At 53.2% G+C, this 57,090-nt stretch carries 60 protein-coding genes and 2 riboswitches (1 of these 62 cut by a window edge); of the genes, 53 read left to right on the top strand and 7 right to left on the bottom strand.

The window, feature by feature from the left end; translation table 11 throughout:
* From FHT67_RS22530 to FHT67_RS22515, 4 genes are all read left to right on the top strand, one after another.
* Positions 1-1,255, top strand: the 3' portion of a protein-coding gene (locus tag FHT67_RS22530) for a catalase (protein ID WP_167201389.1). The gene continues 203 nt to the left of window position 1, outside the view; the window shows 1,255 of its 1,458 coding nt (coding positions 204-1,458); its start codon lies off the left edge, out of view; its stop codon occupies positions 1,253-1,255.
* 103 nt (positions 1,256-1,358) lie between these two features.
* On the top strand, positions 1,359-2,339 hold the full coding sequence (locus tag FHT67_RS22525) for an aldo/keto reductase (protein WP_132308698.1): 981 nt from the start codon (positions 1,359-1,361) through the stop codon (positions 2,337-2,339).
* 109 nt (positions 2,340-2,448) lie between these two features.
* Positions 2,449-2,934, top strand: coding sequence for a CcdC family protein (locus tag FHT67_RS22520; protein ID WP_132308700.1), 486 nt, complete (start codon positions 2,449-2,451; stop codon positions 2,932-2,934).
* Between the two features lie 191 nt (positions 2,935-3,125).
* Complete coding sequence (locus FHT67_RS22515) at positions 3,126-3,671, top strand: glutathione peroxidase (protein WP_132308702.1); 546 nt, start codon at positions 3,126-3,128, stop codon at positions 3,669-3,671.
* Between the two features lie 388 nt (positions 3,672-4,059).
* On the opposite strand, the gene FHT67_RS22510 is transcribed toward FHT67_RS22515, so the two are convergent.
* Positions 4,060-4,812, bottom strand: a complete 753-nt coding sequence (locus tag FHT67_RS22510; RefSeq protein ID WP_167201388.1) for a glycosyltransferase — start codon at positions 4,810-4,812, stop codon at positions 4,060-4,062.
* A gap of 7 nt (positions 4,813-4,819) precedes the next feature.
* On the bottom strand, positions 4,820-5,080 hold the full coding sequence (locus tag FHT67_RS22505; RefSeq protein WP_132308706.1) for a hypothetical protein: 261 nt from the start codon (positions 5,078-5,080) through the stop codon (positions 4,820-4,822).
* A gap of 152 nt (positions 5,081-5,232) precedes the next feature.
* On the opposite strand from FHT67_RS22505, the gene FHT67_RS22500 reads away from it, so the two are divergent.
* The 7 genes from FHT67_RS22500 to FHT67_RS22470 all read left to right on the top strand — a co-directional run bounded on the left by FHT67_RS22500 (position 5,233) and on the right by FHT67_RS22470 (position 13,188).
* Entirely contained in the window at positions 5,233-6,594 is a 1,362-nt protein-coding gene (locus FHT67_RS22500) for a sodium-dependent transporter (RefSeq protein ID WP_132308708.1), read from the top strand.
* A 102-nt stretch (positions 6,595-6,696) separates the two neighbouring features.
* Complete coding sequence (locus FHT67_RS22495) at positions 6,697-8,358, top strand: glutamine--tRNA ligase/YqeY domain fusion protein (RefSeq protein ID WP_132308967.1); 1,662 nt, start codon at positions 6,697-6,699, stop codon at positions 8,356-8,358.
* A 229-nt stretch (positions 8,359-8,587) separates the two neighbouring features.
* Positions 8,588-8,995, top strand: coding sequence for an RDD family protein (locus tag FHT67_RS22490; RefSeq protein ID WP_132308710.1), 408 nt, complete (start codon positions 8,588-8,590; stop codon positions 8,993-8,995).
* A 222-nt stretch (positions 8,996-9,217) separates the two neighbouring features.
* Positions 9,218-9,718: a GNAT family N-acetyltransferase gene (locus tag FHT67_RS22485; RefSeq protein WP_167201387.1), complete on the top strand. Its 501-nt coding sequence runs from the start codon at positions 9,218-9,220 to the stop codon at positions 9,716-9,718.
* Positions 9,719-9,798: 80 nt separating this feature from the next.
* Positions 9,799-10,863, top strand: coding sequence for a histidinol-phosphate transaminase (gene hisC / locus FHT67_RS22480; RefSeq protein ID WP_132308714.1), 1,065 nt, complete (start codon positions 9,799-9,801; stop codon positions 10,861-10,863).
* Positions 10,863-11,294: a hypothetical protein gene (locus FHT67_RS22475; RefSeq protein WP_132308716.1), complete on the top strand. Its 432-nt coding sequence runs from the start codon at positions 10,863-10,865 to the stop codon at positions 11,292-11,294. Before hisC ends, FHT67_RS22475 begins: the two co-directional genes overlap by 1 nt.
* 214 nt (positions 11,295-11,508) lie before the next feature.
* Complete coding sequence (locus FHT67_RS22470; RefSeq protein ID WP_132308718.1) at positions 11,509-13,188, top strand: ribonuclease J; 1,680 nt, start codon at positions 11,509-11,511, stop codon at positions 13,186-13,188.
* 116 nt (positions 13,189-13,304) lie between these two features.
* Here FHT67_RS22470 and FHT67_RS22465 read toward each other — a convergent pair whose 3' ends face one another.
* The 3 genes from FHT67_RS22465 to FHT67_RS22455 all read right to left on the bottom strand — a co-directional run bounded on the left by FHT67_RS22465 (position 13,305) and on the right by FHT67_RS22455 (position 14,526).
* On the bottom strand, positions 13,305-13,619 hold the full coding sequence (locus FHT67_RS22465; RefSeq protein WP_132308720.1) for a DMT family transporter: 315 nt from the start codon (positions 13,617-13,619) through the stop codon (positions 13,305-13,307).
* Entirely contained in the window at positions 13,616-13,972 is a 357-nt protein-coding gene (locus tag FHT67_RS22460; RefSeq protein WP_132308722.1) for a DMT family transporter, read from the bottom strand. Before FHT67_RS22460 ends, FHT67_RS22465 begins: the two co-directional genes overlap by 4 nt.
* Positions 13,973-14,051: 79 nt before the next feature.
* A riboswitch (guanidine-I (ykkC/yxkD leader) is annotated at positions 14,052-14,154 on the bottom strand.
* 162 nt (positions 14,155-14,316) lie between these two features.
* Complete coding sequence (locus FHT67_RS22455; RefSeq protein ID WP_132308724.1) at positions 14,317-14,526, bottom strand: hypothetical protein; 210 nt, start codon at positions 14,524-14,526, stop codon at positions 14,317-14,319.
* A gap of 246 nt (positions 14,527-14,772) precedes the next feature.
* Between FHT67_RS22455 and FHT67_RS22450 the strand changes: the two genes are divergently transcribed.
* The 3 genes from FHT67_RS22450 (at position 14,773) to trxA (ending at position 16,487) form a co-directional block, all read left to right on the top strand.
* Positions 14,773-15,552: an aldo/keto reductase gene (locus FHT67_RS22450; protein WP_132308969.1), complete on the top strand. Its 780-nt coding sequence runs from the start codon at positions 14,773-14,775 to the stop codon at positions 15,550-15,552.
* 133 nt (positions 15,553-15,685) lie between these two features.
* A complete protein-coding gene (locus FHT67_RS22445) occupies positions 15,686-16,111 on the top strand; it encodes an RrF2 family transcriptional regulator (protein ID WP_015847399.1) in 426 nt (141 codons plus the stop codon).
* 64 nt (positions 16,112-16,175) lie between these two features.
* Complete coding sequence (gene trxA / locus FHT67_RS22440) at positions 16,176-16,487, top strand: thioredoxin (RefSeq protein ID WP_015847398.1); 312 nt, start codon at positions 16,176-16,178, stop codon at positions 16,485-16,487.
* 91 nt (positions 16,488-16,578) lie between these two features.
* On the opposite strand, the gene FHT67_RS22435 is transcribed toward trxA, so the two are convergent.
* On the bottom strand, positions 16,579-16,941 hold the full coding sequence (locus FHT67_RS22435; RefSeq protein WP_208403451.1) for a hypothetical protein: 363 nt from the start codon (positions 16,939-16,941) through the stop codon (positions 16,579-16,581).
* A gap of 150 nt (positions 16,942-17,091) precedes the next feature.
* On the opposite strand from FHT67_RS22435, the gene FHT67_RS22430 reads away from it, so the two are divergent.
* Positions 17,092-19,452 (top strand): S-layer homology domain-containing protein, encoded by a 2,361-nt coding sequence (locus tag FHT67_RS22430; protein WP_167201386.1) that lies wholly within the window; start codon positions 17,092-17,094, stop codon positions 19,450-19,452.
* A 72-nt stretch (positions 19,453-19,524) separates the two neighbouring features.
* Here FHT67_RS22430 and FHT67_RS22425 read toward each other — a convergent pair whose 3' ends face one another.
* Positions 19,525-19,668, bottom strand: coding sequence for a hypothetical protein (locus tag FHT67_RS22425; RefSeq protein ID WP_015847389.1), 144 nt, complete (start codon positions 19,666-19,668; stop codon positions 19,525-19,527).
* A 92-nt stretch (positions 19,669-19,760) separates the two neighbouring features.
* On the opposite strand from FHT67_RS22425, the gene FHT67_RS22420 reads away from it, so the two are divergent.
* The 38 genes from FHT67_RS22420 to FHT67_RS29750 form a co-directional block, all read left to right on the top strand.
* A complete protein-coding gene (locus FHT67_RS22420; RefSeq protein WP_132308728.1) occupies positions 19,761-20,171 on the top strand; it encodes a hypothetical protein in 411 nt (136 codons plus the stop codon).
* Positions 20,172-20,263: 92 nt separating this feature from the next.
* Entirely contained in the window at positions 20,264-20,422 is a 159-nt protein-coding gene (locus FHT67_RS22415; RefSeq protein ID WP_165930706.1) for a hypothetical protein, read from the top strand.
* 73 nt (positions 20,423-20,495) lie between these two features.
* The gene (gene ychF, locus FHT67_RS22410) at positions 20,496-21,596 is read left to right on the top strand and encodes a redox-regulated ATPase YchF (protein ID WP_132308730.1); all 1,101 of its coding nucleotides are present in this window, start codon (positions 20,496-20,498) and stop codon (positions 21,594-21,596) included.
* Positions 21,597-21,761: 165 nt separating this feature from the next.
* Complete coding sequence (locus tag FHT67_RS22405; protein ID WP_167201385.1) at positions 21,762-23,378, top strand: copper resistance CopC/CopD family protein; 1,617 nt, start codon at positions 21,762-21,764, stop codon at positions 23,376-23,378.
* Between the two features lie 131 nt (positions 23,379-23,509).
* Positions 23,510-24,145 carry a YcnI family copper-binding membrane protein gene (locus tag FHT67_RS22400; RefSeq protein ID WP_167201384.1) on the top strand — a complete coding sequence of 212 codons (636 nt, stop codon included), beginning with the start codon at positions 23,510-23,512 and terminating at the stop codon, positions 24,143-24,145.
* 142 nt (positions 24,146-24,287) lie between these two features.
* Complete coding sequence (gene prfA, locus FHT67_RS22395; RefSeq protein ID WP_132308736.1) at positions 24,288-25,358, top strand: peptide chain release factor 1; 1,071 nt, start codon at positions 24,288-24,290, stop codon at positions 25,356-25,358.
* A 43-nt stretch (positions 25,359-25,401) separates the two neighbouring features.
* Positions 25,402-26,349, top strand: a complete 948-nt coding sequence (gene prmC, locus FHT67_RS22390) for a peptide chain release factor N(5)-glutamine methyltransferase (protein WP_167201586.1) — start codon at positions 25,402-25,404, stop codon at positions 26,347-26,349.
* Between the two features lie 295 nt (positions 26,350-26,644).
* Positions 26,645-27,397, top strand: coding sequence for a stage II sporulation protein R (spoIIR, locus tag FHT67_RS22385; protein WP_208403498.1), 753 nt, complete (start codon positions 26,645-26,647; stop codon positions 27,395-27,397).
* Between the two features lie 143 nt (positions 27,398-27,540).
* Entirely contained in the window at positions 27,541-28,611 is a 1,071-nt protein-coding gene (locus FHT67_RS22380; protein ID WP_167201383.1) for an L-threonylcarbamoyladenylate synthase, read from the top strand.
* Between the two features lie 115 nt (positions 28,612-28,726).
* Positions 28,727-29,239: a manganese efflux pump gene (locus FHT67_RS22375; protein ID WP_208403496.1), complete on the top strand. Its 513-nt coding sequence runs from the start codon at positions 28,727-28,729 to the stop codon at positions 29,237-29,239.
* A 43-nt stretch (positions 29,240-29,282) separates the two neighbouring features.
* Positions 29,283-29,861, top strand: a complete 579-nt coding sequence (locus FHT67_RS22370) for a low molecular weight protein arginine phosphatase (RefSeq protein ID WP_167201382.1) — start codon at positions 29,283-29,285, stop codon at positions 29,859-29,861.
* A gap of 86 nt (positions 29,862-29,947) precedes the next feature.
* Positions 29,948-30,028: riboswitch (ZMP/ZTP riboswitch) on the top strand.
* A gap of 100 nt (positions 30,029-30,128) precedes the next feature.
* Positions 30,129-30,587: a ribose 5-phosphate isomerase B gene (rpiB, locus tag FHT67_RS22365; protein ID WP_167201381.1), complete on the top strand. Its 459-nt coding sequence runs from the start codon at positions 30,129-30,131 to the stop codon at positions 30,585-30,587.
* Between the two features lie 114 nt (positions 30,588-30,701).
* Positions 30,702-31,304: a TIGR01440 family protein gene (locus FHT67_RS22360; protein WP_132308744.1), complete on the top strand. Its 603-nt coding sequence runs from the start codon at positions 30,702-30,704 to the stop codon at positions 31,302-31,304.
* A 23-nt stretch (positions 31,305-31,327) separates the two neighbouring features.
* Positions 31,328-32,575: a serine hydroxymethyltransferase gene (locus FHT67_RS22355; RefSeq protein WP_132308746.1), complete on the top strand. Its 1,248-nt coding sequence runs from the start codon at positions 31,328-31,330 to the stop codon at positions 32,573-32,575.
* A 542-nt stretch (positions 32,576-33,117) separates the two neighbouring features.
* Positions 33,118-34,764: a peptide ABC transporter substrate-binding protein gene (locus FHT67_RS22350; RefSeq protein WP_132308748.1), complete on the top strand. Its 1,647-nt coding sequence runs from the start codon at positions 33,118-33,120 to the stop codon at positions 34,762-34,764.
* Between the two features lie 262 nt (positions 34,765-35,026).
* Complete coding sequence (locus tag FHT67_RS22345; protein ID WP_132308750.1) at positions 35,027-35,959, top strand: ABC transporter permease; 933 nt, start codon at positions 35,027-35,029, stop codon at positions 35,957-35,959.
* A gap of 3 nt (positions 35,960-35,962) precedes the next feature.
* A complete protein-coding gene (locus tag FHT67_RS22340) occupies positions 35,963-36,901 on the top strand; it encodes an ABC transporter permease (protein WP_167201380.1) in 939 nt (312 codons plus the stop codon).
* Between the two features lie 11 nt (positions 36,902-36,912).
* The gene (locus FHT67_RS22335) at positions 36,913-37,920 is read left to right on the top strand and encodes an ABC transporter ATP-binding protein (RefSeq protein WP_132308754.1); all 1,008 of its coding nucleotides are present in this window, start codon (positions 36,913-36,915) and stop codon (positions 37,918-37,920) included.
* Complete coding sequence (locus FHT67_RS22330) at positions 37,917-38,879, top strand: ABC transporter ATP-binding protein (RefSeq protein ID WP_167201379.1); 963 nt, start codon at positions 37,917-37,919, stop codon at positions 38,877-38,879. The genes FHT67_RS22335 and FHT67_RS22330 overlap by 4 nt, the downstream gene beginning before the upstream one ends.
* A gap of 170 nt (positions 38,880-39,049) precedes the next feature.
* Positions 39,050-39,679, top strand: a complete 630-nt coding sequence (gene upp / locus FHT67_RS22325; RefSeq protein WP_127497908.1) for a uracil phosphoribosyltransferase — start codon at positions 39,050-39,052, stop codon at positions 39,677-39,679.
* A 220-nt stretch (positions 39,680-39,899) separates the two neighbouring features.
* Entirely contained in the window at positions 39,900-41,048 is a 1,149-nt protein-coding gene (gene wecB / locus FHT67_RS22320) for a non-hydrolyzing UDP-N-acetylglucosamine 2-epimerase (protein WP_167201378.1), read from the top strand.
* Positions 41,049-41,235: 187 nt separating this feature from the next.
* Complete coding sequence (locus FHT67_RS22315; RefSeq protein ID WP_132308760.1) at positions 41,236-41,511, top strand: AtpZ/AtpI family protein; 276 nt, start codon at positions 41,236-41,238, stop codon at positions 41,509-41,511.
* Positions 41,511-41,921, top strand: coding sequence for an ATP synthase subunit I (locus FHT67_RS22310; protein ID WP_132308762.1), 411 nt, complete (start codon positions 41,511-41,513; stop codon positions 41,919-41,921). Before FHT67_RS22315 ends, FHT67_RS22310 begins: the two co-directional genes overlap by 1 nt.
* Positions 41,921-42,685, top strand: coding sequence for a F0F1 ATP synthase subunit A (gene atpB / locus FHT67_RS22305; protein ID WP_132308764.1), 765 nt, complete (start codon positions 41,921-41,923; stop codon positions 42,683-42,685). The genes FHT67_RS22310 and atpB overlap by 1 nt, the downstream gene beginning before the upstream one ends.
* Positions 42,686-42,760: 75 nt before the next feature.
* Complete coding sequence (atpE, locus tag FHT67_RS22300) at positions 42,761-42,985, top strand: F0F1 ATP synthase subunit C (RefSeq protein WP_015847364.1); 225 nt, start codon at positions 42,761-42,763, stop codon at positions 42,983-42,985.
* A 136-nt stretch (positions 42,986-43,121) separates the two neighbouring features.
* A complete protein-coding gene (gene atpF / locus FHT67_RS22295; protein ID WP_132308766.1) occupies positions 43,122-43,604 on the top strand; it encodes a F0F1 ATP synthase subunit B in 483 nt (160 codons plus the stop codon).
* Positions 43,601-44,140 carry a F0F1 ATP synthase subunit delta gene (locus FHT67_RS22290; RefSeq protein ID WP_132308768.1) on the top strand — a complete coding sequence of 180 codons (540 nt, stop codon included), beginning with the start codon at positions 43,601-43,603 and terminating at the stop codon, positions 44,138-44,140. The genes atpF and FHT67_RS22290 overlap by 4 nt, the downstream gene beginning before the upstream one ends.
* 24 nt (positions 44,141-44,164) lie before the next feature.
* Positions 44,165-45,679 (top strand): F0F1 ATP synthase subunit alpha, encoded by a 1,515-nt coding sequence (atpA, locus tag FHT67_RS22285; RefSeq protein WP_132308770.1) that lies wholly within the window; start codon positions 44,165-44,167, stop codon positions 45,677-45,679.
* A gap of 300 nt (positions 45,680-45,979) precedes the next feature.
* Positions 45,980-46,840, top strand: a complete 861-nt coding sequence (atpG, locus tag FHT67_RS22280) for an ATP synthase F1 subunit gamma (protein WP_132308975.1) — start codon at positions 45,980-45,982, stop codon at positions 46,838-46,840.
* A gap of 42 nt (positions 46,841-46,882) precedes the next feature.
* Complete coding sequence (atpD, locus tag FHT67_RS22275) at positions 46,883-48,286, top strand: F0F1 ATP synthase subunit beta (RefSeq protein WP_132308772.1); 1,404 nt, start codon at positions 46,883-46,885, stop codon at positions 48,284-48,286.
* A 24-nt stretch (positions 48,287-48,310) separates the two neighbouring features.
* Positions 48,311-48,709 (top strand): F0F1 ATP synthase subunit epsilon, encoded by a 399-nt coding sequence (locus FHT67_RS22270; protein ID WP_132308774.1) that lies wholly within the window; start codon positions 48,311-48,313, stop codon positions 48,707-48,709.
* Between the two features lie 170 nt (positions 48,710-48,879).
* A complete protein-coding gene (locus FHT67_RS22265; RefSeq protein ID WP_167201377.1) occupies positions 48,880-49,668 on the top strand; it encodes a tyrosine-protein phosphatase in 789 nt (262 codons plus the stop codon).
* A 174-nt stretch (positions 49,669-49,842) separates the two neighbouring features.
* Complete coding sequence (locus tag FHT67_RS22260; protein ID WP_167201376.1) at positions 49,843-50,877, top strand: ABC transporter substrate-binding protein; 1,035 nt, start codon at positions 49,843-49,845, stop codon at positions 50,875-50,877.
* Positions 50,877-52,928, top strand: coding sequence for a Fe(3+)-hydroxamate ABC transporter permease FhuB (gene fhuB, locus FHT67_RS22255; protein WP_167201375.1), 2,052 nt, complete (start codon positions 50,877-50,879; stop codon positions 52,926-52,928). Before FHT67_RS22260 ends, fhuB begins: the two co-directional genes overlap by 1 nt.
* Positions 52,929-53,135: 207 nt before the next feature.
* Positions 53,136-55,358 carry a methyl-accepting chemotaxis protein gene (locus FHT67_RS22250; RefSeq protein ID WP_167201374.1) on the top strand — a complete coding sequence of 741 codons (2,223 nt, stop codon included), beginning with the start codon at positions 53,136-53,138 and terminating at the stop codon, positions 55,356-55,358.
* 345 nt (positions 55,359-55,703) lie between these two features.
* Complete coding sequence (locus FHT67_RS22245) at positions 55,704-56,114, top strand: NADH-quinone oxidoreductase subunit A (RefSeq protein ID WP_132308784.1); 411 nt, start codon at positions 55,704-55,706, stop codon at positions 56,112-56,114.
* On the top strand, positions 56,099-56,617 hold the full coding sequence (locus FHT67_RS22240; RefSeq protein WP_127497877.1) for a NuoB/complex I 20 kDa subunit family protein: 519 nt from the start codon (positions 56,099-56,101) through the stop codon (positions 56,615-56,617). Before FHT67_RS22245 ends, FHT67_RS22240 begins: the two co-directional genes overlap by 16 nt.
* Positions 56,614-57,090: hypothetical protein (locus FHT67_RS29750; protein WP_208403447.1), on the top strand; the 477-nt coding region annotated here is incomplete at its 3' end. The genes FHT67_RS22240 and FHT67_RS29750, both read left to right, overlap by 4 nt.

Here is a 57,090-nt window from a genome sequence, read left to right as displayed (position 1 = left end):
CATGAGTGCCCATACAAAGGCTGCGTTCCTGCGGGAAGCGGGCAAAGAAACGAATGTGTTTGTCCGGTTCTCCACCGTTATTCACGGAACAGGTTCGCCGGAGACGGCGCGCGACCCGCGCGGTTTTGCGGTGAAGTTCTACACGGAGGAAGGCAACCTGGATATCGTCGGCAACCATTTGCCGGTCTTCTTCATCCGCGATGCGATCAAATTTCCGGATATGGTGCACTCGCTTAAGCCTTCTCCCCGCACGAATATTCAAGAGCCGGAGCGTTATTGGGATTTCATGGCGTTGTCGCCGGAATCGACCCATATGCTCACCTGGCTCTTTTCGGATGATGGAACGCCCGCTTCCTACCGGGAAATGGACGGCTTTGGCGTTCATGCATTCAAATGGATCAACGAACAAGGGAACGTCACCTATGTGAAATACCATTGGAAGTCGAAGCAGGGAGTACGCAACTTCACGGCCGCCGAAGCCGGCGAGACGCAAGGCAAAGACTTTAGTCACGCCACCCGGGATTTGCACGATTCCATCGAGCTGGGCCGTTATCCGGAATGGGACCTGCATGTGCAGCTGATGCCGCCGGAGCATCTGGACCGTTATTCCTTCGATCCGCTGGATCCAACGAAGATCTGGCCGGAGGATACGTATCCGCTGCAGCTTGTTGGCACGATGCAGCTGAACCGCAATCCGGACAATTATTTTGCCGAAGTCGAGCAGTCTGCCTTTTCTCCGGGCGCCCTTGTGCCCGGCATCGAGCCTTCGGAAGATAAGCTGCTTCAAGGCCGCCTGTTCTCGTACCCGGATGCGCAGCGCTACCGTCTCGGCGCGAATTACCTGCACATTCCGGTCAATTGTCCATACGCGCCGGTTCGTAACCATCAACGCGATGGCGCGATGACGATGAAGGCCGATCCGCAGGCGGTCAACTATGAGTCAAACAGCTCGCCCACCAGCCCGCGGGAAGCGCCTGAGTACAAGGACAGCTATGCGCTTTTGCATGGCTCCGCAGGGCGTCAGAAGATCGACAAGACCGATGATTTCACGCAGGCCGGGGAGCGGTATCTGTCGCTGCCCTTGGAGCGGCGAGAGAATCTGGTAAGCAATTTGGTGAACGACCTGAAGCAAACAAGCGAAAATATCCAGCTGCGTGCCGTATGCAACTTCTTCCGCGCTAACGCGGAGCTTGGCATCCGCCTTTCGAAGGGGCTTGGCGTAGATATCAGCGCATACATGCAGCACCAGCGTTAATCATAGAAAAGTTAAGCGGCCGAAGCCGATCGAATGACGATTGGGCTCCGGCCGTTTTTTTGTTACACTATTCTCGTAACCGATTACATAACGAGGTGAGAAGATGCAATATCGCGGGTTAGGTTCATCGGAATTGAAAGTAAGCGAGATCAGCTTCGGAACATGGGCGATTGGCGGTGCCTGGGGCAACGTCAACGATAAAGAGTCCCTCTTGGCGCTTGAAGCAGCCATCGATAAAGGCGTCAACTTCTTTGATACGGCCGATGTGTACGGCGACGGTCATAGCGAGAGGCTGCTAGCTCAGGCAACCAAAGGCCGCGAGGACGAGATCCATATCGCTACGAAGTTTTGCCGCGCGGGAGATATTCACGATCCGGCGACTTATTCGGAAGCTTCGGTCCGCGCTTATTGCGAAGCAAGCCTGAAGCGTCTGGAGCGCGAGCGGATCGATCTGTACCAGATCCATTGCCCGCCGATGCCGATCCTGAAGAATGGAAGCGTGTTCGAGGTGCTGGACAAGCTGCAGCAGGAGGGCAAGATCCGTCATTACGGCGTAAGCGTGGAGTCGGTGGAGGAAGGTCTCTTCTGCCTGGAGCAGCCGAACGTGCGCGCGCTCCAGGTCATCTATAATATTTTCCGCCAGAAGCCGCTTGAGCTGCTGAATGAAGCGCATCGCCGCGGCGTCGGCATCCTGGTCCGGCTGCCGCTTGCCAGCGGTCTTCTGACGGGTAAGTTCACGGCCTCGTCCACCTTCGAGGCGGATGACCACCGCCGCTTTAACGAAAACGGCGAGGCGTTTAACGTGGGCGAAACCTTCGCCGGTCTAGGCTTTGCCAAAGGCGTCGAGCTGGCTGACCAGCTTCGCTGGATTGCGGAAGGCCGCGGCAATATGACGCGCGCTTCGCTGCGCTGGCTGCTTGATCATGAAGCCGTTACTTGCGTGATTCCGGGCTTCCGCAACGTTCGTCAGGTGGAAGACAATCTGGCGGCTCTAGACGTGCCTTCTTTTACGGCGGACGAGCGGGAACGGCTTGCGGCTTTCTACGAGGAACAGGTTCATCCGTTTATCCGCGGGTCCTATTAATCGGATTGTCCGGAAGGCAAAACTTGCGGGCTTCGGAGGGTTTGCACTGTTTAAAATTTTGCAGTACGATGGGTGTAGTTAACCTATTTTGAAATGAGGATAGATAACGATGCTATCTGCGCATACGCATCTCATTCAAGTGGCGTCCATCGTTTTTTCGGTTTGTGCCGGTCTGACGCTTATCGTTCTTCGCATGCGGGCGGGCAAACAGCCAACGAACCTGCGCAAAATTATCGCCCCGCCGCTTGGCATGTCGACGGGCTTTATCATGTTTGCTTTTCCCGTAACCCATATCCACTGGCTGTGGGGGTTATCGGCGTTTGGCACGGGGATGCTGATCTTTTCGTTTCCTCTTATCGTCACAACGCGTCTCGAGAGAGTCGAATCCGATATATTCGTCCGCCGTTCCAAGGCGTTTATCTTTATCATGCTGACCTTGCTGGCAATCCGGCTTGCGCTGCACAGCGTAGTCGAGCAATATATGTCGATCCCGCAGACCGGTGCCTTGTTCTACCTGCTCGCGTTTGGGATGATTCTCCCGTGGCGTTTCGCCATGGTTGGCGATTATATGCGTTTGCAAAGAGCCGAAATGTAACGAAAGGGGCGTGCCATGGGGCACGTCCTATTTTTTGATCACAAGGAACAAGGGCAATAAGACGGAAGGTTCCTCCTATTTATGTTTGTTCGTATAACAGCTATTCAGCGTTTGACACGGAGTACCGCAGTATGATATAAATTGTATACAATTTAATTTAACAAAATCATTTGGTAAGAGGAGGATTCATTATGAGCGTTTATTCATTTGAAGCGGATACAATTAGAGGGCAGCACGTCAGCCTGGAGGATTACAAGGGCAAGGTGCTGGTCATCGTAAATACGGCGAGCAAATGCGGCTTTACGCCTCAGTATTCCGATCTGCAGAAGGTATACGAGCAATACAAGGATCAAGGACTCGAAATTCTGGGCTTCCCAAGCAATCAGTTCGGCGAGCAGGAGCCTGGTTCGAACTCGGATGTGCAGGAATTCTGCCAGATCAACTACGGCGTAACCTTCCCGCTGTTTGCGAAGACGGATGTCCGTGAAGAAACGGCTCATCCTTTGTTCAAATATTTGACGGAGCAAGCGCCGTTCCACGGCTTTGATACCTCGGAGCCAAGCGGCAAGATGCTTCATGCTTTCCTGTCGGAGAAGCTGCCTCATTACCTGGAGGGCAATGACGTGAAATGGAACTTCACGAAGTTCCTCATTGACCGCGAGGGCAATGTAATCAAACGGTTCGAATCGACGGACGAGCCGCTGAATATGGTCGAAGATATTCAAAAACTGCTGTAATCCAATACGGCGATAATGAAAAGCTCATGCTGCCCGCATAAGGCCGCAGGGGCTTTTTTGCTGTTGATTTCACGTTATCAGGGAGAAAATCATGAGCAGCTTGTCCGTTTCCGGGAGACGGAGCAGGATACCTTCATGCTGGATGTGGACGGTCCGCTATACAGCTTGTAAGCTCTTTTGCATTCCATTGCAGGTAATTACAGTGTAATTTGTTCTTATAGCCCAGTTACTGCAATTATGATGCATGTTCTGCAGGATATTGCGCTTACACGCATCTTAATAAATCAATCTCAGGATTGTATGCCAGAAGCAGCGGCATAGATAAGCGGGCTTTTCGCGGATTCCGCCATCCGCTCGAAAGCTCACGGGATTCGGTTTTGCCTTGGGCCTATTCATCGCGGCGCTCCCTCTCCTGCCAGCGGACCAGTCTTGGATTCGGATCCAGTATGGAAGCGTAGCGGCCGAGACTGCCCCATTGTCCCTGAGGGTCCAGCTTCATATAACGGTCGTATTTCGCCCGCCGTTCCTCGGCGCTTCCCGCCCAGCCGTAATGCTTGATCCGAAGGCCGGTATCGAGGCCCGGCAAAGCGTTGTAGGTAAAAGGAAGCCGGGTGGCGTGATGCGCCCGCTTCGGATAGGCATAATGATAGCCGGGCAGGTAACGGACAAGCGTCATCATAGGCCGCTTATGGAGATTCCACCAATCGTCCTCGCGGTAGTGGGTGACCGAGTCCCAGAAATCGTACATCCGGAAGGAGACGGTATCGTAATCATCCTGATTAATAAGCTCCCTCATGGCCGCCTTCGCGCTATCCTCGTAAAATTCATCCGCATCCACGGCCAGCAGCCAATCCGGCGAGGTTTCTTCCGCCGCCCGCCACAGCTGCTCGCGCAGCAGCCATTCTTTATGAAACAGCGAATCCTTATTCCGTACAAGCTTCACCACCTTCTCGAACGATGCGGCGAGCTCCGGCGTATCGTCCGTGCTCCCGTCGTCCACGATGACAATCTCGTCTACAAAGCCGGACAAATCCGCAAGGGCCGCTTCCAGATAACGTCCGGCTTCGTTGCGGACCTGCATGATGGCGGTCAATTTGTTGCCCGTTTTTTTTCTTCCGTCTTTTCCGAGACCGCTGGCCATTCTTTAGTCAGCCTCCTTTCCTTATATCCGGTGTCAGCTCCCTCGCAACGCCATCCCTCACGGCCAGCTCAATCAAGCCGTTCAGTTCCTCCTGCCTATGCCCGCCGGCCGCCAGAAAGCAGTGGATGGCCTCGATTCCGCTCGGAGCATCGTCCGCTAATGCGAGAAGCTTTCTCTTCGCGGCTAACTCCTCCAGCCAGCCCCGAACGCCGGACGGAATTCCGCGCCTGCCGCCGGGAGGGAAGACGATAATCGGTTGCGCTTCCATGGCGCGATCACTATCCGTTCCGCTCTTTTGGTTCTTGTATGAACGTATGAAAAATAGTACGATAACCATTCCGGTTTTTTTCTAGAACTGGGAGTAAATAATAGGCATTGACTACATCAAGTAAAGACACAAGGAAAGAGGTAGGTTGCAAGATGGTTGGACACAAACAAGGGGAAGGCTCGAAGCCGAACGGGGGAGATCAGTTCTCCAAATCCGGCTTTATATTCGCTGCGATCGGAAGTGCCGTGGGCCTCGGCAACATGTGGAAATTCCCGTACATTACAGGCAAATACGGCGGAGCGGCATTTTTCCTCCTGTTCATTATTTGTCTGCTCGCGGTGGGACTGCCCGTCCTTATGGCCGAGCTTACGATCGGCAAAGGCGGCAGGGGGAGCGTATCGACGTCCTTTAACCGGCTGACCCGCCAAAAAGGCTGGGGAGCCATTGGTTTTCTTATGGTTATCGCCCCGTTTTTAATATTATCCTTCTATTCCGTCGTTGCGGGCTGGACGATGTACTATGCCGTGCAGTCGTTTACCGGGCATTTATTCAACAGCACCGATTACGGCGGGCAATTCGGAGCCTTTATCGGCAGCTGGCAGCCTGTATGGTGGCAGCTTCTCGCGATGGTGCTTACCGCGGCCGTCATTATTAAAGGCGTATCCGGCGGCATTGAAAAATTCAACAAGGTTCTGATTCCGGGCCTCGTTATTTTGCTTCTTGCGCTGGTTGTCCGGGCCTTGACGCTTGGCGGCGCCGGAGAAGGGGTGAAGTTCTTTCTCAATCCGGACTTCAGCAAGCTTTCGGCCGAGTCGGCTCTTGTTGCGCTTGGACATGCGTTCTTCTCGCTGTCGCTTGGCATGGGGACGATGATTACGTACGGCGCTTACGTGGACAGAAGACAATCGCTGGGCGTCGCGACGATTGCGATCGGTCTTGGGGACTTGCTGTATGCTTTCCTGGCGGGACTTATTATTTTCCCCACGTCATTTGCCTACGGAATAGAGCCTTCGCAAGGAGCGGGGCTGGTGTTCGTGGCGCTGCCGGCCGCTTTTGCCGCAATGCCGTTTGGCAGCCTCTTTGGCGGTTTGTTCTTTGTATTGCTTGCTTTCGCGGCTTTAACGTCGACGGTCGGCTTGCTTGAGGTACCGGTAGCTTATGTAAGAGAAAAGTTCGGATGGAGCAGAAGCCTCTCGGTTATTGTCATTACTTTGCTTGTCTTTCTCGTCGGCATCCCTTCCGCGGTATCGGTAGGCGGGGCAGTCGGCGGTCTGCAGTTTGGCGATAAGACGTTTTTTGACTGGATGGACTTCATCTGCTCCAACATTCTGCTGCCGCTTGGCGGTTTGATTGTTACGATCTTTGTCGGCTGGGTATGGAAAAACGCGGCCGAGGACGCCGGCCTTACGGCGGCATGGTTCCGCATATGGCTGTTTATGGTGCGCTTTATTGCGCCGATCCTGGTCGTGCTGGTTCTGCTCTACTCGACCGGAGCCTTGAATTTTTTATTTTAGAGGGTGGTTCGCGGCGGCAGCAGACAGTGTATTTTCTCGTAAATTTGTGTATGATAGGAAGATAATTATTTACGGGAAAGGTTGGTCGCCGTGGAAAACACAGTGGAGAATAAGGTATCATCCTCTAACTTTATCAAGAACATCGTCGTCGAAGATTTGAAAGAAGGCCACGTGCAGGATATCGTGACCCGCTTTCCGCCGGAGCCTAACGGATATTTGCACATCGGACATGCCAAGTCGATCTGCCTGAACTTCGAGCTTGCCGATGAATTCAAAGGACGGACAAATCTGCGCTTCGACGATACGAATCCGGTAAAGGAAGACACGGAATACGTAGAGTCGATTAAGGAAGACGTGCGCTGGCTCGGCTTTGACTGGGATGATCTTCGCTTCGCATCCGACTATTTCGAAGAACTGTACAACCGCGCCGTTCTATTGATCCGCAAAGGGAAAGCTTACGTCTGCGACCTGAATGCCGAGCAAATCCGCGAGACGCGCGGTACACTGACGCAGCCGGGGCAAGACAGCCCTTACCGGGACCGCAGCGTGGAAGAGAATCTCGATCTGTTCGCTCGAATGCGGGCCGGCGAATTCAAGGACGGCGAGAAGGTGCTGCGCGCGAAGATCGATATGGCTTCGCCGAACATCAATTTCCGCGACCCGGTTCTGTACCGGATTGCTCATGCGCATCATCACCGCACGGGAGACGCGTGGTGCATCTACCCGATGTACGACTACGCGCATCCGATCAGCGACGCCATTGAAGGCATCACGCATTCGATCTGCACGCTCGAATTTGCGGACCACCGTCCGCTCTATGACTGGGTAGTTGCGGAATGCGAGATGGTTGACGTTCCGAAGCAATACGAGTTCGCCCGTCTGAACATTACGAACACCGTGATGAGCAAGAGAAAGCTGAAGCTTCTTGTGGACGAAGGCGTCGTAACCGCTTGGGATGACCCTCGCATGCCAACGATCAGCGGTCTGCGCCGCAAGGGCTATACGCCGGAAGCGATCCGCGCGTTCTGCCGTGAGATTGGCGTGGCGAAAGCAAACAGCACCGTGGATGAGCGGATGCTGGAGCATTTTATCCGGGAAGACCTGAAGCTGAAGGCGCTTCGCACGATGGCCGTATTGCAGCCGCTGAAGGTTGTTATTACGAACTATCCGGAAGGTCAGGTCGAGATGCTTGAAGCGGAGAACAATGCCGAGAACGAGGAAATGGGCACGCGCCAAATTCCGTTCTCCCGCGAAATCTATATCGAGCAGGACGATTTCATGGAGAATCCTCCGGCCAAGTACTTCCGCCTGTTCCCCGGCAACGAAGTGCGTCTGAAGCATGCCTACTTCATTACGTGCCAGGAAGTCATCAAGGATGCGGACGGCAATGTGATCGAGCTGCGCTGTACGTATGATCCGGCAACGAAGAGCGGTTCGGGCTTTAACGCCCGCAAAGTAAAAGGCACCATCCACTGGGTGGAAGCCTCGCAAGCCGTGCCTGCCGATTTCCGGCTGTACGAGCCGCTTATTACGAATGAAGCGGAAGAGGAAGGCAAGCCGTTCCTCGAATGCATCAACCCAAACAACGAGCAAGTGCTTCACGGCTTTGTAGAGCCGAACATGAAGGACGCGAAGGGCCATGACAAGTTCCAGTTCTTCCGCCACGGCTATTTCAACGTGGATCCGAAGGATTCGACGGGAGAGAAGCTGGTGTTCAACCGGATCGTTTCCCTGAAGAGCTCGTTTGATCCGTCCAAAGCTTAAATAAACGTATTTCTAGCCGGGTTGTCCGCACAAGACAGCCTGGCTTTTTTGTCGCAATAGAAGAGGAATTCTATTAAAAAATGGAAAAAGAAAAGGGAATTGTAGAATTATGGCGAACTTTCAAGTAAACACCGGGGCTTTAAGCGGGAGTCATAAGCCCAAACAGGCGGTAATAGGCTAAAGAAAGCGCAAAAGCCATTAGAGAAAGAGAAAAATAGGGAGGAACAACATGGATAATTATTACCGGGCAGGATTCTGGAGACGGTTAGGCGCCAATATTTTGGACGGCCTCATTATCGGCATTCCGCTTACCATTCTGGCCTTTATCATTTCGGGCGAGAGGGAGAATTCGTTTACGAACATTATTTCCTTCCTGTACTCCTTGCTTATTCCCGTTATTTGGAACGGCTATACGATCGGGAAAAAGATTTGCGGCATTCAGATCCGCCGCCTGGACGGCCGGCCGCCGGGCATCGGCACGATGCTGCTGCGCAATGTCGTGGGCGGGCTTGTCTATGCCGTTACCATTGGCATTGCCGCGGTTGTCAGCGCGTTTATGGTTGGCATGAGGGAGGACAAACGCGCCATTCACGATTTTATAGCGGGCACCATTGTGGTTCACGACGGGGATGAGTAAACGGTTAAGCAGGCACTTAAGGCCCTCTGGGGACCTTAAGTGCCTTTGTTTTTGCCCTTGAAGCGCCGGATAAGGCTCCTAAGGCGCCTTAACTGCGGGGAGGCAGGGTTTTTGGTGCGTTTTTTAAGGGGAGGAGACGGTTAAATTATTTACACGTGCGCAAAAATCGTACAGGCTGTACAATCAAATAAAGGAAACATGAGGTCAAGGAGAGAACTATTTATGATCAATGATTTTACGATCCGAGATGCAGGGGTAGAGGATCTGCCCCGCATCGTCGATATATACAACTCTACTATCGCATCCCGCCAGGTAACGGCTGATCTGAAGCCCGTATCGGTGGAGAGCAGAATGAGATGGTATGACGAGCATTCACCGGATTTTCGCCCGTTATGGGTGCTGGAGGAAGACGGAAAAATAATCGCATGGCTGAGTTTCCAGTCGTTCTACGGACGCCCGGCTTACAACGCGACGGCCGAGATCAGCATTTATATCGATCAGGATTACCGCGCGCGCGGTATCGGCTCGTTCCTGATTCAGAAGGCGCTTGAAGCCAGCCCGGGACTTGGTCTTCGCACGCTGCTCGGGTTTGTATTTGGCCATAATGAGCCTAGCCTTGCCCTGCTCCGGAAATTCGGCTTCGAAGAGTGGGCGAACCTGCCGAAGGTAGCCGAGCTCGACGGGGTGGAGCGGGACTTGATTATTGTCGGACGCAAGCTTTAATAACGGCTGAATTTGGTTATTCCTGCCAAATGATTTATGCTGGAGCAATAGGATGATAAGACGACAGGGGAGAATGAACATTGAGTAAGTTTTGGAGTCCGCTTACGGCTTCTTTAGTTCCTTACGTTCCTGGGGAGCAGCCGAAGGACAAAAAATACATTAAGCTGAACACCAACGAAAACCCGTACCCGCCTTCGCCTCAAGTGCTGGAGGCCATCCGGTCGGTGACAAACGACGATTTAAGGCTTTATCCCGATCCCACCTGCGATGCGCTTGTCCGGAGAATCGCCGGATATTTCGAGGTTGCCCCGAATCAAGTATTTGTAGGCAACGGTTCCGACGAAGTACTCGCCTTCGCTTTTGCGGCTTTCTTTAATCCGGCCAAACCGGTCGCGTTCGCGGACATTACATACAGCTTCTATAAGGTGTACGCGGAGTTCTTCCAGCTGAAGGCCGACATAATTCCGCTTGGCGAGCAGTTCGAGCTGCCGCTCGACGAATTCGGCCGCCGGGATACCGGAGGCATTGTTATTCCGAACCCGAATGCGCCCACGGCAATGCTGATCTCGCTTGACGATATTCGCGCTTTGCTCGCGAGAAACCCCGATCAGGTTGTCCTGATCGACGAGGCGTATATCGATTTCGGAGGCGAGTCGGCGGCAAAGCTGGTGAACGAATATCCGAATCTGCTTGTCGTACAGACGCTTTCGAAGTCCCGCTCGCTTGCGGGTCTGCGGGTAGGCTGGGCGCTGGGCAGCGAAGAGCTGATCGACGGGCTGAACCGCGTTAAAAATTCGTTCAATTCTTATACGCTGGACCGTCTTGCGCTTGCTGGCGCGGTAGCGGCGTTTGAGGACGAGGCTTATTTCCGGGAGACCACGGCAAAGGTAATCGCGACACGCGAAGCGGTGACGAAGGAATTGAAAGAGCTGGGCTTTATCGTGACCGACTCGGCGGCGAACTTTGTCTTCATCTCCCATCCGGAGCATGCGGCAGAGTTTCTGTTCCAGCAGCTGCGCGAACGAGGCGTGCTTGTCCGGTATTTCAAACAGCCCCGGATTGACCAATATTTGCGCGTTACGGTTGGCACCGACGAAGAGATGGCGGCTTTTGCAGAGGCACTCAGGGAGATCATTAAGGGATAATGAAGCCGCAGGCAAAACCAGGCTATCAGCGGGCTGCATTTTTCGTTGTTCTCTTGAGCGTTATTTATGCGGTAATCGGGAATACTTTTTTTCAACTGGCCTATCGCTATAGTGCCGCTATAGATGAGGCGTATATCGTTTTTGCAATAACCTCGGCAGTATATGCGTTGCCTGTTATAGGACTGTTCCGCCGTAAATATTGGTATTTTGCTTTGTTTATCCCTGTTATTTGGGTGCCGATGCTAATGATTACCGGTTATCTGATGGGTGCGGTTTTTCCGATTCCCGAGGATGATTACGGCGCAGGCATGCTGCTATTGTTCATTCACGGACTGAATTTGGCAGCGGTCGTGCTTGGCGTGGCGCTTGGATTAACCGTGAACGCGGCGATTGCGGCTTGGAGGAAGTTCAGCGGGGACCAGCTAAAATAGCTGCACCTTTCTTGGAAGGGCGGCATACGTTTTGCGGGTGAAATACAAGCATAGTGCAGAGAATACCTGCACTGTCTTCTATTCAGAAAAAGGCTAAATAAGCCTATTTCCATTTTGTTATTTTTTCGTGCTATAATGGTGGCAAGTGACTGGTTCGGATTTTTAAGTTTGATGTATAACAATCGTCGTCAGTCTTATAAATAGGAGGATTATTTTGAATAACCATAAAACAGAAAAGAAACTATCCATTTTTGCCTTGGGCGGCGTAGGCGAAATTGGCAAGAACATGTACGCGGTACAATACGCGAACGACATTATTGTAATTGATTGCGGTTCCAAATTCCCGGATGAGGAGCTTCTCGGCATCGACATCATCGTGCCGGACATTACGTACCTCATCGAGAACAAGGACAAGGTAAGAGCCTTGCTCATCACGCACGGCCATGAGGATCACATCGGCGGCCTGCCGTACATTCTGAAGCAGCTAAGCATGCCCGTCTATGCTAGCCGTCTCACAATGGGATTGATCGAAGGGAAACTGAAGGAAGCCGGACTTCTCGGTTCGACGGAACGGCATCTGATTCATTCCGATTCGGAGATCAAGCTGGGAACGATGAAGGCGTCATTCTTCAAGACGAACCACAGTATTCCGGACTCCCTCGGCATCGTATTGGATACGCCGGAAGGCGTCGTTGTCCATACGGGCGACTTCAAGTTCGATCAAACCCCGGTAGGCGACTATCATGCGGATATTCACCGGATGGCCGAGATTGGGAAGAAAGGCGTCCTCGCTTTGCTATCGGAGAGCACAAATGCCGAACGTCCAGGCTTTACGCCATCGGAACGGATCGTCGGCGCGAACTTCATTGATGCTTTCCGCAAGGCGGAACGCCGCGTGATCGTCTCTACCTTCGCCTCGAACGTGCACCGTCTGCAGCAGGTTGTGGATGCAGCGGCGGCATCGGGACGGAAGCTGGCGATTATCGGACGCAGTATGGTCAACATGATTACCATTGCTTCGGAGCTGGGCTATCTCGATATCCCGGACGGCATGCTGATCGAGACGAACGAAGTGAACCGCTATGCGGATAATCAAGTCGTTATTCTTTGCACAGGCAGCCAAGGCGAGCCCATGTCCGCTCTTACGCGGATGGCCCGTTCGAATCACCGTCAGGTGGAAATTCTGGAAGGCGATACGGTTATTATTTCGGCAACGCCAATTCCGGGTAACGAACGCAGCATCGGACGTACGGTGGACGAGCTGTTCCGCCTCGGCGCGAATGTGATTTACGGCTCCGGCACGCAAACAGGCATGCACGTATCCGGCCACGGCAGCCAGGAAGAGCTGAAGCTGATGCTTCAATTGATGGCTCCCAAGTATTTCATTCCGATTCACGGGGAATACCGGATGCAGCTCCATCACAAGAAGCTGGCTGAAGCCGTTGGCGTCGAGCAAGGCAATACCTTCATCGTGGATAACGGTGAAATCGTAGAAATCGTAAACGGCGATGCACGCAAATCCGGCAAAGTGCCGGCTGGCAATACGTATATCGACGGACTTGGTATCGGAGACGTTGGCAATATCGTACTTCGTGACCGCAAGCACCTGTCCCAGGACGGCATTCTTGTTGTTGTCGTAACTATCAGCAAGCAGGACAAGACGATTAAGTCGGGACCGGATATTATCTCCCGCGGCTTCGTCTATGTACGGGAGTCGGAAGGACTGCTTGAGGAAGCAGGCAGAATTGTGACAAGAACGATTACGAAATCCATCAGCGATAACGTAAACCAATGGACAACACTTAAATCAAACGTAAAAGACGCGCTTGGACGATTCTTATATGAACAAACGAAAAGAAAGCCGATGATCCTTCCTATCATCATGGAAGTGTAATCGGCACCTAACCAGTCCACTTCTTTTTGTTTAGTGAGCCGATATACACACTAAAGGGGCTGTCCCGTTAGCTGATTAAGCTATTGGGACAGCCCCCTGCTGCGTTCTTGCCGCCATTAGGCTGCCAGCTTGAGGCCAACAACGGATCCGATAATGAGGGTGATGAAGAAGATCCGGAGCATGGTTTTCGGCTCGCCGTACAGAACCATGCCTAGAACCGCCCCGCCGGTAGCGCCGATACCCGTCCAAATCGCGTAAGCGATACTCATCTCGAGAGTTTGCATGGCAAAGGACAGGCAGGCAAAGCTCATGCCGAAGCCAATTAGCAGGAGTGCAATGTTTTTTACGCTTTTCTTCGCGTTGACCTTGTTCATCATAACGACGCCCAGCATTTCGAACAGACCCGCGCAGATTAATGCCAACCAGTTCATTTGGTGGATGCTCCTTTCTTCTCGCCCGCATTGGCGTGCTCCGGCGTAATAAGCTTCAGACCGATAATGCCAATTAAAAGAAGGGCGATAAACAACAATTTAGCCGCATGAAGCGGATGCCCGAAAAAGACGGATTCCGAAATAACCGTACCGGTTGTGCCTAATCCTACAAAAACCGCATATACCGTGCCGACAGGAAGCTCGCCGCTTGCTTTGATAAGCAGGGCGAAGCTGAGCGCAATCGCAATAAACGTCCCCGTCCAGCTCCAGACATGGTCCGCATGCTTGAGCCCGGTGACCCACATGACTTCAAATACGGCAGCAACATACACTTGCAACCATTGCTTTTTCATGAAAATCCTTCCCCCTTACACGTGATGTAATATTTAAAAAGACAAAAATAAAACCCGGGAGTACACTGCTGGCGCAGGCGACTCCCAGGTTTTTATCCTTCCGTGATCACAGCTATCGCTGTGCGTTTTCCCTCGGACCAGACCTAAGCAACTCGCTTAGCGGAACCCTAGAAAACCACTAACCCGTATTATACACACTTCCTTCAGAAGATCAAGGTCAGGAAACGGATAAAAAATGGCGGTACCCACGCGGAGGGAGCTTTCAGTCGCGCCAGGACTGAGCTCGCTTCCGGTGCAGGCACCGCCAACATGAAACTGCGGATTACGGCTGAATCAAAAGCTTATCAGGAATGCTCGGCGTCGAATGAAGCCGCAAGCTCCTTGGCGCGTGCTTCATCGTTGCTGCGTACATGAAGCCGTTTCAAGGAGCCATCCAGGGTAACCTTTGATTTTAACCCGTTTGTTTTGAAATACGCATGAAGCCTGTCGATTTCATCAGCCCGGGATCCGGCTTCAGTCCGGAAGGCAGTCCATCGGTTCCACCACAGCACCATCCCTAACACACCTCCTTCGCCTGCTGATTCGCCATTCCGTACATATGTATTCGCCTCTCCCATCATCATGACAGGTTTGTTGGGAACATCCCGCTAATTTATCGTTAGCGCCTTCATTGTTCATGGCGGAAGATCAATGGTAAAATAGGGGAGCTGAGAAGCAGCATTTTAGAATGAGGGAGGAGAAGAGTTGTGAGCAAATTTACATCCATTACGCAAACCACGGAATTGAACAACGGAATTCGGATGCCTTGGCTTGGTTTTGGCGTATTCAAAACAAAGGAAGGCGCAGAGGTTGAGCAAGCGGTTACGGATGCCCTTGAGGCAGGCTACCGCAGCATCGATACGGCGGCGATCTACGGTAATGAAGAGGGCGTAGGCAACGCGATTGCCGCAAGCGGTCTAAAGCGTGAGGAGCTGTTCGTTACGACAAAGGTATGGAACAGCAGCCAAGGCTTCGAGAGCACGCTGAAGGCCTTCGAGGAAAGCCGCCGCAAGCTGAAGCTGGACGTTATCGATTTGTATCTCGTTCACTGGCCGGTGGCCGGTAAATACAAGGATACTTATCGCGCTTTGGAGAAGCTGTACAAGGAAGGGCATGTGCGGGCGATTGGCGTCAGCAACTTCCTGATTCCTCATTTGGACGATCTGCTTGGCAGCTGCGAGGTGGTGCCTGCGGTGAACCAGGTGGAGTTCCAGCCTTATCTGACTCAACCTGAGCTGCAAAGCTATTGCAAGGAGCGGGGCATTCAGCTTGAAGCTTGGAGTCCGCTGCTTCAGGGCAATCTCGATGTCCCTCTTCTGCAGGAGATCGGACAAGCTCACGGCAAATCGGCCGCGCAGGTTATATTGCGCTGGGATTTGCAATGCGGCGTCGTCACCATTCCGAAATCGGTTACGAAGAGCCGAATTATCGAGAACGCGGATATATTCGACTTCGAGCTGACCGCCGAAGAGGTGGAGAAGATCAACGGCCTCAATATCGGCCGCCGCTATGGATCGGACCCCATGAATTTCAATTTCTAACCAACAAGCATTGCGAATAAGGGGGATGCCGCCGTCGCACCCTATGACTGTGTCGGAAATCGGGCGGCCTTGCTATTGACATTGTTAACTGTAATTGATATTATTACAGTACTAAACAGGGAGGCCGTTCACATTGAACAGCGAATTTACGATTGCCGTACACAGTCTCGTTTATTTAGCCTATCTGCCCGAGCGGATGGCAAGCAGTGAGATGATCGCCGACAACGTAGGCACGCACTCCGCGCGCGTCCGCAAAGTCATGAGCGGATTGCGCAAAAGCGGCTTTGTCGATACACGAGAAGGCGCTGGAGGCGGCTACAGGCTTACAATTGATCCAGATGTCGTTACGCTTGGCGATGTATACCGCGTCATGGCGCAGGGCTCGTTTATCCCGAGCTGGTGCTCGGGTGATCCGGGCATGGATTGCGTCGTTGGCTCGAATATGAACCAGGTGATGTTCGGGATCTTCTGTACAGCCGAGAAGCAGCTGGAAGGCTACTTCAGCGGCATCACGATTTCCGATGTACTGAAGCAGATTCATGCTTGTGGTTGCGATTAGGCTACAATAAGACGGTACGTGGCGGAGTTCCCTTATCATATTATTTTGGAGAGGATGATTGACAATGGCAGTAGCATTGACAAAAGATAACTTTGCAACTAGCGTGGAAAACGGCGTTTCTCTGGTAGACTTCTGGGCACCTTGGTGCGGACCTTGCAAAATGCAGCTCCCTATCGTGGAAGAGCTCGCAACTGAACTGGAAGGCCAAGCTACAATCGCGAAAATCAACGTTGACGAAGAGCCGGAATTGGCTTCCCAATTCGGCGTAATGAGCATTCCTACGCTGATCCTGTTCAAAGACGGTCAACCCGTTGACAAAATGGTAGGCGTACAAAGCAAAGACGCTCTGAAAGCAAAAATCTCCGGCCAACTGTAAGAATTGGCTAAATAGCATGAAAAGCCAGGGATCTGCGCATAACGCAGGTTTCTGGCTTTTTTTCGTCTTCTCAATGCGGCAAGGCGCCTCTTCAGGAAGGCGCGCGACCAACTTTTTGTATGCGCGGTAACAAATGGTGTTTGCTGATAAAAAACTTGGCGGACAGCTCGCCCAGCGTAACGTTCTCGGCGATCCGTTCGTTTAAATACGCAAGGATTGGTGCAATCGATTTGGCGGCAGCAAAATCCCGCAAAGCGTCGTGATGCCGCTGAAGTAGCCGGCCATTCTGAAGACGCTTGAGCAGACGAACGCCAAGTACCTGCTTGTGGAGCAGTTCGAATGCCTGCAAACCGGCTATAACAATCTGGCCGCGCTTGGCTGCCGCTAGGAGGCAGGGAGCAGAAGTCTGTCCGGCTGGAGAGTTGAAATAACGGATAGCGGCATTCATGCGCATAGAGTCTACTGGACAAGCGGAGCGATAAGCTCCGCTTGTTTTTTCGTGGAATGGATAACATGAAAATATTGGGTTGGGACGCAACTTCCGGCGAAGCTGCCGCGTCTATTTAGCTGATTAACAAGAATGGAAAAGCATAGGAGGTTCGTTATGGTGATGAATCATCGCAAGAAGCTGGTTGCGCTGGCAACGGCGGTTATGCTGACGAGCAGTCTTCCAGCCGCGGCTTTTGCCGAAAGCGCTGACAAACCGGCAGCTTCGGCCGTATCGGCATCGGGAGATGCTGCCGGATCGGACGGAAGCGCGGTTGCTCCCGTTAATGTGAAGGTAACGAAGGAAAAAGCGGAATCGCTCGCCCGGCAGACGGTAAGCATCCCGAAGGAATACGCGCTGCAGGGGGCTTCGCTTTCGTCCGATACGCTGGCTGGCGGCAAACGCAGCGTATGGAGTCTCGATTTCGTGTACAAGGTCAACGGCAAAAACAAGGGCAGCATCCATGTAAGGCTGAATGCGGATACCGGTCAGCTTCTTGATTACGGCACCTACCTAGACAATCCAAGCGCCAAGCCTACTTACCCGCTCAAGGTCGAACGGGAGGCCGCGCAGAAAATTGCTTATTCCTTCTTGTCGGAGGTAGCGCCAACCTACAAGGATCAAGTGAAATTCAATCCGGAATACGGGGCGCAGCAGCTGCCTCCTCTGACCGGAGAAGTGCGCCATTCGCTGAGATTTGACCGTGTTGTCAATGATATCCCATACGTGGATAACTATATTGAACTGGATGTCGACAGCGATGGGCATGTTTTGCGTTACAATCTGCAATGGGATGATACAATCCAGTTTCCGAAAGTCGATGCCAAGCTTACGGCCGATGAAGCAAAGAAAAAACTCATGGAACAGGCGAAGCCGGAGCTGCGCTACATTATTCCTTATAATCCGCAGGGGTCAAGCAAGCCGATGCTGAGCTACGATATGGGGGCTTTTGCGATTGATGCGGTGACCGGCAAAGAGGTTCAGAGCGGATACATCGGTCCCGGTCAGGTATCGGGAACGCCGGTAGCGGATAAACCGCTGGGCGAGGCTCCCGGAGCGGTGAATCTGACCGAAGAGCAGGCGAAGCAAGCCGTGCTGGCCGCCTTCCCTATTCCTTCAAACGCGGTGTACGGCGGCGCCAGCTATTACGAGAACGCGGATGATGCCACCGGTGCGACGGTTGCAAGCTGGAGACTCGAATGGGAACTGAAGAACGGGAAGGACACCATTGGTTCCGCTTCGGCATTAATAAACAGCCGGACAGGATTTATCAGCAGCTTCTATTCCTATCCGAACAACCAGAATGTCGGCGCGAAGCCTGCCCTGTCCTATGACCAGGCGGAAGCCAAAGCCATTGAAGCGGTGAGAAAACAGCTCCCTTGGGCGGCCGATGAGCTGTATATCGTAAAGCGCGATAAGTCGCAGTACGATCCGGATAAAGTGCCGTATATCGATACGTATTATTTCAGCTTCGTTCACAAGATTAACGGCGCAACGGCCGATTACGATAACGTGAACGTATCCATTGACTCGAATACGGGCGCGGTGCGCAGCTACGATGCGGGCATCAACCCGTATAAATACCCGGAAACGGCGCCTAAAGTCATTACGCCGGCGCAAGCCATCGAGAAGTGGATGACCTACTACCGGACGGAGCTGACTTATTATTTGACGCAAAATTATGTGTATCAGGGCCAGCCGATTCCGGTGGAGAAATATAAATTGATGCTGGCCTCGGGCGAGATCAAGCCAACGGATGTGGAATCCAACACCGATGCCCAGCTGATCTACCGGTTAGTTCCCCGCCAGCTGGATGAATCCATCTTCCTGGATGCAGAATCGGGCAATTGGAAAAACCGCGAGACCGGAGACGTTACCCAGCTGGAGAAGCCGAAGGCTACCGATATTGACGGGCACTGGGCACAGCGCCAGCTGGAGTTGATGGTGGCTTACAAAGCGCTTGACGTGAAGGACGGCAAGGTCCGTCCGAACGAAATCGTGACCCGCGGCGAGCTGATCAAAATGCTTGTACTGGCCATGAACAGCGGTCGCCCGCCGGTATTGTACGAGGGTTCCGCCGATTCTTCGGCGTCCGCATCGTTTGCCGATGTCGGCACGAAAAACCAATATTACGCATACGTCGAAAGCGCGCTGCAGCAAAATCTGATCGACATCGGCGACGGCTCGTTTAATCCGGACGGCAAGGTGGACCGCGAAGAGATGGCGGAGCTGATTGTCCGCGCGCTTGGGTACAACTCCCTCGCCAATTACGATAATCTGTTCAACGTCAGCTTCAAGGATGCGGACAAGACGGAGAAGAAGGGCCAGGCGGCGATTGTTGTCGGTCTCAAAATCATGACGCTGTCGGGCGGCAACTTCCAGCCGGCGAAGCAGGTGTCGAGAGCCGAAGCCTCGGCAGCCTTCTTCCGCTTCCTGCAGACAAGGGCGGAGCTTCAGAAGGCGCCGCTGCGCAATTAAAGCAAGGCCAATAAGAAGCCCCCGTTTGGTTCGCTGCCGCGGCAGCCTCCAAGCGGGGGCTTTATGTTTCGATTAGTCCGTTTTTTTGTTCTTGGAGGAGAAGTTCGTAACGGACTTCGCATCCTCGATCGTATCGTTGACAAATGCCATATCTTGGTTCTTTGCCTTCATGGCCGTTGTGCCTTTATAATTGCCTTTGTGGCTTTGATTTTCCATTGTGTCGTTTTCACCTCCTGGTCCTTTGTTAGTATGGGCGCGGGGAGGGTTTGGCATGCAATCGCGTTAGACAACATAAGGGGTGCAGAAAAATGGTTAAGAAGTCAGCAATATACAAGTATCTGGTGTTCGTTTTGTTTCTCTTGTTCACCATGCTTGTCGTTTACGCAAGCAACGAATTTCTAATCCGCAACGGAGATCCGGATGTAACGGCCAAGTTCCTGTTTGTTTTGTTCGCCATTACCTTTGGCTTTGGAGCAAGTCTACATCTAATCGGCAAAGGCGAGTTCGGGTTTCGCGTGAAGGAAACGCAGTTCACGTTAATGCTGTCGATCGTCATCGTGGTCTTGAACTATGTGGCGGCCGTCAATTACGGCAATCTGTACACCGGGGCGGAAGGCGCGTACGGTACGTTTAGCCGGATTGTGCTGGATGACAAGAACGAAGCGATTTTTAATGTCCTTGCCGGTTATTTATTCGGTTTATCCTTCTATAAAAAATAACGCAGCCATGCATGAGGCGAACAGCCTTTGCAGCCGGCTCCTTCTACATATGCTGATGGCATGAATCTATGTGCCGGACGGTGAAGTGATTCGTGCAGACGAGCATGATCCTGATGACGCTGCCGCTTGCGAGGTTCAAGAGCCGCGATCCGATGTACGTGATTGCGGTGTGCCGGAAGAAGCGGACGCGACCAAAGCGGAATAAAGGCGGCAACGCCCCATTTTTGGAAGAACTGTCTACCTTGTACTAGGGCTTTTATTGTAAGCGGGCATCGGGTATAATGACGTGAGATTGTTACTTCGGAAAATGGGGTGTCTTATTTCATGGCTTTGAAAGCAGGTGTCGTGGGTCTGCCGAACGTCGGCAAGTCCACTTTATTTAATGCAATTACGCAAGCAGGCGCGGAATCCGCGAACTATCCGTTCTGTACGATCGACCCGAACGTTGGCGTGGTAGAGGTGCCGGACTACCGTCTGGACAAACTGACGGAGCTCGTGCAGCCGAACAAGACGGTTCCCACCGCGTTCGAATTCGTTGATATTGCCGGCCTTGTGGCAGGCGCAAGCAAAGGCGAAGGCCTTGGCAACAAGTTCCTTGCCCATATCCGCGAGGTAGACGCGATCGTTCACGTCGTGCGCTGCTTCGAGGACGAGAACATCACGCACGTAAACGGCAAGGTGGATCCGCTTGGCGATATCCAGACCATCAACCTTGAGCTGATTCTGGCGGACATCGAGTCCGTCGAGAAAAAAATCGAGCGTTCCCGCAAAAACCTCAAAGGCGGCGACAAAAAAATCGCCCAGGAGGTTGAAGTGCTGGAACGCGTCAAGGAAGCTCTATACAACGACCAGCCTGCGCGCAGCGTAGAGCTGTCCGACGACGAGAAGCTGATTATCCGCGATCTTCACCTGCTCACGATGAAGCCGGTGCTGTATGCGGCAAACGTAGCCGAGTCGGAAGTTGCGGATACGGATAATAACAAGTTCGTGCAAGCGGTGCGTGAATTCGCAGCTGCCGAGGGAGCGCAAGTGGTGCCAATCAGCGCGAAGGTGGAAGAAGAGATCGCTGAGCTGGAAGGCGAGGACAAAGCGATGTTCCTCGAAGAGCTGGGCCTGCAGGAATCCGGTCTTAACCGTCTGATCAACGCGGCGTACAAGCTGCTTGGCCTGTATACGTACTTTACGGCCGGCGTGCAGGAGGTTCGTGCCTGGACAATCCGCAAAGGCATGAAGGCCCCGCAAGCGGCCGGCGTTATCCATACCGACTTCGAGCGCGGCTTCATTCGCGCCGAGGTGGTGTCGTTCGAGGACCTGGCTGCCGCCGGTACGATGAACGCGGCGAAAGAAAGAGGCCAGCTGCGCCTTGAAGGCAAAGAATACGTGGTACAGGACGGCGACGTGATGCACTTCCGTTTCAACGTTTAATAGCAGCGGGAAAAAGCGGTATTGTTCTCATTGGGAGGGCAATACCGTTTTGTTCTGTTTCTGCGGGGAATGCCTTTTGCCCATGCCGTAGCTCTATCGAGTCATGCGGAAAGGGACTTGCGGTCGTACAATGGGAAGGAAGCTAAAGAATAGGAGTATGGTGTGATGACAGCAAATCTACATACGTTACCGAAACGAATTCTGGCAGCCCTCATGCTGCTTGTTGTATTGGCATTGACGCTTGCGCCGCAGGCTTTCGCGCATGCGACGCTGGAGAAGACGGTTCCTGCCGCGAACGTGAAGCTTGCCGAGTCGCCGCCTTTTGTAGAGCTATCGTTTAACGAGGCGGTCGAGCCAGGGGCGGGTTCCCTGGAAGTCGTCGATTCGAAGTCCAGCCCGATAAAGACCGGGGACCTTGTTCTGGAGAACGGCGGAACAACCCTGAAGGCCGCTCTTCCCAAGCTTGGAGACGGCGTTTATTCGGTCTCTTACCATATCATTTCCGAGGATGGCCATCCGGTCAGCGGCACTTACGCGTTTGTTGTTGGCAATCCGCCCGACTGGAAGGACGGAGAGACGTTTGCGGTTCAGGCAAACAGCTCGAAAGGGATGCAGCAAAACGTGCTGTACGCCGTGCGGGTGCTATATTATGCCGCGCTCTTGCTGGCGACGGGCATCGCTTTATGGTCGGTCTTTATCCGTAAGCCAAGCGATTCGCTGCAGTCGGCCTTCAAGCGATTGTCCGTGATCGGGATGCGGGCGCTTTTGCTTACGGTACTGGTTCATATTTTCCTGCAGGTCAACGATTTGATGAAAGGCCAGCCGATCTCCTCCTGGGGCTCGCTGTTTACGAATACGACTACCGGACGGGCATGGCTCGAGCTGATTGCGCTGGTTCTGCTTGGTTTCGTAGCCCAGCGGTTCAAAGAGAAGTTCGTCAGTCTGTTGTGGGTCGTTCTGCTGCTTGGCGTGGAAAGCTTGATTGGCCATGCGGCGGCCAACGACCAGAAGGTGCTGACGATTGCCTTTGATTTTATCCACTTGATTGCCTCCGCGGTCTGGGCTGGCGGTCTGGCCGTGCTTTTGTACGTCTGGTATGCGGACCGGAAGGAAGCAGGACGCTTTGGCGCAAGCTTCTCGCGAGGCGCTCTGATTGCCCTTGTCGTGCTCGTCATCAGCGGGGTTACGATGACGCTGCTGTTCTTGCCGAAGCTGTCGTATTTGTGGCTGACTACATGGGGCGGACTGCTCACGGTAAAAGTCGTTCTTGTGGCCGCGGTGCTTGTGACGGGTACTTTGCTGCGTCTGCGGATGAAAAAAAGCGGCTTCCCGGCCGGAAGCCTGCTGAAGGCGGATGCCGTTATGATGGCTTGCATCGTGGCGATTGCAGCCGTGTTTACTTATATGAGCCCGCTGCCGCCAAACGAGCCGTATAACTTCCACCAGATGGGCGAGGACATGCACGTTACGTTTAACGTATCGCCTAACGTACCCGGCGGCGACAATACGATTTCCCTTCACGTCTGGCTGCCGGAGGCTTCGGGGGCGCCTAAATCCGTTATTCTGCGCCTGCATTCGGACAGCAAGAAAGACGCCCCTATCGACATTCCGCTGGTCAAGGACGACAGCCAGCCTAACGATGCTTTCCTGGGCTATCTCAGCGCGTCCTATGAAGCAACCGGTCCGTTCTTGCCTTACGCCTCCAAATGGACCGCCGAGATCCGCGTGATGGATCAAGACGATAATGAGCTCGTGCGGGAAACAAAGTTCCGGAATTATTAGTACGGACCGACACATAATAGTCATATCCGGGTAGCCCTTTCGAGTCATGTCAAGCATCACGCGCGGGTTATATACTCATGTCAGAGAAGCGCGCGACAGGCTTATGATGATCCGAAAGGGAGATGTGTGAGATGAAGAAGCAGATCAAAAAATGGGCAATAGCGGGCACGATGGCCGTATGCCTTATGATGTTCGCGGGCGTGGCAAGCGCCCACGTGACGGTTCAGCCGCCATCCGTGCCGGCTAATTCGTATCAGGTATTCGCGGTACGCGTGCCTAGCGAAGAGAAAGGCGTCAACACCGTTAAGGTTCAGGTTAAAGTGGCTGACGGCGCGGTGATTTCCCGCGTAGAGCCCAAGCCGGGCTGGACCAGCGAGCTTGAAAAGGATGCCAACGGCGTTGTAACGGGCATTACCTGGACGGCTGCGGAAGGCGGCGGCCTGAGCGAAACGGAATTTACGGAATTCCGCATGAGCGGCAAAGTAAACGAGGACGCAACCCGGCTTGTGTGGAAGGCATACCAGACCTACAGCGACAACAAGGTTGTCGAGTGGGTAGGGGCGGACGGCTCGGATAAACCGGCTTCCGTAACAACGGTAACGGCGGCTGTCGCGGAAGGCGACGGACACGGCCATGATGCCGGCGCCGCGGCAGACGCCAGCGATTCGAAGGACTCGGATTCCGCGCTTCCGCTCACGCTGTCGATTATAGCGGTTGTGCTTGGTTTGGCTGCCGTTGTGCTGGCGGCTAGAAAAAACAAGAAATAAGCATAGTGAAGGGGCTCCGTTTTCCTTAGGGAAGACGCGGAGCCCCTTTCGGGCGAGTTAGGCAAATACACCAGTCGAAAACGCGGGCCCGTTGTGCTATAATGGGTGATACAATAAAGGGAAATCATAGAGGTGAATCATTGTGTTGGACCGTTTACAAGCGCTCGCAGACCGTTACGAGAAGTTAAGTGAACTGTTGTGCGATCCGGATGTAGCCAGTGATCCGAAGCGCCTGCGGGAATATTCCAAGGAGCAATCGGATTTACAAGAGGCTTATGAAGCCTTCACAGAATATAAGCAAGTGTCGGAGCAGCTGAATGACGCCAAGATTATGCAAGGCGAGAAGCTCGATGACGAAATGCGCGAGATGGTTAAGATGGAGATCGAAGAGCTGTCCGAGCGCAAGGCGGCTTTGGACGAGAAGATCCGTATCGTTCTTCTGCCGAAGGACCCTAACGACGACAAGAACGTTATCGTCGAGATCCGCGGCGCGGCAGGCGGGGACGAAGCGGCATTGTTCGCTTCCGATCTGTACCGCATGTACACGAAATACGCGGATGCTCAGGGCTGGCGCGTAGAGCTCATGGACCTCTCCGAGAACGATCTCGGCGGCTTTAAAGAGGTTATCTTCATGATCAACGGTAAGGGTGCCTACAGCAAAATGAAATACGAAAGCGGCGCTCACCGCGTTCAGCGTATTCCGGTAACGGAATCGGGCGGCCGTATTCATACGTCGACTTCGACGGTATCGGTTATGCCGGAGGTCGAAGAGGTCGAGGTGGAAATTCTCGATAAGGATATCCGGATCGATACGTTCTGCTCCAGCGGCGCAGGCGGTCAGTCCGTTAATACGACGAAGTCGGCGGTTCGCGTGCTTCACGTGCCGACCGGCATTATGGCGACCTGCCAAGACGGCAAATCGCAGAACGAGAACAAAGCGAAGGCGCTGCAAGTATTGCGTGCCCGCATCTACGATATCCGCCGCCAGGAGGAAGAAGCGAAGTACGCTGGCGAGCGCAAGCTGAAGGTTGGCACGGGCGACCGAAGCGAGCGTATCCGCACGTATAACTTCCCGCAAAGCCGCGTTACGGACCATCGTATCGGCCTGACGCTGCACAAGCTGGATTCGGTTATGAACGGCGACATGGAAGAGATCGTATCGTCGCTGACGATTGCCGAGCAGGCGGAATTGCTGGAGAGAGAGCTTAACTAAGACCTTCGAGTCCAAAGACTCCCAAGGAAGGGAAGCTAGAGAGATGAACGTTCATAAAGACGAAGAGGTGTTTTTTGCACCGTCGTTTACCATTAGGGAAGCCTGCATGCAGGCTTCTTCGTTTTTGGCGGGGCTTGGCGTTATGGAGCCGCGCTCCAACGTAGAGCGGCTGCTGATGCATGTGCTTGGCATCGAGCGGTCAGCGATGCTGCGCGACCTCGGCGAGCCCTTTCCGGCGGAACACGCCGCGGAATGGGTCGAGCTGATCCGCCGCAAGGCGGCGGGCGAGCCGGTGCAGTATATCATCGGCGAGGAATGGTTCTACGGCCGGCCGTTTACGGTTACGCCGGCCACGCTTATTCCGCGGCCGGAGACGGAGCTGCTCGTCGAGGCCGTGCTTGAGGCGGCCGATAGGCTGTGGCCGCCGGACGGGGCTGAGGCGCCGACGGTGGTTGACGTCGGCACCGGCACCGGCGCCATCGGCGTGACGCTTGCTTCGCAGCGTCCCGGATGGCGCGTAAGCGCGTCCGATCTGTCGCCGGACGCGCTTGAGGTCGCCCGCGCGAACGCGGTCCGCCATGAGGCGGCGGGCCGCATGGCGTTCGTGCAGGGCGACCTGCTGGCACCGTTTGCGAAGCGCGGCGCCGCAGGGGCACCCGATGCGGAGGACATCCGCATCGATGTGCTTGTGTCCAATCCGCCGTATATTCCGGCGGATGATCTGGCGGGCCTCCAGCCCGAGGTGCGCGATTACGAGCCGCGCCTCGCGCTGGACGGCGGGGCGGACGGGCTGGATCCGTACCGCCGCATGGTGGAGCAGCTGCCGTCGCTTGCGCAGCTGCCGCGTATTGTCGCCTTTGAGCTTGGCATGGGTCAAGCCCATGACGTTGCCGCGCTGCTGCGGGATGTCGGCGAGTGGGACGACATCCGGATCATTACCGACTACGGCGGCATCGAGCGCCATGTCATCGCCGTCCGCACAACAAAGTAATTCTTCAAACACGCTGCAGGTGCATCATCCGATGCCGGCAGCGTGTTTTTATTTACCCGGATATCCCTCGCTGCGACACGGAAAAACCGTGTTACAGCTGCCCCTTACCTTTGCTCCTCCACGTTACATTTCCCTCCTCATGCACAGGCCACTGTGTTTATGAAAACAACTCTATCATTTTCATTTCCTCTGCTAGGTTTATAGAGCCGGGAACGCGGACATAATGACGGATAGATACGTTCCGGAACGCAAGCTGACGCACCGACGGGTGCGATCGAGAGGAGCTTGTGTTATGATGAACCGCACTAATTCCCTTTTTTATTTCCGTAAATCTTATGCTTTGTTGATTATCGTTTTGTTTGTTCTTGTGATGAGCTGGGAGCAGCAGCGTACGGATGCGGCTGTGGTCGATACGATTATTCCGCAGGATTCCATTCGTCTGCGCATCCTGGCCAATTCGGACTCCCCTGCCGACCAGGCCGTAAAGCGCGTTGTCCGCGATGCCGTGGTGAAAGCGATGGACAATTGGGTGGCGGGTCCGCAAACCATTGAAGAAGCGCGCCAAACGGTGCTTGATCATATGGACGAAATCGAAGGTATCGTCGCCGACGTGCTGGCAAGCCGCGGGTTCGATTATAATTACCATGCAGAGCTTGGACAGGTGCCGTTCCCGACCAAAATGTACAGCAACGAAGTGTATCCTGCAGGCAACTATGAAGCTCTCCTGATTACGCTTGGCGAAGGCAAAGGCCAAAACTGGTGGTGCGTGCTGTTTCCGCCGCTGTGCTTCATTGACGCCGCAACAGGCGAAGCCGTTGCAGCCGATCCGGACGCCGACGCTGCAAAGGCGGAGACGGTAAAAGCCGCTTCCGCTGATCATAAAGAAAACGAAAAGGTTGAAAAAGCCTCTGACGGCAAGGAAGGCAAATCCGAAGCCTCCGTTCAAAAGCCGCAAGACGAGAACAAGCAAGGCGAAGCGCCGCAAGCAAAGTTTTTCCTGCTGGAAATCATTGAGCAATTCATCAATTGGCTGAAAAGCCTGTTCTAATGCAAGTTCCGCGCGGCGGTTCTTCAAAGGCGCATAGTCGCCCGGTGAAGGGCCGCCGCTCTGCAATTCGGAAGGTATATGCTATAATGGGGGCAGTTAGATGATGAATGATTACTTTGTATAGCAGGGATTGAAGGATAGAGATGATAACAACGAAGGTTTGGCGGGTTGCGGAGGCGGCTTCCGCCGATGCGCTGGCCGGCCAACTGGAGGAAGCGGCTGCGCTGCTGCGGGACGGAGAGCTGATTGCTTTTCCGACCGAAACGGTATACGGACTAGGCGCCGATGCCCGCAACACAAAGGCGGTCGAAGGCATATTCAAGGCAAAAGGCAGGCCGTCGGATAATCCTCTTATCGTGCATATCGCGGATGAGAATCAGCTGGAGGAGCTTGTGCTGCCTTATCCGGAGCTTGCCCGCCGTCTGATGAGCGAGCTGTGGCCGGGTCCGCTAACGATTGTGCTCCCGGTACGCCCCGAGGCTGTTTCTCCGCTTGTTACGGCGGGGCTGGCCACCGTCGGCATCCGAATGCCGGATCATCCGGCCGCGCTTGCCCTCATTCGGCAATCCGGCTGTCCGGTGGCAGCTCCCAGCGCGAACCGCTCCGGCCGGCCCAGCCCCACGCTTGCAGCGCATGTGCTGGAGGATCTGGACGGGAAAATCAGCGGAATCGTAGACGGGGGCGCAACGGGCGTCGGACTGGAATCAACCGTTGTGGAGCTGCCCGATTCGAATACAATCCGTATTCTCCGTCCCGGGGGGATTACGGCCGAGCGGCTGCGGGCCGCAGCGCCGGAAGCGGTAATCGATGCGCCTTCGGCGGACAAAGCGGATGTATCCGAAGCCCCGCGCTCGCCCGGCATGAAATACACGCATTACGCGCCTGCGGGCGATCTTCGGATCGTACTGGGCGAGCCTTCGAATGCGGTAAGATATATTCAGGAACAGCTAGGCCGTTCAAAAACAACGTCTCTAAAGACAGGTGTTCTGACTTTCGACGAAAGAGCAAACGCTTATGATGCCGACCTGATTCTCAGTTACGGCAGCGAGCTGCATCCGGAGCAGGCGGCGCATAATCTGTATGCCGCGCTTCGCCGGTTTGACTCGGAAGGCGTGCAGCGCATATGGGCGGAAGGCTGCTCGGAAGAAGGAATCGGTCTTGCTCTTATGAACCGTCTGGCGAAGGCGGCCGGACATCAAATCGTCCGCGTATAGAATAGTATGTTTGTCCCCTTGTCCGCATATCTTGGTTAGGAATGGATGTGGACATGGGGGCGATAGCGTGACTGATGCAACTTTGCATGCCGGACAATTCGCGACACTGCTCATTATGGCGGTTGCGCTTGGCATGGATGCTTTTTCGTTAGGAATCGGAATCGGGCTGAAGGGGATTCGCCTGCGGGATGTGCTCCGGTTAAGCAGCATCATCGCATTATTCCATGTGCTAATGCCGCTTGGCGGCATCTATGCCGGACATTTCGTCAGCGGACTGCTTGGCCATGTGGCGACGGTGGCTGCGGGCGTGCTGCTGCTTTTGCTTGGCGGACACATGATTTACAGCTCGCTCAAAGGGGAATCGGTCCAAACGATGGACTACCGTTCCTCGGTCGGAACGTTCTTGTTTGCGTTCAGCGTCAGCATCGACTCCTTCTCCGTTGGCGTAACTTTGGGCATGTTCGAGGCCGATATTTTGCTGACGGTTTTATTGTTTGGTTTTTTCGGCGGCTTGATGTCCGTGCTGGGGCTGCTGCTTGGACGCCGGGTCAGCGAGAATCTGGGCGGCTACGGGGAGGCGCTTGGCGGGGCGATCCTGCTCGTTTTCGGTCTTTTATTTATATTCTAGAAATCAACAATGAAATCAGCTATACCAGAAAGGGGAATGCAGCATGACGCGCATCTTGTTTGTTTGTACCGGCAATACCTGCCGTTCGCCGATGGCGGAAGCCATGCTGAGGGCGATGGCGGAGCAAAAGGGGATTTCGGTCGAGGTCCGCTCCGCCGGCGTATCTACCATTGACGGTCTGCCGATCTCGTCGCATGCGGCTACGACGCTGCGGGGCAAATCGGTCGAGCACCGCGGCTCGTCGCGCGCGTTAAGCGGCGAAGCCGTTGCTTGGGCGGATCTCATTCTAACGATGACAGCCGGACATAAACGCGGCTTGCTTAACTATTTCCCTGAAGCGGTGGATAAAGCGTATACGCTCAAGGAATACGTCAACCAGGACACGTCCGTTCAGGCAGACATCGAAGAACTCGAACGCCTGTATACGGAGATGCATATGAAGCAGGCGCTGGGTCAGCAGCTGTCGGCCGCGGAGCGTTCCCGTCTGCTGGAGCTGGAGCGCAGGATCCCCAGCTTCGATATCGCCGATCCGTTCGGCGGGACGCTCGGCATGTACGAGAGCTGCGCCAAAGAAATCGAAGAGAGCCTGAAGGCCCTCCTTCAAATGCTTCAAAAGGGATGAAATTCCATGCCGGAATAAGGCTCGATTTATGCGTATATTTGATTGATTTTCATGGTTGAATAAGCTATCATGAAGGTAACAAAGACGGTTTCCGATGTAACTGGCGACGGAAGTGGGTAACCACGGTGGAGCATCGGAACATACGGCCGGTCGCCTGGGCAAAGAGCAGCATGCTAGTCATAGCATGTCATGCTCTTTTTTCGTCTTTTTGAGGATTTTAGGTATAATAAGTCCGTATGATTCGACAACTAGCAGGAGGGTTTTGCGTTGAAAATTGCAATTGGTGCAGATCATGCGGGTTACCGTCTGAAAGATGAAATTGTTCCGTTTCTTTTATCGCTTGGTCATGAAATTGAAGACTTGGGCTGCGACTGCAGCCAGTCGGTGGATTATCCCGATTACGCGCTGCCTGTGGCGGACAGAGTGGCCAGCGGCCAAGCTGACCGCGGCATTCTGATTTGCGGCACGGGTATCGGCATGTCAATCGCGGCGAACAAAGTTCCCGGTATCCGCTGCGCGCTGGTGCATGACATGTTTTCGGCACAAGCAACCCGCGAGCATAACGATACGAACGTGCTTGCGATGGGCGAGCGTATTATCGGCCCTGGTCTTGCGCAGGAAATTGTCCGCATCTGGATGGAGACGCCGTTCTCGGGTGGCGAGCGACATGTAGGGCGTGTCCGGAAAGTGAAGGAAATCGAGCAGCAGTTTACGGTTCATCCTTAGGTCCATGCTTTCGAGGCGAGAATTATCATTAACCGCTTAATTAACAGGCTATCGGTGTAATTAATCCTGAAGCGCTAGATGTGATCATTCTTATCTTTGAGGAGGTATCTCGGCATGAACAATCAAAAGGAAACCATTACTATTGCGGCCGATGTGGAGACGATTGTGCGGGAGCTTGTCGCGGCAGGGGGACTTAGAGCCGGACAGCTGCTTGTCATCGGCACCAGCACAAGCGAGGTGCTTGGCCACCGGATCGGCACTTCGGGAACGGTCGAGACGGCCGCGCAGATTTATGCGGGCATTGAAGCGGTCCGTAAGGATGTAGGCTTTTATCCGGTTTACCAGTGCTGCGAGCATTTGAACCGGGCGCTTGTCCTCCCTCGCGAGGCGGCGGACAAGTATGGGCTGGATGAGGTTGCGGCCGTTCCCGTTCCGAAAGCGGGAGGATCCATGGCCGCTTATGCTTTCCGGCATTTGCCGAATGCCTGCTTGGTTGAAACGATTCAGGCGCATGCGGGAATCGATATCGGCGATACCTTTATCGGCATGCACCTGCGCCGGGTTGCCGTTCCGGTCAGACCGTCCATCCGGTCGATTGGCGCAGCCCATGTCACGATGGCTTTTTCGCGGCCTAAGCTGATCGGCGGAGCGCGAGCGGTATACACCTTGGAAGACAGCGGCCTGGCGTCAGAGCAGACGTCAGGAACTTGCGAATAATTATATTTAGGAGGCTTTTCACAATGGAAAACTTACGTAACCAAGATCCTGAAGTATTGAAGGCAATGGGCCTTGAGCTGCAGCGCCAACGCGACAACATCGAGCTGATCGCATCCGAGAACATCGTAAGCGAAGCGGTTCTGGAAGCTATGGGTTCGGTCCTGACGAATAAATATGCAGAAGGCTACCCCGGCAAACGCTTCTACGGCGGCTGCGAGCATGTGGACATTGTGGAAGACATCGCACGCGAGCGCGCGAAAGAAATCTTTGGCGCCGAGCACGCGAACGTTCAGCCTCACTCCGGCGCTCAAGCGAACATGGCGGTATACCTTGCCGTTCTCAAACCAGGCGACACGGTTCTTGGCATGAACCTGGCTCACGGCGGTCATTTGACGCACGGCAGCCCGGTTAACGCATCCGGTCTTTTGTACAACTTCGTTGCTTACGGCGTAGAAGAAGATACATTTACGATCAACTATGAAGAAGTTCGCAAAGCGGCCTTCAAACACCGTCCTCGTCTGATCGTTGCCGGCGCGAGCGCATACCCGCGTACAATCGATTTCGAGAAGCTTGGCCAAATCGCTCAAGACGTAGGCGCGTTGTTCATGGTGGATATGGCTCATATCGCGGGTCTTGTTGCAGCCGGTCTGCATCCGAACCCGGTGCCTCATGCGCATTTCGTTACGACAACAACTCACAAAACGCTCCGCGGTCCTCGCGGCGGCATGATTCTTTGCCGTCAGCCTTGGGCAGCGGCAATCGATAAAGCGGTATTCCCTGGTTCGCAAGGCGGCCCTCTGATGCACATTATCGCAGCAAAAGCCGTTGCATTCGGCGAAGCCCTTCAACCATCGTTCAAGGAATACGCGCAAAAAGTGGTAAGCAACGCGAAAGTATTGTCCGAGACGCTGATCGCGGAAGGCATCAACATCGTTTCCGGCGGCACGGACAACCACTTGATGCTGATTGACACTCGGAGCCTGAACATTACGGGCCGCGACGCCGAGCATGTACTCGACTCCATCGGAATTACGGCGAATAAAAACGCGATTCCATTCGATCCAACAAGCCCGTTTGTAACAAGCGGTATCCGTCTCGGTACGCCGGCTGCTACTTCCCGCGGCATGGACGAGAAGGCCATGAAAACAATTGGCGAGATTATCGCTATGACGCTGAAGAGTCCGAAGGACGAAGCGGTCCTGGCTAAAGCCAAAGGCATGGTTCGCGACCTGACTGCTCAATTCCCGCTTTACCCGAACATGAAGTACTAAAAGCTATCTTTGCAGCATAAGAGGCTGTTCCCAAGGTCCAATTGACCGCTTGGGAACGGCCTCTTTCTTTTTTTGCTGAAATCATATGGGTTATTCGCGTTGGAGATATAGTAATTTCGCTATGCAAGTATAGAAGCAAAGGAATTGTTCGTTGTTTCACAGGTCTCTATGATTTGAATGAGGAGCATTTTCCGCGCGCGGTGGCCGCTTAGCCTTGATGTTATGAATAAGTTAAACCGATTGCAGCATGCTATATAAGCGGGTTCCACGAAACTACAGATCTCGTCAAATTTCGACAGATATAGAAATGTAATTTCTGGGGCGTGACAAATGATAATAAATTATGTATATTTGTTAATGGTATATTAATTAACATTACTTTTGTACTAATTTGGCCTGAACATTTGTAAAACAGGGTGGCTGAACATATGTTCATTGATAATTATTCAATGATTCGTATTAATTCTCGCAATGTTTAATTTATGTAATGTCAAATTATTACAATAGAAAGCAAGAGGAGAACATCCAGGGGAGGAAGTAAAATGTCGAAGAAGAAGTATGGCTTTACCATGATTTCCGTACTGCTTGCACTGGCTCTTGTAGCCGTCGGCTGTACACCTAAGCAAGAGTCCGGAAGCAGCGAAGGCTCTGTATTCCGCATGAACCTTGCCACTGAACCGCCGTCCCTTGACCCGGCTCAGGTACAGGACCAAGTGTCTGCAACTGTAGTAAACGGTTTGTTTGAAGGACTGACTCGTAAGAACGAGAAGGGCGAAGTTGAACCAGCTGTCGCTAAAGAGTGGAAAATCTCCGACGACGGCAAAACTTACACGTTCACCATTCGCGACGATGCGAAATGGAGCAACGGGGATCCGGTAACTGCGGGTGACTTCGAATACGCTTGGAAGCGTGCTCTTGATCCTAACCTGAAACCGGCAGCATCCGCTTATGCTTACCAGCTGTACTACATCAAGAATGCGGAAGCTTACAACACGGCAGCTGACGGCGTAACAGCCGACGATGTTGGCGTTAAAGCCGTTGACGACCACACGCTGCAAGTTGAGCTGAACTCGCCAACTCCTTATTTCCTTGGTCTGATGTCCTTCACGGTCTTCTACCCGGTTCACAAATCGGCTAAAGAGAACGAGCAATGGGCTACAGACGTTTCGACTCTGGTTTCCAACGGTCCGTTCAAAATGAGCGATTGGAAAAAGAACAACTCCATTACGATCGCTAAGAACGACAACTACTACGCGAAAGACGACATCAAGCTCTCCAAGGTTGTCTTCTCTGAAGTTAACGACTCGAATACAGAGCTGAGCATGTATCAAACAGGCGAACTGGATTATGCGGGCATGCCTACTGGCTTGATCCCTAACGAACAATTCCCGACGCTGAAGCAAAACAATCCGGATGAGTTCAAAATCCAAGGCAGCGCATCGATCTATTACTACCTGTTCAATACAACGCAAAAGCCATACGATAACGAAAAAATCCGTCAAGCGCTCTCGATGGCGATCAGCCGTCAAGATATCGTTGACAACGTAACAAAAGGCGAGCAAAAGCCTGCTTACGGTATCGTTCCTCCAGGTATCAAAGGCGAAAAAGAAGACTTCCGTACGGAGCATCCGGACAACTACTTCAAAGAAGACGTTGAGGAAGCGAAAAAACTGCTTGCCGAAGGTCTGAAAGAAGAAGGCCTGACTGCAATGCCAACGGTTAAAGTAACTTACAACACGAACGAGCTGCATCAAGCGGTTGCGGAAGCAATTGCCGAAATGTGGAGCAAAAACCTCGGCATCAAAACCGAAGTTAGCAAGCAAGAGTGGGGCGTCTTCCTCGACAACCGTAACCACCTGAACTACGATGTGGCACGCGGCGGCTGGGGCGCTGACTACGATGATCCAATGACGTTCATCGACCTGTTCTCGTCGAAATCCGGTAACAACAACACTGGCTTTGCTAACAAAGAGTACGACGATCTGATCAAAGAAGCTTACAGCACGGACGACCAAGCTAAACGCATGGAAGCAATGTCCAAAGCTGAGTCGCTTGTAATCGGTACTCGCGCGATTATGCCGATCTACTACTACAGCACCGTTTATATGATCAAGCCTGGTTTCAAAGGCATCTTTATCGACTACAAAGGCGACATTGATTACAACCGCGGTTACTACGAAGCGAAGTAATTAAGGCTCGGCACGGATTGAGGGATATATGCGGCCAATGATAGCTGCATATATCCCCTTTCAATTTTTTAGTTTCGTTTGTTTAAGAATTTTAATTTTGAAAGCTTACGCTTTCGAAGTAATGAATCATCACAATGGCCCTAAACGCGGCTATTAGGGTGATAATTCATTTAAAGTCGATGCTTACGATGCAAGAATCATCACAAACAGCCATGGTAATGGCGCTTTGTGTGATCATTCTTTTTAGGAGGTGCCATGACGTTTGGTCCGCTATGTGCTTCAGAAGCTGTTGTTCATGATCGTATCGATCTTTGTGCTGGCCTCGGCCACTTTTTTTCTGATGAAGGCCATTCCAGGCAACCCGTTCCAAAGTGAGAAGAACATTCCTCCTGCCATTCAAGAGCGTTTGAATGAAGAGTATGGACTTAATGATCCGCTGGGCGTTCAATATTTGCATTATTTGAACAATCTGATTCACTTTAATCTCGGGATGTCCATGAAACAACAGTACGTTACTGTAGTTGATATTATTAAGACTGGTTTTATCTACTCCCTTCAAATCGGTGTCTTCGCTATTATTCTGGCGATTGCAGCCGGCGTGTTGTTCGGTCTGATTGCTGCGCTTAACCACCGCAAGTTTCTTGACGGCTTTACGATTTTGCTGGCCGTACTTGGTGTATCGATACCGAGTTTCGTTGTCGCTCCATTCTTGCAGTATGTATTTGGCGTCAAATTGCGCTGGTTCGACGTAGCCGGATTGAATGACCCGACGGACTTTATTATGCCGGTCATCGCCTTGTCTTTCCTGCCGGCCGCGTTTATCGCGCGACTTGTACGCTCCAGCATGCTGGAAGTGCTCAGCGCGGATTATATGAAAACCGCACGGGCGAAGGGCTTGTCCGGCCGCGTTATTCTGGTCCGCCACGCTTTGCGGAATGCTATTCTTCCGGTTGTCACGTACATTGGTCCGATGACGGCCAATATTATTACAGGTTCCGTGGTTATCGAACAAATCTTCGGCATCGGCGGTCTTGGCAAATTCTTCGTCAACAGTATTACCAACCGTGATTACACGCTTATTATGGGACTCACGCTGTTCTACGCCGTCATTTTGATGCTGGCGCGTTTCCTTACCGATATCGCTTACGGATTCGTAGATCCGCGCATAAAATTGACCAGCAGGAAGGGGGGCTAATCGATGAAGGAACAAGCTGTGCTGCAGCCTAATGATTTTGAAAAGCTAAGTCATGACGAGAAGCAAACGGAGACGGTTGTCCGCGAAAGCATTTCCGCTTGGAAGGATGCCTGGTTTCGTCTGAAGTCCAATCGCATGGCGATGATCAGCCTTTGGATATTAGCCCTTATCGTCCTGATGGCGATTTTCGGCCAAGCCATTGCTCATCAATTTACGGGCAACGATTTCTCCACGAATGACCTGAAGGCTACCAACCAGGCGCCATCCGGCAGTCATTGGTTCGGTACGGACGGCCTTGGCCGCGATATGTTCGCAAGAACATGGATGGGTGCGGGCATTTCGCTTCAGGTAGGTATTTATGCGGCAATCGTCGATTTGATTGTCGGCGTTATCATGGGCAGCATCATGGGTTACTTTGGCGGCAAAGTCGATGAAATTCTTAACCGTATCTGCGAAATTTTATATTCCATTCCGAGCTTGCTTGTCGTTATCCTGCTCATTGTCGTAATGGAACCAAGCATGTTCACTATTATCGTGGCTTTAAGTATTACGGGCTGGATCAACATGGCCTGGATCGTTCGCGGTCAAATTATGCAGCTCAAGAATCAAGAGTATGTTCTCGCTGCGCGCGCGCTTGGCGCAAACCCGGTTCGAATTATGTTCAAGCATCTTATCCCGAACGCGATGGGTCCGATTATCGTTACCATCACGATGACGGTTCCGAATGCGATCTTTGCGGAAGCATTCCTTAGCTTCCTTGGTCTTGGCGTTCAATCGCCGGCCGCGTCACTCGGTACTTTGATTAATGACGCCATCAAGGCGATGACTGTATATCCATGGCGTATGCTGTATCCCGCAATTTTGCTCAGCTTGACCATGCTTTGCTTTAATATTTTCGGTGACGGCTTGCGCGACGCACTTGATCCGAAGATGAAAAAGTAGGAGGTGCAACTATGGAACGTTTGCTCGAAGTGAATGATCTTCGTGTTAATTTCAAAGTTCGCGGCGGTACCGTGCAAGCGGTGCGCGGCGTTAACTTTCATATAAATAAAGGCGAAGCCGTGGCAATCGTTGGTGAGTCCGGCTGCGGTAAGTCCGTAACGGCGCAAACGCTGATGCGCCTTATCCCAAGCCCGCCCGCGATGACCAGCGGCTCGATTATGTTCAAAGGGCAAGAGATTTTGTCCAAGACGCCGAAAGAAATGGAAAGCATCCGCGGCAAAGAGATGGGCATGATCTTCCAGGATCCGATGACCTCTCTTAATCCAACGCTGACGATCGGCCGTCAAATCACGGAAGGCCTGATCAAGCACCAAGGCATGAGCTCTTCGGCTGCCCGCGCCCGTGCGATAGAGATGCTGAATCTCGTAGGCATTCCGAATCCGGCTGCGCGCTTTAACCAATACCCGCACGAGTTCTCCGGCGGTATGCGCCAGCGCGCGATGATCGCGATTGCCCTTGCGTGCAATCCTTCGCTTCTTATCGCGGACGAGCCGACTACGGCGCTCGACGTAACGATTCAGGCGCAAATCCTGCGCGTGATGAAGGACCTTCAGGAGCGAATGGGAACCTCCATTATCCTGATTACGCATGACCTTGGCGTCGTAGCGGATATTTGCGACCGCGTTATCGTTATGTATGCCGGTAAAGTAGTAGAGACCGGCACCAAGTGGGAAATCTTCAAAAATCCGAAGCATCCTTACACGAAAGGCCTGCTTCGCTCGGTGCCTCGTCTGGACCAGAAAAAAGACGAGCCGCTTATTCCGATCTTCGGCACTCCGCCGGATCTGATCAAGCCGCCTGCAGGCTGCAGCTTCTGCGCGCGCTGCGACGAAGCGATGCGCGTCTGCGTCGACAACGATCCGGAGCTTCTGCCGGTTGACGGCAACGAATCGCATAAATCGGCATGCTGGATGGCGCATCCATACGCGAAGCCCGCGAAAACGGAGGTGTCCGTATGAGCGAACCGTTAGTTAGGGTTAATAATCTGCGCAAGTTCTTCAACTTGGGCGGAGGCAATATTTTGAAGGCGGTCAACGAGATCGATTTCTCCATCGCGAAAGGCGAGACCGTTGGCGTCGTTGGCGAATCGGGCTGCGGCAAATCGACGGCCGGCCGTACGATTCTGCGTCTCTACGAGCCTACGAGCGGCAATGTTACGTTTAACGGCGAGGATATCTACAAGCTGAAAGGCGCTAAGCTGAAGCAAATGCGCCGCGATATGCAAATGATCTTCCAGGATCCTTACGCATCGTTGAATCCGCGGATGACGATTACCGACGTTATCGGCGAAGCGCTTGATATTCATGGACTTGCGGGAAGCCGCGCCGAGCGCAAGCGGAGGGTTGAGGATTTGCTGGATCTGGTAGGTCTGAATCCGGACCATGCAACCCGTTATCCGCACGAATTCTCCGGCGGTCAGCGCCAGCGGATCGGTATCGCCCGCGCTCTTGCGGTGGATCCGAAATTCATTATCGCGGACGAGCCGATCTCGGCGCTCGACGTGTCGATCCAGGCTCAGGTCGTAAACCTGATGCAGGATTTGCAGCGTAAAATGGGTCTGACTTATCTGTTCATCGCCCATGACCTGTCCATGGTTAAGCATATAAGCGACCGCGTCGCCGTTATGTATCTTGGCAAAATCGTCGAGCTTGCGGAGAGCGGCGAGCTGTATAACAGCCCTGCGCATCCGTATACGCGCGCGCTTCTGTCCGCCAATCCGATCCCGGATCCGGAGATCGAAGCCACCCGCGAGCGCATTGTGCTCGCCGGCGACCTGCCGAGCCCGATTAATCCGCCATCGGGCTGCCAGTTCCACACCCGCTGCCCGATGGCAACGGATAAATGCAAAACCGTCGAACCTAAGCTTGTCGAAGTGAAAAAGGGGCATTATGCTTCCTGCCACTACGCATCGGTATAATTTTACAGGACGAAGCAGAGATTACATCTGTTTCGTCCTTTTTTGTAGGCAAACCGTCGTTATATAGCCATAAAACTCTGGATGCATCGCAGGGGGCGGAGTGATATAATAAACGGGATTGTGTCCAAGACTATAGGAATAACTTATTCACACAGGAGGAATTACGCTCCATGAGCAAAGTGGTTATATGCGACCATCCATTGATTCAGCATAAGCTGACCTTTATTAGAAACAAAGATACCAATACGAAGGACTTTCGTGAACTGGTTGACGAGGTAGCCACTCTGATGGCTTACGAAATTACAAGAGACGTACCTCTTGATACCATTACGGTGGAGACGCCAGTCGCAACGACGGAAGCGAAAGTGGTGTCCGGACGCATGCTGGGGCTTATTCCGATTCTGCGCGCGGGACTTGGTATGGTTGAAGGGATGCTTAAGCTGATTCCGGCCGCAAAAGTGGGTCATATCGGACTTGTCCGAGACCACGAAACACTCCAGCCAACCGAATACTACATTAATTTGCCTACGGATGCGGCTAACCGCCAGCTGATTGTTATCGATCCGATGCTGGCTACCGGCGGCTCTGCGATCGCGGCGATCAACTCGCTGAAGAAACGCGGCTGCGACCAGATCAAGCTGATGTGCCTGATTGCCGCTCCGGAAGGGGTAAAAGCGGTACAGGATGCGCATCCGGAAATCGATATTTACCTTGCTGCGCTCGACGATGCTTTGAATGAGAAAGGCTATATCGTGCCGGGTCTCGGCGATGCCGGCGACCGTCTATTCGGTACGAATTAATAAGCGGCTACGAAGCATGAGTAGTCACCAATCGCTCTGACTGAGCTCTTTAAGCAACCATTCATTAAGCGTATGCTTACGAAGCATGAATAGTCACCAATCGCTCTGACTGAGCTCTTTAAGTAACCATTCATTAGCGTATGCTTACGAAGCATGAATAGTCACCAATCGCTCTCGACTGAGCTCTTTAAGTAACCATTCATTTTAGGAGTGAAACGTTTTGTCTAAACTGAAAGTAATGACGATTTTTGGTACCCGTCCGGAAGCCGTTAAGATGGCTCCGCTTGTACTGGAATTGAATAAGCATGCCGATCAGATCGAATCGATCGTCTGCGTAACGGCGCAGCACCGCCAAATGCTCGACCAGGTGCTTGATTTCTTCGAAATTCAGCCGAACTATGATTTGAATGTGATGAAGGACCGCCAGACCCTGACCGAGACAACCGTACGCGTCCTGGAGGGCCTGGACCCTATTCTAACGGAAGCGAAGCCGGATATCGTGCTTGTGCATGGCGATACGCAGACGACGTTCCTGGCGAGCTATGCGTCCTTCCTGAAGCAGATTCAGGTTGGTCACGTTGAAGCCGGTCTCCGTACGTGGAACAAGCTGTCTCCCTATCCGGAAGAAATGAACCGCCAGTTGGCCGGCGTTCTGTCGGATGTGCATTTTGCTCCTACGGAATGGTCCGCAGGCAACCTGCGCAGGGAGAACAAGTCGGAAGCGTCGATTTACGTAACGGGCAATACCGCAACGGACGTTTTCCAATATACGGTTGATCCATCGTTCTCCCACCCGGTCATCGAATGGGCGAAGGGCAAGCGCATGATTCTGATGACTGCGCATCGCCGCGAAGCGCTGGGCGAGCCGCACCGCAACATTTTCCGCGCGGTTAAACGGATCGCCGACGAGCATGAAGACGTAGCCATCGTCTACGCCGTACACCCGAACCCGGCCGTGAGAGAGCCGGCTAACGAGATTCTTGGCAATCATCCGCGTATTCAATTAATCGAACCGCTTGACGTATTCGAATTCCATAATTTTTATCCTCATGCTTACATGATTATGACCGATTCCGGCGGCCTGCAGGAAGAAGCGCCATCGTTCGGCGTGCCTACCCTGGTACTTCGCGACACGACGGAACGTCCGGAAGGGATCGAAGCCGGAACGCTTGAGCTGGTCGGCACGGATGAAGAGACGGTATACAACCGTGCGCGCGCTCTTCTGAACGACGCAGTGCTGTACGAAAAAATGAGCAAATCTGCCAATCCTTACGGCGACGGACAAGCTTCTGTACGCATCGTGCAAGCGATTTTGCATCATTTTGGAAGAACAAGCGTGCGGCCAGAACCGTTCACACAACGTTCATAGTTTTCGAAGCGGACAGCTGCTAGATAAGCAATGTACAGCATACAGTGGTACTGTACGGTTTGGAGCTCGGAAAATCCTTTATTTATAAGGATTTTCGGGCCGCTGTTCACTAAATGTTTGAATTTAAATGAATTGACAAAAGTTTAACAGCTTCGATAAAATAAATGAGAGTTTTGGAGTGATTCGCATGGATCCATCCAAAGAACAACCGTCCAAAGAAAATCAGAATAAGTCGGATCATGGCAGTTTCGGAGACGACCCTTGGAGAGCAATGGGATTGGTCGGCACTATTGGGGCCGATCTAGCCGCATGTCTGGGGCTTGGCTACTGGCTCGGTCATAAGGCCGATCTTGCAAACGGTACCGAATACTTTTCCATCATCGGATTGGTAGCGGGACTTGCAATTGGCATCATTACCGTTATATTCCTGATTCGGACGTTTGCGGGAGGCAAAGCGAAATAATGGACGATTTGTCGGCCCACTTGAAAGCCGTTACAAGAGTTACTTTCTTATTCATGTCCCTATGCTGTATTGCTTGGGCTGTGCTGCCCGAGTACGAGAGCTGGTGGGGCGGTCTGATGATCGGAGGAGCAGCTAGTCTAGTAAACGCAAGAATACTCGGCTGGAAGGTTGCGAAGATCGGAGCGAATGCCGCCGCGCAAGGTACGAAAAGGACGACTATCGGCTTTTTCACCCGGGCGTGCGTCGCGTTGTTGGCAGTTGTGATTGCGACACAAACATACACGTTTCAGCTTTCAGCGACTGTTGCCGGATTATTTGTCGCACAATTGGCAACACTCATACTGGGATTTTTGTCCAGAAGAAAGCTGATGGCGTCGAATCCTACCGATGAAAGGGGTGAAAATAACTAATGGATCATATTTCTCCTATCGTTCATGTAGCTGGAATCGAATTTGATTTGGCCGTAATCGCGATGATTTTGATCACTAGCATCATTGTCTTTGTGCTTGCGAGGCTCTCAGTGAGAAACATTTCGGTTACGAATCCGACGAAACTTCAGAACTTCCTGGAGTGGGTAATCGAATTCGTGCAGAACATTATCGGTACGTCTATGGACCTCAAGAAAGGCCGTCCGTATCTTATCCTCGGTCTCACCCTGATTATGTATATTTTTATCGGCGACATGCTTGGTCTGCCGCTGGGTATCGTTACTGAAGTGCATCACGGTGCGTCAATCTTCGGTATGAACCTTGATTTGGGCGGGGAAGAAGAAGCGCATATCGCTTGGTGGAAATCACCGACTGCCGACGTTGCGGTTACGGGCGCGTTGACGCTGATCGTTATCCTGCTGACGCATATCGAGGGTCTTCGTCTCAACACGAAGCATTACCTGAAGCACTACGTAGAACCGCATTGGCTCTTCCTGCCTCTGTCCCTGATCAAAGAAGTATCGAAGCCGTTGTCGCTTGCTTTGCGTCTATACGGTAACATCTTCGCGGGCGAGGTCATGATTGCCGTAATCCTCGGCATGGGCATTTGGGGTATCCCGGCGCTTGTCGTATGGCAAGGTTTCAGCGTATTCGTAGGTGCAATACAAGCATTCGTATTCTGTATGCTTACGATGGTTTACATGTCGCAAGCAATTGTGCATGAAGAGCATGGCGAGCAGCATTAAAGGCTTCAAACCGGCGGAATACCGGCGGTCAATATAAAAAACTAATTTGTATGAAAATTGAGGAGGATTTTTCTAATGGGAGCATTGGCATTAGTTGCAGCAGCAATTGTATTCGGTTTGGGCGCACTTGGCGCAGGTATTGGTAACGGTCTGATCGTAGGTCGCACAGTTGAGGGTATTTCCCGTCAACCAGAACTTCGCGGTACTCTTCAAACAACAATGTTTATCGGTGTCGCGCTCGTCGAAGCACTTCCAGTTATCACACTGGTACTCGCGTTCATCTTCTTGGGTAAATCCTAATATCACAAGCATACACATGGCGGGGAGTGTGGCTTTGCCTCCACGCCTTCCTTTTTGTTCGGGCCTGTAGGGGCCGGCAGCAATTGATTTTTGCATGAATGAAATTGTTTTAAGCTATAGAAGGGAGTGACGTTTTTTGCATATCGTATGGTCGAGTCTTGTCATCCAGCTAGTTGCGTTCCTGATCCTTCTGTACTTGCTGAAACGCTACGCATTTGGTCCGTTGCTGAGCGTAATGGAACAACGCAGACAGTATGTTGCAGAGCAAATCGCTAATGCGGAAACTAGCAAGAAAGAAGCTGAACAGCAGCTGGAGCAACAAAAACAAGCACTTCAAGAAGCTCGTAAAGAAGCTTACGACATTATTGAGCAAGCAAAAGTTACTAGCACGAAACAAGCCGAAGAAATTATTCAAGTTGCGAAATCCGAATCCACTCGTCTGAAAGACGATGCGGTTAAAGATATCGAGAGCGAGAAAAACAAAGCGGTTGCAGCACTTCGCGAAGAGGTTGGCGGTATTTCCGTCAAAATCGCGTCGAAGATTATCGAAAAGCAAGTGGACGAGAAATCCCAGGAGCAGTTGGTTAACCAATACCTGAAAGAAGTTGGAAGCAAATGAGCCGGGATATCGTCGTAGCGAAGCGCTACGCTAAAGCACTGTTTGAGCTTGCTAGCGAGCAAGGCATCGTATCGGAAACAGAAGAACAGTTAAAGGTAATTGTTCAAAGCCTGGAAAATGACGCTGATGCCCGCAAATTCCTGGAGCTTCCTAGCATCGAGCCGGAAAAGAAAATCGCCGTGCTGAAAGGCGCGTTTGGCGATCATGTTTCGGCGCTTGTCCTTCATACGCTTGAACTTATTCTTGTCCGCGGCCGCCAAGAGCTGATCCCTGACGTATACGAAGCGTATACAAAGATCGCCGGCGAAGCGCTGGGTCAGGCGCACGCAGTCGTGTATACGGCGCATTCCTTGTCCGGCGAAGAGCTGGCTGAGGTTGAAGCAAGCTTCGGCAAGCTGAGCGGCAAGAAAATTATCGCGGAACAAATCGTTAACCCGGCATTGCTCGGCGGCGTGCAAGTACGCATCGGCGATCGTCTGTACGACGGCAGCCTCTCCGGCAAGCTGGAACGTTTACAAAAATCGTTTAAAATCTAATGCATGTAGATAGGGGTGAACGAATTGAGTATCAGACCTGATGAAATCAGCACGCTGATTAAACAACAGATCGAACAATATAAATCCGAAATTCAAGTCGTTGACGTCGGCACTGTTATTAGTGTCGGTGACGGTATCGCCCGCGTACACGGCCTGGAGAATGCGATGCAGGGAGAACTGCTCGAATTCGCTAACGGCGTTGTAGGTATGGCGCTCAACTTGGAAGAAAGCAACGTGGGTGTCGTTATCCTCGGTCCTTACACGGATATCCGTGAAGGCGACCAAGTAAAACGCACGGGCCGCATCATGGAAGTGCCGGTAGGCGAAGAGCTTCTGGGTCGCGTAGTTAACCCGCTGGGTCAGCCGCTTGACGGCAAAGGCCCGATCAACACCACTCAATTCCGTGCGATTGAATCCCCGGCTCCTGGCGTAATCGACCGTAAATCGGTACACGAGCCAATGCAAACGGGTATTAAAGCGATCGACGCGATGGTACCGGTAGGCCGCGGACAACGCGAGCTGATCATCGGTGACCGTCAAACAGGTAAAACCGCGATTGCGATCGACGCAATCATCAACCAAAAAGGCAACGGCGTGAAATGTATCTACGTTGCCGTAGGTCAAAAACAATCCACGGTAGCAGGCGTTGTGGAAACTCTCCGCAAGCATGGCGCTCTGGATTACACAATCGTCGTAACTGCCGGCGCATCCGACCCGGCTCCATTGCTCTTCCTGGCTCCTTATGCAGGCTGCTCGATGGGTGAGTACTTCATGTACAAAGGCGAGCACGTTCTCGTTATTTACGACGACTTGTCGAAACAAGCGGCTGCATACCGCGAATTGTCCCTGTTGCTCCGCCGTCCGCCAGGCCGGGAAGCATACCCAGGCGACGTATTCTACCTGCACTCCCGTTTGCTCGAGCGCGCAGCTAAACTTAGCGACGCACTTGGCGGCGGCTCGCTGACGGCTCTGCCGTTCATCGAGACTCAAGCTTCCGACGTATCGGCTTACATTCCTACGAACGTAATCTCGATCACGGACGGACAAATCTTCCTGGAATCCGACCTGTTCTACGCCGGCCAACGTCCGGCGGTTAACGTAGGTATCTCCGTATCCCGCGTAGGCGGTTCCGCTCAGATCAAAGCAATGAAAAAGGTTGCCGGTACGCTCCGTCTGGACCTTGCGGCTTACCGCGAGCTTCAAGCGTTCTCGCAGTTCGGCTCCGATCTCGATAAATCGACACTCGCTCGTCTGAACCGCGGTGCTCGTACAATGGAAATTCTGAAGCAAGGCGTTAACCAGCCGATGCCGGTTGAGAAGCAAGTTATCTCGATCTACTCCGCGGTTAAGGGTCATCTGGACGATATTCCGGTTCAAGACATCCTGCGCTTCGAGAAAGAATTCCTGGCGTTCCTGGATTCCAGCCATCCGGAAATCGGCGAATCCATCCGTACAACGAAAGACCTCGTTGCAGACAACGAGAAAGCTCTCGTTGACGCGATCACGAAGTTCAAAAAAGGCTTTTCCGTTTCGGCTTAATAGCCTCTGAATAAAAGCCTTCGAATAAATGTCTCGCGCCCGTCCTTATGTACGGGCGCAGGCGCTTAACACCAGGCTTTGTTTATGCAATGAGGTAAGGCAGGCCGTTTGTATGGAAGGGGCTGCGTGAGCCGCAGAGTTTACGTGCCGCTTTTGAACCTGTATCCTCACCGCGAGGTGGATGGTTCAAAGGATACAGGTTCAATGGCGGACAAGGTGAAATGCAGACTCTGGAATACAAACAACAGCTTGCCCGCACCCCACTGTATCGGCAAAGCAACAAAGGCGGGTGACAATGCAATGGCAAAAGGCATGCGCGACATTAAGCGCGAGATCAAAAGTAAACAAAACATGAAGCAAATCACGAAGGCGATGGAAATGGTTGCGGCTTCCAAGCTCAGAAGAGCGCAGGAGGCATCGACGAAAGCCCGTCCTTATTCGGATAAGCTGAAGGAAGTAGTAGCAAGCATCGCAGCAGGCACAAAAGGCGTGAAACACCCGATGCTCGAAACGCGTCCGGTGCAAAAAACGGGTTACCTCGTTATCACCTCCGACCGTGGTCTGGCAGGCGGCTACAATGCGAACATCCTTCGTAAAGTTACGCAAACGATTCGCGAGAAGCACAAATCGAATGACGAGTACGTGTTGTTCGTCATCGGACGTAAAGGCCGCGACTATTTCAAACGCCGCAACATGCCGATCGTCGAGGAAGTAATCGGTCTGTCCGATGCTCCTACGTTCGCGGACATCAAGTCGATCGCTTACAACGCGGTCAAAATGTTCTCTGAGGGCAAATACGATGAGCTGTACATCTACTACAACCAATTCGTAAACGCCATTACTCAGATCCCTACAGAACAACGTCTGCTTCCTTTGCAGGACGTAAGCAGCAACGGCCCGGTAACTTCGTACGAGTACGAGCCGTCTGCCGAAGGCGTTCTGGAAGTGCTGCTGCCTAAATACGCAGAGACGCTTATTTACAGTGCGCTGCTGGACGGCAAAGCATCCGAGCAAGGCGCTCGAATGACAGCCATGGGCAGTGCGACGAAGAATGCAAACAAAATGATTAACCAATTGACGCTGACCTATAACCGGGCTCGTCAGGCGGCAATCACGCAAGAGATCTCCGAGATCGTAGCCGGTGCAAACGCACAGGCTTAAGGAATATAGCAGGAAACAAAGAAAGTACCAGGAGGGAAAACCATGAAAAAAGGACGCGTTGTATCCGTCATGGGTCCGGTCGTCGACTTGGAGTTCGAACGCGGCAACCTGCCGGAAATTTTGAACGCTGTCAAAATCGACCAGAAGGGCCAAGCAGGCGGCATCGATATTAATCTGACGCTTGAAGTAGCTGTTCACCTCGGTGACAACTTGGTTCGCGCTGTTGCGATGAGCACAACTGACGGTCTGGTTCGCGGCATGGAAGCTGTAGACACAGGCGCGCCAATCACTATCCCGGTTGGAGCACCAACACTCGGCCGCGTATTTAACGTACTGGGCGAGCCAATCGACCAAGCTGGTGACGCAACATCGGAAATTAACCTTCCGATCCACCGTCCGGCTCCGGCATTCGAAGAATTGTCCACGCAATCGGAAATTCTTGAAACTGGCATCAAAGTTATCGACTTGCTTGCTCCATACGCGAAAGGCGGTAAAATCGGCCTGTTCGGCGGTGCGGGCGTAGGTAAAACGGTAACGATCCAAGAGCTGATCAACAACATTGCGCAAGAGCATGGCGGTATCTCCGTATTCGCCGGCGTAGGCGAGCGTACTCGCGAAGGTAACGACCTTTACCACGAGATGAAGGATTCCGGCGTACTTCCGAAAACAGCGATGGTATTCGGACAAATGAACGAACCGCCAGGCGCACGTCAACGCGTAGCCCTGACGGGTCTGACAATGGCTGAATACTTCCGTGACGCCGAAGGCCGCGACGTGCTTCTGTTCGTCGACAACATCTTCCGCTTCACGCAAGCAGGCTCCGAGGTTTCGGCCCTTCTCGGCCGTATGCCTTCCGCGGTAGGTTACCAGCCAACGCTGGCAACCGAAATGGGTCAATTGCAAGAGCGTATCACATCGACCAAAAAAGGCTCGGTTACTTCGATCCAAGCGATCTACGTACCTGCCGATGACTATACGGACCCGGCTCCTGCAACAACGTTTGCTCACTTGGACGCTACAACTAACCTTGAGCGTAAAATCTCCGAGATGGGTATCTTCCCAGCGGTAGATCCACTTGCTTCGTCGTCCCGTATCCTGAACCCGGACATTCTGGGCGAAGAGCATTACAACGTAGCTCAAGGCGTTAAGAAAATTCTGCAACGCTATAAAGAGCTTCAAGATATCATCGCAATCCTTGGTATGGACGAGTTGACAGAGGAAGACAAGCTGACTGTATCGCGTGCGCGCCGCATTCAATTGTTCCTGTCGCAACCGTTCCACGTTGCCGAGCCGTTCACAGGTATCAAAGGTAAATACGTACCTGTTAAAGAATCCGTTCGCAGCTTCAAAGAAATTCTCGAGGGCAAACATGACGACCTTCCGGAAGAAGCTTTCCGGTATGTAGGTGTGATTGAAGAGGCCGTGGAGAAAGCCAAAACGCTGTAATAGCGAAAGGCGGGAGGAATCCACATGAGTACTTTTCTGGTTGAAATCGTAACTCCGGAGCGCAAGGTATACGCGGAGACGGCTAATATGGTCAGCGTTAAAGGGATCGCGGGCGAGCTCGGTATTTTGCCGAATCACATTCCGCTGGTAACACCGCTGCGTATTGCGCCGGTCAGCATTAAGCGCGACGGTAAAGTTGATGTTCTTGCTGTAGGCGGAGGCTTCATTGAAGTCCGTAAGGACAAAGTGGTCATCCTGGCCGAAAGCGCTGAGCTGGCTTCCGAAATCGATGTAAACCGTGCACAGGCTGCAAAACAGCGCGCTGAAGAGCGCCTGGCTGCCAAACGCGACGAAATCGACTTCAAACGCGCGGAGCTTGCTCTGCAGCGTGCATCGAACCGGATCAACGTTACAGAACGTTAAGAACTTAAAGCCGTTCAAATCTCATCTAAGGAGATTTGAACGGCTTTTTCTTTTCGACAATTGTTTTCTCTTGATTTGTCATAATGCCGACTTGCGTCTCATTGACTTCAATATAAGAATCTCTCACAATGGAGGAAATAAGATGAACGGTAGAGCAGGGGGACGCTGGCATGATTGATATACATACACACATATTGCCTGGCATTGACGATGGTGCCTCGGATTGGGATTATTCCATTCAGATGGCCCGTGTTGCGGCCGCCGAAGGGATTACGGGGATTATTGCGACGCCTCACCATTACGACGGCAAATATAGCAATGACAAAGAAACCGTATTAGAGCTGGCAGCCGAGCTTAACAGCCGATTAAGCGAGCTGGCTATTCCGCTGAAGATTCAAACGGGACAGGAAATTCGGATTCATTCCGAGTTTCTGTCCAACTGGCAAAGCGGAAAGCTCCTCCCATTGGGCGATTCCTCTTACGTCCTGATAGAGATGCCTTCCTCGCAGATTCCCAAATCCATGGAGCAGGTCGTATACGAGCTGCGCCTGTTAGGCATCCGTGCCGTCATAGCCCATCCGGAGCGTAATGCGGAGATCGTTCAGAATCCGGATCGCTTGGCCGAGCTCGTGGAGCTGGGGGCTTACGCTCAGGTGACAACCCATTCCTTGCTCGGAGGCTTCGGCAGGGGGATTGAGAAATCGGCTTGGACGCTCTGCAGGCGCGGGCTTATTCATATCGTTTCTTCCGATGCCCATCATCTGGAGTGGCGGAGCTTCCGCATGAAAGATGCTTACGAACGGATAGAGTCGGAGCTTGGGCCGGTATGGAGAAGGTATTTCGAGCGGAATGCGCAGGCGATCTGGAACGCGCGAGAGCTAACCGATCAGCCGACCCTTGTACAGCAGTCGGCAAAATCGGGAGGCTGGGGCAAGCTTAAATCCTTGTTCGGGAAATAATAGATTTAGCGGTAAAAGAGTGACCTGTCAAACATGATGAAATTATGATCATGTTGTGACAGGTCATTTTCTTAGTTGAAAAGATGGTCCATTTCTATTGACTTCATCATTGATAATCTTTATCATTGAGAAAGTAATCAATGAGAATGATAATCATTATGTGGGGGTTTAACAATGAAGCAAATGAAATGGACAGGTCTCATTCTTGCGGCCATGATGGTTTTCCTCGCTGCATGCGGAGGCGGCAACAACGCAGGCAATTCGGGCAACAACAAGCAAGAGTCCGAGCAAGCAAGCTCAAACGCAAATGCAAGCACAAATACAGCAGCTGACGATACGGCAGAGCGTACGATCAAGCATGCGCTTGGCGAAACCAAAATTTCCGGAACGCCGAAAAAGGTCGTTGTTCTGGAGTGGACCTATGCAGAGGATCTGATCGCGCTTGGCGTACAGCCTGCCGGCGTAGCGGACGTGAAGGGCTACGGGGAATGGTACGGCGCCATTGATCCAAAGCTGGATGCAGCGGTTGTTGATGTAGGTACGCGCCAAGAGCCAAGCATCGAGACGATTACCAGCCTTGATCCGGACCTGATCATCGGCGTAAGCTTCCGTCACGAAGTGATTTACGATCAGCTGTCGGCGATTGCGCCAACGCTTATTTTCAACCCGTACCCGGAAGAGGGCGGACTTGACCAATACAGCGAAATGGAGCAAACCTTCAGCGCAATTGCGGATGCTCTTGGCAAAAAAGCAGAAGGCGAGAAGGTGCTGGCCGATCTGCACAGCTATTACGACGAGTCCAAAGCGAAGCTGGCAAGCGCGGGCAAAGAGGGGCAAGAGGTTGTGTTTACGCAAGCTTGGACCAACGAAGGCGTAGCTACCTTCCGTCTGTTCACCGACAATTCGATGGCTATGGCGATTCTCGCGAAGATCGGTTTGAAAAACGCGCATCAGGACAGCACGTTCCAGCAATACGGCTATTCGGAAACGGATATCGAAGGCTTGACCAAGACGCCGGACGCAAGCGTGTTGTACACAACAAGCGCAACGGATACCGTATTCAGCGAGCTGCTTCCTAAGAACGAAGTGTATAAGAACCTGAACTTTGCAAAAGAAAACCGCGTGTATGACATGAAAGGCATCTGGCCGTTTGGCGGTCCTTTGTCCGCAAAACTTCTTGTAGAACGCACGCTTGAAGCGCTCGGCTAATGCATACGAACCTTCAAACGACAACGGAAACAAGGAAGGGCATCTGGAGCCCGCTGCTGTTATCAGCGGCGGGTCTTCTGCTGCTCCTTGCTTTGGCTTCCTACCACTTGACACTTGGGGAAGCCGCTATCCCGGTGAAGACGGTATGGCGGGCTATTTTCGACTCCACTCCCGTATTGGAGCATCAAATTTTGTGGACGGTCCGGCTGCCCCGCATGGTGATCGGCATTCTAACGGGCGGGGCGTTGGCCGTGGCCGGCGCGTTATTTCAAAATGTGACCCGCAACCCGCTCGCGTCTGCCGGTACGCTTGGCATTAACGCGGGGGCATTCCTAGCTCTGACCGTAGGGACAATTATGTTCCCGGGCCTAGCCATGGGTTTTCCTCTGCTTCTTACGTTCATTGGCGCGATTGCCGCTGCCGGTGCGGCTTTCGTGATGGCGGGAGGCACAAAGGCGTCCCCGGTAAGGCTTGCATTGTCCGGGATGATCGTTACGATGACCGCGGCGGCTTTTACGGGCGTGCTTCAGTTATTCCACGAGCAAAAGACGCAGGGCTTGTTCATGTGGGGCTCCGGCTCGCTTGTGCAAAATGACTGGGGAGGAGTCCAGCATGCCTGGCCTTGGATTCTTGGCTGCTTCCTGCTTGCTTTTCTGCTGGCCGGCAAATGGGATCTGATGGAGCTGGATGAAGACACGGTTACCTCTCTGGGGCAAAAGGTTGGACGGATCCGTCTTACGGGTCTTGGCATTGCCGTGCTGCTTGCGGCAGCTGCCGTCAGCGTGGTTGGTCCAATCGGTTTCGTTGGCTTGATAGCGCCGCATCTGATGCGGATGTTAGGGGCGAAACGACATGCGGTGCTGCTCCCGCTGTCTTTCCTATGGGGAGCGATTATCGTTATTGGATCGGATGCCATTGCGATGCATTTCAAATATTCTCTTGGACCGTTGCCTGCAGGCGCCGTAACCGCGCTTATTGGCGGGCCATGGCTCGCCTGGCTTGTCCTTCGCACGGTAAAAGGCCGTAAGGAAGGGGCGCCGCAGACAGGCACTTCGCCGGGACGTTCGGCTACGAAAGTACCGTTCGGCTGGTGGGTGGCGATTTTTTCGCTGCTGCTGGCTGCAAGCCTTATTGTCAGTCTTGCTTTCGGAAGCCTGCGCATTCCGGTAGCGGATGTCGTTAATGCCTTGTTGGGCCACGGGGCAGACAGTACGCAGCGTATCGTCGAGATGAGGATTCCTCGTACGCTGGTGGCCGCGCTTGCCGGTGCCACGCTTGCCGTAAGCGGCCTGCTGCTGCAGGGCGTCGTCCGGAACCCGCTGGCGGATCCGTCCATAATCGGCGTAACGGGCGGAGCTAGCGTCGGGGCTATGCTGATGCTTGCCGTATTTACGCAGGTATCGGTGCAATGGCTGCCTGCAGGCGCTTTTATTGGCGCGGTAGGCGCAGCGGTAATCGTGTTTCTGCTCGGGCGGAAGAGCTCCTTTAATCCGTCGGTTGTCGCCCTGATTGGTCTTGCCGTCTCTTCGATGGCCAGCGCAATCGTTCAGGTGCTCGTTATCCGCATGAAGCTGACGCTGGCATCGGCACTCGTATGGTTATCCGGTACGACTTATGCGCGCAACTGGGACGATTTCTGGCAGCTGGTGTTCTGGCCGATTGTCCTGCTGCCGGTCGCCTGGTATTTGGCCCGCAAGGTGGATGTTCTTCAATTCTCGGATGCGACCGTCACGAATCTGGGCCTTCGCGTAGACCGGACGCGTCTGGTTATCGGGGGAGTTGGCGTTGCCATGGCGGCGGCAGCTGTTGCGACGGTAGGCTCGATTGGCTTTATCGGACTCATCGCACCTCATATGACGCGCATGCTGGTTGGTCCGAAATACCGCAAGCTTGTTCCTTTAACGGCGTTGCTCGGTGCTTTGCTGCTGGTTCTCGCCGATACGGCGGGACGGTCGCTGCTGGCTCCAAAAGAGCTGCCGTCCGGACTGGTTGCGGCAGTAATAGGAGCGCCGTATTTTATGTATCTGATGTATCGTTCTGGAAGAAAATAGAAGGTTATGGCAGGAAGGCTGTCCTAGGGTTCGTTATATGAGCCTAAGGGCGGCCTTTTTTCGATGTATTTAGTGCTTATGTAACAAAAAAGTTTAAAAATTTATCTAAAAAGACGAAAAATACCTTACATCTCTATCAAATTTTATCAAATCTTATGTTAGTATATATGACATAAATACTAGATGACCAGGATATGGGGGATGCACATGTTCGACTGGCTGGGTACAAAAAAAGGACTGCCGCTTTGGGTCTCATGGCGTTTGAATCATGGGATGAAGAAAGACGTTGAACAGATCTTCGAAGGCATTGCGGAGACGCGCAAGGAGCTGCTTACTTCTTGGGCGCATGAATATTGGGGCTATATCGAGCGGCTGGCGGAGCAGATTGCGGCGGGAGCCGCGCACGGCAAACCGGTGCATCAGGAAGAACAGATGCATGCCTTTACCCGTCTACTCGAACGTACATACGCGAGAGGAAATGACTGGACGGAGCTGTTCCTGCTTGATATGGAAGGACAGGTTCTTGCTTCCACTTACGAGAAGCATCGAGGGACCGTCTATGGCAGCGGCAGCTTGATTGCGCCGGGACTCGATTACGCATGGGCGGGAAGCGCGCCGCGGCCGTGCCTGTACGGACCTTACGGCGATCCGGTTACGTTAAGCCTTGGACCAAGATCCTCTTCTTTTCACGATAAAATGACCCTGCTTTTCCTCTATCCCCTAGTTGTGAACGGAGAATATGCGGGTACGCTTTGCGGAAGGGTGCCAAACGATGTGCTTGGGGATTTGATCCAGCGGGAATCCGGCCACGTTTATCCGGACTCGGGCGACAACTATATTTTTATGGCAAAGCCGCACCTGAATCAGCATATCGCGCTTGGGACCGCTTTGTCGCGGAGCCGCTTCGAGGACCGGACGTTTACGTTCGGCGAGAATCTGAAGGATGGGGTTTCGACGGACTGGGGAACGGTGTCGATTAAGGAGCATACGGAGCTGGAGATTATTTTCACGGATCCGGCTACGAACGAGCTTCATCCCGGGGTCCGCAGCACGATTGACAACGGAAGCAACCTATTCGTTGAATTCCCGGGTTATTCGGATTATCGTCATATCCCGGTTATCGGGAAAGGCGTAACGCTTCAGATGCCGCATTGTCCGGATATATGGGGGATGATGTGCGAGGGTGACCTGGAAGAGGTGTACCGGATTCGCAGTATCCGTTGGCGCTTCAGCAAGCTTCAGCTGTGGCAGACGCTCATTCAGACGGTGCTGACGATCGCGCTCGTGGCCGTTCTTGCCGGACGAGCTCCGGTATGGGTAACCGCGGCGGCGGCAGGCGCATGGACACTGGTGTACGGACAATTTGTCGCGGGCGCCGTGCAGCGGAAGGAATCCCGACGGGTCGTTCGCAACCTGCGCCGAATTAACCGGTTCATCCGCATTAACGCGGAGGGCAAAGGGGATTTGACCCAGCGTCTCGAGCCTGCCAAGTTCGATAACGATGAGACGAGAGAGCTTGCCAAATGGATTAACAATATGATCGATTCGATTGAGGGCATCATGCTGAAGGTGAAGCTGGCCGCATCGGACGTGCTCTCCAGCCAGAATATCATGAATGAATCGGCCGCCGTTACCGCGAAGTCGACGGAGCGGGTAAGCCGCAAGGTAGGCGACATGATCGGCAGCATCCGCAATCAGCTGAAGGATATTGACATGGCGAAGCATTCCGCCGACGAGATGAGAGACACACTGCGGCTCCTGGAGCTGCAGGCTGCCGAGCAGATTGCCGTGGCACAATCGGAGGTAGACCGGATCGGGGATAAAATGCAGCATATTTCCACGAAGGTCGGCGATACGAATGATACGATCCGCCGGTTTATGCATACGGTTGAAGAGATTCGCGGCGTTCTGCAGGTCATTGAGGAGATTTCGGCGCAAACGAATTTGCTTGCTTTGAACGCCTCCATCGAGGCGGCGCGCGTAGGCGAGCAGGGACGCGGCTTTGCCGTTGTGGCATCGGAAATCCGCAAGCTGGCGGATATGACCCGTCGTTCCACGGAGGAAGTGCATCAAATTACGCAGCAAATCTACGACGAAGCGAAGCAGGCTTACGCGTCGATGGACGAAGGAACAAAGGTCGTCGAGGAAGGCACGCAGCTGGTTGCGGCCGCAGCGAGCACGCTGCAGACGGCGCAAAGCGAGGATAGCCGGAAATCGCAGGTCGTAGACGAGGTGGTCAAACTGATGGAACGGATTGCCCTCGTCAGCATGGAGAACCGCAAGGTCTCCTCCGATGTGGAGGGCAAGGTGCAGGAGCTGATCGGTGAGATGGACAGCGTGCGCCAAACCTCGGAAAGCGTAGAGTCGATCACGAGGTTCCTGCAGCAGCTGGTTGGCCAGTTCAAGCTGACGGATTCGCGGTTGAGATAAGCGTTGGCGCAGGAAGGACGCCTGATGGGTGGCGTCTTCCTGCTTTTTTGCGTTGAGGGAGGGAAGTAATTGCTTAACGATGCGGACATCGTTAAGAGATTCCCATGCCGATAGCGGCTTTTGTATGAGGGAGTGCATTTGTTTAACTTTGGGATATCGTTAGGGGTGGCGAGCATAGGCTAATAGTGTGACAGGCGGGTATCGTGCTGACCGGGTGGCCGGCGGGTGTCTCGCGGTTCCCGGGAAGCCGCGCCGTTACGGGCTTGTCCGGCTCTTCGGGGAGGCGGAGCCGAACAACTCTTTCATAGACGGCCGTGGAAGCTTTTGTTATAATTGTGAGGAAAAATGACCAAGCGGCTGGTCCGCTTTGACGGAGGCGATGGTGTGGACAATTACGTCAACCAGTATGTCGTCGTGGCTATTTTTATTTTTCTCGGGATCTTGCTCCCGGCAGCGGCGCTGACCGTCGGAAGATTGCTCAGACCGCATAAGCCGAATGATCCGAAGCGAACAACCTACGAGAGCGGCAACGAGCCGGTTGGCGAAGGACAGGTACGCTTCAACATCCGGTATTACATCTTTGCGTTAATGTTTGTCATCTTTGATGTGGAAACCGTTTTCTTATACCCTTGGGCCGTCGCATATAATAAGCTCGGCCTTTTTGTGCTGGTTGAGATGTTCATTTTTGCGGCAATGCTGTTTATCGGACTTCTATATGCCTGGAAAAAGAAGGTGCTGAAATGGAATTCAGTTTAGAGTCGATATCGCTGGAAGAACGCAAGGAACTGGAACGCAATGTGTTTATGGGAACGCTGGAGCAGCTGAAGGCTTGGGCGCGGAGCAATTCGCTGTGGCCGCTCACCTTCGGTCTGGCCTGCTGCGCAATCGAGATGATGGGTACGGGCGCGTCCCATTACGATCTCGACCGATTCGGAGTCATGTTCCGCACCTCGCCGCGCCAGTCGGATGTGATGATTGTCGCAGGCACCGTTACGAAAAAAATGGGCCCGCTGCTGCGACGGCTGTATGATCAGATGCCTGAGCCCAAATGGGTGATTGCAATGGGCTCCTGCGCGACGGCGGGTGGTCCCTACATCAAGTCGTATGCGGTGATGAAGGGCGTCGACCAAATCGTGCCCGTCGATGTGTACATACCAGGCTGTCCGCCCAACCCGGCGGCACTGATCTACGGTATTAACAAGCTGCAAGAAAAAATCCGTTACGAAGCGAAAACCGGGAAGCGGGTGACGGACCGATGAGCGAGGAGAAGAATGAAGGGAAAAAGCCGGAAGAAGCGAAGGTTGCTTCGGAGGCGAAGACAGAGCTGCCGACAGAGGTGCCGGAGTCGGCGGAAAACACAACCGTCTCGGCAGGTGGTGCAACGCTAGAGAAGGAGCCGGAAGCGGCAGGTGCAAGCGAGCCAGCAGTTGATGCAGCGGAGAGCGCGGTGGATGCGGAGCGGGAGGCGAAGCTGAAGGCGGCGGCGGAAGCCCGCGCGGCGAGAGCGGCGGCGAAGGAAGCCGCGAACGCGGGCGGAGCAGCGCCGGAGGGCGCGGTGGATGCGGAGCGGGAAGCGAAGCTGAAGGCGGCGGCGGAAGCCCGCGCGGCGAGAGCGGCAGCCAAGGAAGCCGCGAATGCGGGCGGAGCGGCGCCGGAGGGCGCGGCGGATGCGGAGCGGGAAGCGAAGCTGAAGGCGGCGGCGGAAGCCCGCGCGGTGAGAGCGGCAGCCAAG

The sequence above is a fragment of the Paenibacillus sp. BK720 genome, from assembly GCF_011761545.1.
In the GTDB taxonomy this organism is placed as follows: Bacteria; Bacillota; Bacilli; order Paenibacillales; family Paenibacillaceae; genus Pristimantibacillus.
This window is presented reverse-complemented; position numbering and strand designations above follow the sequence as displayed.

Excerpts from the sequence above, each read along its gene's own strand:
- FHT67_RS22315 (WP_132308760.1), top strand. The coding sequence starts at position 41,236 with ATGGATCCATCCAAAGAACAACCGTCCAAAGAAAATCAGAATAAGTCG.
- atpE (WP_015847364.1), top strand. The coding sequence starts at position 42,761 with ATGGGAGCATTGGCATTAGTTGCAGCAGCAATTGTATTCGGTTTGGGC.
- FHT67_RS22260 (WP_167201376.1), top strand. The coding sequence starts at position 49,843 with ATGAAGCAAATGAAATGGACAGGTCTCATTCTTGCGGCCATGATGGTT.
- FHT67_RS22490 (WP_132308710.1), top strand. The coding sequence starts at position 8,588 with ATGGATAATTATTACCGGGCAGGATTCTGGAGACGGTTAGGCGCCAAT.
- FHT67_RS22515 (WP_132308702.1), top strand. The coding sequence starts at position 3,126 with ATGAGCGTTTATTCATTTGAAGCGGATACAATTAGAGGGCAGCACGTC.
- FHT67_RS22430 (WP_167201386.1), top strand. The coding sequence starts at position 17,092 with ATGGTGATGAATCATCGCAAGAAGCTGGTTGCGCTGGCAACGGCGGTT.
- FHT67_RS22380 (WP_167201383.1), top strand. The coding sequence starts at position 27,541 with ATGATAACAACGAAGGTTTGGCGGGTTGCGGAGGCGGCTTCCGCCGAT.
- FHT67_RS22250 (WP_167201374.1), top strand. The coding sequence starts at position 53,136 with ATGTTCGACTGGCTGGGTACAAAAAAAGGACTGCCGCTTTGGGTCTCA.
- prmC (WP_167201586.1), top strand. The coding sequence starts at position 25,402 with ATGAACGTTCATAAAGACGAAGAGGTGTTTTTTGCACCGTCGTTTACC.
- FHT67_RS22310 (WP_132308762.1), top strand. The coding sequence starts at position 41,511 with ATGGACGATTTGTCGGCCCACTTGAAAGCCGTTACAAGAGTTACTTTC.
- FHT67_RS22460 (WP_132308722.1), bottom strand. The coding sequence starts at position 13,972 with ATGAAAAAGCAATGGTTGCAAGTGTATGTTGCTGCCGTATTTGAAGTC.
- FHT67_RS22240 (WP_127497877.1), top strand. The coding sequence starts at position 56,099 with ATGGAATTCAGTTTAGAGTCGATATCGCTGGAAGAACGCAAGGAACTG.
- FHT67_RS22405 (WP_167201385.1), top strand. The coding sequence starts at position 21,762 with ATGACAGCAAATCTACATACGTTACCGAAACGAATTCTGGCAGCCCTC.
- FHT67_RS22270 (WP_132308774.1), top strand. The coding sequence starts at position 48,311 with ATGAGTACTTTTCTGGTTGAAATCGTAACTCCGGAGCGCAAGGTATAC.
- FHT67_RS22330 (WP_167201379.1), top strand. The coding sequence starts at position 37,917 with ATGAGCGAACCGTTAGTTAGGGTTAATAATCTGCGCAAGTTCTTCAAC.
- FHT67_RS22475 (WP_132308716.1), top strand. The coding sequence starts at position 10,863 with ATGAAGCCGCAGGCAAAACCAGGCTATCAGCGGGCTGCATTTTTCGTT.
- FHT67_RS22400 (WP_167201384.1), top strand. The coding sequence starts at position 23,510 with ATGAAGAAGCAGATCAAAAAATGGGCAATAGCGGGCACGATGGCCGTA.
- FHT67_RS22355 (WP_132308746.1), top strand. The coding sequence starts at position 31,328 with ATGGAAAACTTACGTAACCAAGATCCTGAAGTATTGAAGGCAATGGGC.
- FHT67_RS22485 (WP_167201387.1), top strand. The coding sequence starts at position 9,218 with ATGATCAATGATTTTACGATCCGAGATGCAGGGGTAGAGGATCTGCCC.
- FHT67_RS22370 (WP_167201382.1), top strand. The coding sequence starts at position 29,283 with ATGACGCGCATCTTGTTTGTTTGTACCGGCAATACCTGCCGTTCGCCG.
- FHT67_RS22265 (WP_167201377.1), top strand. The coding sequence starts at position 48,880 with ATGATTGATATACATACACACATATTGCCTGGCATTGACGATGGTGCC.
- FHT67_RS22425 (WP_015847389.1), bottom strand. The coding sequence starts at position 19,668 with ATGGAAAATCAAAGCCACAAAGGCAATTATAAAGGCACAACGGCCATG.
- FHT67_RS22510 (WP_167201388.1), bottom strand. The coding sequence starts at position 4,812 with ATGGCCAGCGGTCTCGGAAAAGACGGAAGAAAAAAAACGGGCAACAAA.
- ychF (WP_132308730.1), top strand. The coding sequence starts at position 20,496 with ATGGCTTTGAAAGCAGGTGTCGTGGGTCTGCCGAACGTCGGCAAGTCC.
- FHT67_RS22455 (WP_132308724.1), bottom strand. The coding sequence starts at position 14,526 with ATGGTGCTGTGGTGGAACCGATGGACTGCCTTCCGGACTGAAGCCGGA.
- FHT67_RS22335 (WP_132308754.1), top strand. The coding sequence starts at position 36,913 with ATGGAACGTTTGCTCGAAGTGAATGATCTTCGTGTTAATTTCAAAGTT.
- fhuB (WP_167201375.1), top strand. The coding sequence starts at position 50,877 with ATGCATACGAACCTTCAAACGACAACGGAAACAAGGAAGGGCATCTGG.
- FHT67_RS22360 (WP_132308744.1), top strand. The coding sequence starts at position 30,702 with ATGAACAATCAAAAGGAAACCATTACTATTGCGGCCGATGTGGAGACG.
- atpG (WP_132308975.1), top strand. The coding sequence starts at position 45,980 with ATGGCAAAAGGCATGCGCGACATTAAGCGCGAGATCAAAAGTAAACAA.
- FHT67_RS22340 (WP_167201380.1), top strand. The coding sequence starts at position 35,963 with ATGAAGGAACAAGCTGTGCTGCAGCCTAATGATTTTGAAAAGCTAAGT.
- FHT67_RS22290 (WP_132308768.1), top strand. The coding sequence starts at position 43,601 with ATGAGCCGGGATATCGTCGTAGCGAAGCGCTACGCTAAAGCACTGTTT.
- FHT67_RS22450 (WP_132308969.1), top strand. The coding sequence starts at position 14,773 with ATGCCTTGGCTTGGTTTTGGCGTATTCAAAACAAAGGAAGGCGCAGAG.
- FHT67_RS22435 (WP_208403451.1), bottom strand. The coding sequence starts at position 16,941 with ATGCGCATGAATGCCGCTATCCGTTATTTCAACTCTCCAGCCGGACAG.
- upp (WP_127497908.1), top strand. The coding sequence starts at position 39,050 with ATGAGCAAAGTGGTTATATGCGACCATCCATTGATTCAGCATAAGCTG.
- atpD (WP_132308772.1), top strand. The coding sequence starts at position 46,883 with ATGAAAAAAGGACGCGTTGTATCCGTCATGGGTCCGGTCGTCGACTTG.
- FHT67_RS22500 (WP_132308708.1), top strand. The coding sequence starts at position 5,233 with ATGGTTGGACACAAACAAGGGGAAGGCTCGAAGCCGAACGGGGGAGAT.
- atpB (WP_132308764.1), top strand. The coding sequence starts at position 41,921 with ATGGATCATATTTCTCCTATCGTTCATGTAGCTGGAATCGAATTTGAT.
- FHT67_RS22350 (WP_132308748.1), top strand. The coding sequence starts at position 33,118 with ATGTCGAAGAAGAAGTATGGCTTTACCATGATTTCCGTACTGCTTGCA.
- FHT67_RS22420 (WP_132308728.1), top strand. The coding sequence starts at position 19,761 with ATGGTTAAGAAGTCAGCAATATACAAGTATCTGGTGTTCGTTTTGTTT.
- spoIIR (WP_208403498.1), top strand. The coding sequence starts at position 26,645 with ATGAACCGCACTAATTCCCTTTTTTATTTCCGTAAATCTTATGCTTTG.
- FHT67_RS22525 (WP_132308698.1), top strand. The coding sequence starts at position 1,359 with ATGCAATATCGCGGGTTAGGTTCATCGGAATTGAAAGTAAGCGAGATC.
- FHT67_RS22505 (WP_132308706.1), bottom strand. The coding sequence starts at position 5,080 with ATGGAAGCGCAACCGATTATCGTCTTCCCTCCCGGCGGCAGGCGCGGA.
- trxA (WP_015847398.1), top strand. The coding sequence starts at position 16,176 with ATGGCAGTAGCATTGACAAAAGATAACTTTGCAACTAGCGTGGAAAAC.
- FHT67_RS22245 (WP_132308784.1), top strand. The coding sequence starts at position 55,704 with ATGACCAAGCGGCTGGTCCGCTTTGACGGAGGCGATGGTGTGGACAAT.
- FHT67_RS22375 (WP_208403496.1), top strand. The coding sequence starts at position 28,727 with ATGGCGGTTGCGCTTGGCATGGATGCTTTTTCGTTAGGAATCGGAATC.
- FHT67_RS22465 (WP_132308720.1), bottom strand. The coding sequence starts at position 13,619 with ATGAACTGGTTGGCATTAATCTGCGCGGGTCTGTTCGAAATGCTGGGC.
- FHT67_RS22520 (WP_132308700.1), top strand. The coding sequence starts at position 2,449 with ATGCTATCTGCGCATACGCATCTCATTCAAGTGGCGTCCATCGTTTTT.